This window comes from uncultured Oscillibacter sp. (assembly GCF_900546705.1).
Classification (GTDB): Bacteria; Bacillota; Clostridia; order Oscillospirales; family Oscillospiraceae; genus Oscillibacter.
The window spans coordinates 1-53,657 of record NZ_URDP01000010.1 but is presented as its reverse complement, the minus strand read 5'-3'; the positions used below and the strand labels follow the sequence as shown (position 1 = coordinate 53,657).

Here is a 53,657-nt window from a genome sequence, read left to right as displayed (position 1 = left end):
TGTAGCCGTCCTCCAGCATGCGCTTGACGGTCAGGGTGTTGCCGTCCTTCTGGATGTCGGCGGCATAGGTCACCTGGGGCAGGTGCAGCTTCTCGGCGATCTGGGGGCCGACCTGGGCGGTATCGCCGTCGATGGCCTGACGACCGCACAGAACGATATCGTCGGACTCCACACCGATCTTGTTGATGGCGGCAGCCAGGATCTGGGAAGTAGCATAAGTATCGGAACCGCCGAACTCGCGGGCGGACACCAGGACAGCCTCATCGGCGCCCATGGCCAGCGCCTCACGCAGCATGCCGGCAGCGGGAGCGGGGCCCATGGTGACCACGATGACCTTGCAGCCGGTCTCGTCCTTGATCTTCAGAGCGGCCTCCAGGGCATTCATGTCGTCGGGGTTGGTGATGGTCTGCATGGAAGCGCGGTTCAGGGTACCATCGGGGTTGACAGCCACCTTACCGGAGGTATCGGGGACCTGCTTGATACTGACAATGATTTTCATTTTAACCTTTACCTCCTATATTACTTCACGCCCAGGTGGCTGGAAATGACCATGCGCTGAACCTCGGAAGTACCCTCATAGATCTCAGTGATCTTGGCGTCGCGCATCATGCGCTCCACGGGATACTCACGGGTGTAGCCGTAGCCGCCGAACAGCTGCACGGCGCGGCGGGTCACATCGGAAGCAGCCTCAGCAGCAAAGAGCTTGGCCATGGAAGCATCCATGGAGTAGTTCTCATGCAGCTGCTTCTTGCAGGCAGCGGCGTACACCAGGTACTGAGCAGCCTGCATCCGGGTGTGCATATCAGCCAGCTGGAACTGAGTGTTCTGGAACTGGCTCAGACGCTTGCCGAACTGGACACGCTCCTGGGTGTACTTGACAGCCTCGTTCACAGCGCCCTCGCCCAGGCCCAGGGCCTGCGCAGCGATGCCGATACGGCCGCCGTCCAGGGTCTGCATGGCGATCTTGAAGCCCTTGCCTTCCTTGCCCAGCAGGTTCTCCTTGGGGACGATGCAGTCCTCAAAGATCAGGTCGCAGGTGGAAGAGCCGCGGATACCCATCTTCTTCTCGTGCTTGCCGGTGGAGAAGCCGGGGAAGTTCTTTTCCACGATGAAGGCAGAGATGCCGTGGTTGCCCTTGGTCTTGTCGGTCATGGCAAACACCACGAAAGTATCGGCCACGTTGCCGTTGGTGATGAAGCACTTGGAGCCGTTGAGGACATAGTGGTCGCCCTCCAGGACGGCAGTGGTCTGCTGGCCGGAAGCATCGGTACCGGCGTTGGGCTCGGTCAGGCCGAAAGCACCGATCTTGCGGCCGGAGAGCAGGTCGGGCAGATACTTTCTCTTCTGCTCCTCGGTGCCGTGCTCAAAGATGGGAGCGCAGCAAAGAGAGGTGTGAGCGGACACGATAACGGCAGTGGTGCCGCAGACCTTGGCCAGCTCTTCCACGCACATGGCATAAGACAAAACGTCGCCGCCGGCGCCGCCGTATTCCTTGGGGAAGTAGATGCCCATCATCCCCAGCTTGGCCATCTTTTCGACGGTCTCCATGGGGAAGCGCTCTTCTTCGTCGATCTCCTCAGCCAGAGGCTTGACTTCGTTCTCGGCGAATTCGCGGTACATCTTACGGAGCATCAGCTGCTCATTTGTCAGATGAAAATCCATACCTTATTACTCCTTTACTATCTGGTTCTTACTTGGAATAATCGTAGAAGCCCTTGCCGGACTTGCGGCCCAGCAGACCGCCACGCACCATCTTCTTCAGCAGCAGAGCGGGACGATACTTGGGATCGCCGGTCTCGGTGAAGAGGGTGTTCATGATGGCCAGGCACACGTCCAGGCCGATGAAGTCGCCCAGAGCCAGGGGGCCCATGGGATGGTTGGCACCCAGCTGCATAGCCTTGTCGATATCCTCGACAGAAGCAACGCCGGTCTCCACCAGGCCGATGGCCTCATTGATCATGGGGATCAGGATCTTGTTGACCACGAAGCCGGGAGCCTCCGCAACCTCAACGGGATCCTTGCCGATCTCCTTGGACAGGTTGTACACGAAGTCGAAGGTCTCCTGGGTGGTGTTGGCGCCCCGGATGATCTCCACCAGCTTCATGCTGGGAACGGGATTGAAGAAGTGCATGCCGATGACGGGATGCTTGAGGCCATTGCCCATCTCGGTGATAGACAGAGAAGAGGTGTTGGTGGCGAAGATGGCGCTCTCCTTGCACATGCCGTCCAGCTCACCCAGCAGCTCCTTCTTGGTGGCCATGTCTTCCTTGACGCACTCAATGATGAGGTCGGCGTCAGCGCAGGCGGACTTCTCCTCCACCAGGATGTTGGCCATCAGGGCATCAACAGCCTCCTGGGTCATCTTGCCCTTGGCAACGCGCTTGGCAAGAGAGGCAGCCAGCTTGTCCTTGTGCTTCTGAGCGGAAGCCACGGAACTGGCGTACATCAAAGCGGTGTGGCCCTTGGCGGCAAAGACCTGCGCGATGCCGCTGCCCATGGTACCGGCGCCAAAAATAGCAACTTTCATGATTTTTCCTCCTGTTATTTCAATTGTACACTTTGGTTTGCTTCATTGATCCTTGCGGGGGAAAACAGAGCAAATCTCAAGTTTGCCAATTTACTCACAATGTCTATTATAGGGGTGTGTCATAAATTTATCAAGTAGAAATTGTGCATTTTGCCGCCATTTTTCTCTTTTTTACACTTCACACAAAATACTCGTTAAATTTTATACAATTTTGTTAAGACATTAACGCATCCCCTCCTCACTGTGTCCGGTTTCCCGGCGGGAATGGCATTTACACGAACCATTTCCTGTGGTAAAATGGGAAAGCCGCCACAAGGGATTGTGGAATTTCACGAGAATTGATCCAGGAGGATTTTTTATGCGCATGCGGAAAAAGAAGAACCTGGTGCCGCGGATGGAGCGCTGCAGCGCCTTTCTCATCCGGGACCCTTACGACCGCCGGGGGCACTGGCGCGAGCTGATGCCGCAGGCCCGGGAGCTGCGGCTGGAGCTGGGCTGTGGAAAGGGCCGCTTTACCGCCGGCACCGCCGCTGCCGAGCCGGATGTGCTGTTCATCGCCGTGGAGCGGGTACCGGATGCCATGGTGGTCGCCATGGAGCGGTGCGTAAACGCGGGGCTCACCAACGTGTTCTTCGTGGACGCCAACGCTGACCAGCTTCCCTATTTCTTCGCCCCCGGCGAGGTGGACCGCATCTACATCAACTTCTGCGACCCCTGGCCCAGCAACCGACACGCCAAGCGCCGTCTGACCCACGGCAACTTCCTCAAGCTCTATCGTCAGGTGCTCAAGCCCGGCGGACAGATTCACTTCAAAACGGACAACCAGCCCCTCTTCGAGTTTTCCGTGGAGGAGATCCCCCGCTTTGGCTTCACGCTCTCCGAGGTGACCCGGAATCTTCACGCCAACGGGCCCGTAGGCGTCATGACGGACTACGAAGCCAAGTTCTATGGACTGGGACAGCCCATCAACCGGTGCGTGGCCACCATGGAAGACGGCTGGGTGGAGCCCTTCCCCGTCGAGCCGGAGCGGGCAGCGGACCGCTGGCTGGATGTCTTCGCCGCCGGAGTCTCCGAGAAAGACCTGGGAGAACATGTGCTGGCAGAGGGCAACTACCTCTGGCATATCTTCTCCTGGAACCTGGTGCCTCATCTGAGCGCAGACGAGGCCCGGAAAGCGCTGCAGAAACGCAAGGACGAAGAATGGTATCTCTTTTATAATGAGTATCCGCCGGAAGGCGTGAACCGGACCCGCCGGATCACGCCGGAGGAGATCTCCGCCCTTCCCGTAGAACGGGGTGCCATTCCCGGCAGCGACTGGTACATCGTGGACCGGGATTTTACCTGGACCTATGTCCAGACTCACGAAGAAGACTGCGGTCCCTATTTCTGCGAAGTGCCTCAGGCATAAGAACGTGCATCCCCCAGGCCGGAAGCGGTCTGGGGGATTGCTTTCGTCTCCAGGCAAAACAGGCATTATCCGGAAATACGGCGCAGCCGCAGGCCGATGCCGCATACCGCTGCGCCAATCGGGAATCCTGTGACAAAACCCGCAATAATACCGGGCAGCTCACTGCCGGTATGGCTCAGCGGCAGTGCGATCAGCCAAACCACAGCCGTGACGGCCGCACCAATGACTGTAACGCGCCAGCCGCCTGGTTTTCCGCGCCTGGAAAAGCGGGACATGGCACCTGCGATCCCCATGGGAATCAAAAACGGGAATACGTACACAAAATTCATCAGCTGTTCTTTCATACCGCACTCCTTTCCCCAGAGGCGTCTGAATATATCGGTCCTATCTGATATCATCATATCATACCCTGCTTCCCTGTCAACGAAAAAACGCGCTCCGGACAAAGCCGAAGCGCGTTTTTACACCTATTATATAATAAAGTGCAGATCAGGCCTTCTTGGCGATCTCGGTCAGCTGGGTGAACGCTGCGGGATCGCTGATCGCCATCTCAGAGAGCATCTTGCGGTTGATCTCGATACCGGCAACCTTCAGGCCGTGCATGAAGCTGGAGTAGTTCATGCCGTTCATCTTGCAGGCAGCGGAGATACGGGTGATCCACAGGGACCGGAAGTCACGCTTCTTCAGCCGGCGGCCGGTGTAAGCGTAGCTCAGGGACTTCATGACAGCCTGGTTGGCAACCCGGAAGTGCTTGGACTTGGAACCCCAGTAGCCCTTGGCCATCTTCAAAACTTTATTTCTTCTCTTGCGCGTCATCATCGCGCCCTTAACTCTAGCCATTTCAAAAGCCTCCTATTCTAAAACGTCTCGTATCTTACTTGTAGGGGATCATCTTGCGGACGGCGTCCACATTGGTAGCGTCGGCATAGCCGCCGGCACGCAGACGACGAGTACGCTTGGTGTCCTTCTTGGTGAGGATGTGGCTCTTGAAGGCCTTGGCGCGCTTGACCTTACCGGTCTTGGTGAGGTTGAATCTCTTCTTCGCACCGCTATGGGTTTTCAGCTTAGGCATCGTGATTGCTCCTTCCGTATCGTTGAAAATTCTTTATTTGCCGGTCTTGGGAGACAGGAAGATGGACATCATCCGTCCCTCCAGCTTGGCGGGTTTGTCCAGATTGGCGGTTTCGGCGCACTGTTCGGCAAAGCGATCCAGCAGATCCTTACCGATGTCGGTATGGGCCATCTCGCGGCCGCGGAAGCGGACGGAGACCTTCACGCGGTTGCCGTCGGCAATGAACTTCTGGGCATTTTTCAGCTTGGTGTTGAAATCGCCAACATCAATGCCCGGAGACATGCGGATTTCCTTGATTTCGACCACATGCTGGTTCTTTCTTGCTTCCTTCTCCCGCTTGCTCTGCTCGAACCGGAACTTGCCGTAGTTCATCAGCTTGCAGACGGGGGGAACCGCCTGGGGTGAAATCTTGACCAGATCCAGGCCCTGCTCATCAGCGATCCGCAGCGCCTCCGCCGGCGCCATAATGCCCAGCTGCTCGCCCTGTGCGCCGATCAGCCGGACTTCCTTGTCGTTGATCTCCTCATTCAGTTCATGCACTTGCTTACTAATGGTCGAAGCACCTCCATCCTAAAATCACAAAACGCGGATACCTGATGGCATCCGCGCAACAACAAACCACCTCAAATGGCGGCTTGATTACAACGTTGTTGACCTCTTTGCACAGCTGCTGGAGGTGAGGCGGATGCGCGCCTTCTTTGTTTTGCTGGATTATTGTATCAGCTTCTTGCCAACTTGTCAATTCTTTTTTTATTTTTCTTTTTGTATAGAGATTGATCTTTCTGCCGATACTACCACCGTGCCCCAACAAGGCAGAAGGAGGAATTTGCAATGCAGAATCGCGAAAACAACCAGAACTGCCGTCAGCAGAAGGAGAAGCAGACCAGCGACTCCCGCGAAAACCGCACGCAGAATCAGAAGGAAAACCGCAAGTAACACGGCCCGGCCGAGCAAGGGGAGACGGAAGGCAGATGCCCTCCGTCTCCCCTTTTCCCGTTCCTGCACGCTTGCCCCGACACGGCAGCCGTGATATGATGGTCTGGAAAATTCACACCAGGAGGATTCTATGAAAAAGCAAGAACGGCTCCCCGGATACTGTTTTGCGGCTTTCACCGTGATCGTATGGGGCTCTACCTTCATCTCCAGCAAGGTGCTGCTGGAATTCTACACCCCGGCCCAGATCATGCTCACCCGCTTCGTCCTGGCCTACTGTGCGCTGTGGCTGCTGCGTCCCAGGCGTCTTGCCCTGACGCTGCGCCAGGAGGGCGTGTTCTTTTTGCTGGGGCTTCTGGGCTGCACCGCCTACTTTTATACAGAAAACACCGCCTTATCTTACACACTGGCCTCCAATGTGAGCATCATCGTGGCCGCCGCCCCCATCTTCACCGCCATTCTGGCCCACTTTACCGGCGAGGAACGGTTCCGCGCCTCTACCCTGCTGGGCTTTCTGGTGGCTTTTTCCGGTGTGATTTTGGTGGTGTGCAACGGCACGTTCGTCCTCAAACTCAATCCCAGGGGCGACCTGCTTGCCCTGGCCGCCGCCGTGTGCTGGGCAGTCTACTCGGTGCTGCTGCGGCGGGCCAGCCGTGGTCTGGACTCCATTCTCGTCACCCGGCGCACCATGTTCTGGGGCATCGTGACCGCCGTGCCGCTGGTGGCAGCGGAAGGCGTCCCCTACCCCACAGCGCCGCTGCTGACGGCCTCCGGTATCGCAAACTTCCTCTTTTTGGGTCTGGTGGGCAGCGCCCTCTGCTTTGTGCTCTGGAACAAGGCCTTCCGCCTTTTGGGCGTGGTCACCACCAACACATTCATCTACTTAATGCCTTTCATCACCATTGTGGCCGCCCGGATCTTCCTGGACGAGCCCATCTCCCCCCTGGCCCTGGTGGGCGCGGTGCTGATCACCGCCGGTGTGATTCTCTCCCAGCGTCCATCTCCTGCCGCCCGCAGACAAACTGCCTGAGTCCCAACAAAGAAAGAGCCGCCCTGCCGGGCGGCTCTTTTTCTTTTATCGCCGGATGAACTGGATGTTGCCGTCCACCTTTCCGCCGATTCCATCAATGGAACAGCTGCTGGAGAACTGCCAGTAATCCATCTGATAATAGAACGTGGGATAGAGCTTCTGGGAAGACGCAGATTTGTACTCCGGATACCAGTAAAGGTACGGAGCCAGGGCGCCCTGGTCGTATTTGATATAGCTGACATACTGTCCCGCGTACACCATGGCCTCATAGCCTGCCTCCTCAATTCGCTTGCAGAACGCCACGGCGCAGGCGGTAGCCATCTCCGGCGTGGTGCCGTAGACCCGGTAGGTGGAATCGTGCATCTCCCAGTCGTAGGCCACGGGCCCGTTGATCTCCATGCCGTCCAGCAGGCTGATGACAAAGTCCGCCTCCTCAATGGCCTCCTCCACGGTGATGGCCTGGGCGAAGAAGTAGACACCCGTCTCAAGGCCCGCTGCCATGGCGCCCTCGATGTTCTGACGGTAGAAGGCGTCGGAGAGCAGATTGCCGTTGGAATAGCCCCGCAGGCCTACCCGAACCATGGCAAACTCCACGCCGTCATTCGCCACGGCATTCCAGTCGATGGTCTGGTTCTGGCTGGCCCGGTTTTGATAGGCGGACACGTCGATGCCGAAGCGGGTGCGGAAATCCCGGCCGCTGTATACCAGGCGGTCACCCTCCCAGTAGAAGTCCCCGTCATAGAGGGAAATGGGCTCGGCGTCGGCATACACGGGGTAGGACTTGCCGCTGTACTGAATGTACTCTCCGGTGGTCTTGCCAGGCGTGTACACGTCCTGGGGCCGGATGCCCGGCTTTTCCTCCTCCGGCTTCTCTGCATTCCCCGGCTCCTCTGTGTCCGTGGGACGGTCCGGGTCCTCATCCGGGTCGCTGGCAGAGGTGATGGTAGGCGTCACGGAGCTGAAATTACGGATCGTTCCGTCTATAGTCACGTCCTCCAGCGTCACCGTGTCCTGTACCCCCGGCGCCAGGATCAGGTCCCCGGTAATGTGCATGCCGGAGAGGTACGCGCCTTCGGCGGAGTTGATGAGCACCGTGCCGGGGATGTTGCCCGTGTAGACCTGGGTGTTCTGAATGAGCACCTGCACCATGTTGTTCATGATGTTCACGATCTCCGCCCGGGTAATGGGGTCCGTGGGACGGAAATTACCGTCAGCACAGTCCGTGATGTAGCCCCGGGCCGTCATCTCCGCAACAGGGGATTTTGCATAAGAGGCAATCTGTCCGGCGTCGGCATAGGGCAGCGACGTGGATGTGCCGGTAATGCCGAAGGCCCGAGCGATCATGGTCACCGCCTGCTGGCGGGTAATGGAATTGCCGGGCAGGGCCGCGCCGTCCGTACCCAGGTATACTCCCGCCGCGTGGAGCTTGAGGATGGACGTCTCCCAGTAGGTCCCGGCCGTGTCGGAAAAGGTGGACGCCGGAGAGACGGCGGTGTACTTCAAAAAGCGGTCCAGAATTCCGGCGAAAGCACCCCGGGTGATAGAGTTGTCCGGCCGGAACGTGCCGTCCTCATAACCGGTGATCAGTCCGTATTCCTCACTCCACTTGGTGATGGCCTCCTGAGCCCAGTGACCCTGCGTGTCGGTAAACGCGGCGTTTGCCGGTGTCATAGCAAGGCCCGCCGCCAGCGCCAATGCGGTGAGCGATGCGAAAAAACGTCTTTTGTACATGGCTGCTCCTCTCTGCTGTTTTGTCTCGACAAGGTTCGACGGGGCAATCCCGAAAAAAGTTCCCGCCAGCGTCTCCCGCCGGCGGGAACCAGTGGTTTTCGGTTTACATAGTACCATACAGGCGTTAACCATGTCAACGCTCCGGCCGCAGAAAAACACCCCCGTGCCGTCAGCACGGGGGTGTTTATTTCACTTATTCCACGGTAACGCTCTTGGCCAGGTTCCGGGGCTTATCAATGTCACAGCCTCTCTGCAATGCCACGTAGTAGGCAAACAGCTGCAGCGGCACCACGCCCAAAGAGGGCTGCAGGATGGGATGGGTCTTGGGTACGGTCAAAACAGCATCCGCCGTCTTGCCCATCTTCTCCCGGAAATCCTCAGTAGTCAGCGCCATGACCTCTGCTCCCCGGGCCTTTACCTCCACCACGTTGCTGATGAACTTGTCGAACAGCGGCGCGTAGGTTCCCAGAGCCACCACCAGTGTGCCCGGCTCGATCAAAGAGATGGTGCCGTGCTTGAGCTCGCCGGATGCGTAGGCTTCCGAGTGGATGTAGCTGATCTCCTTGAGCTTGAGGGACCCCTCCAGACCCATGGCATAATCCAGATTGCGTCCGATGAAGAACATGGAGGCGTGATTGAAGTAGCGGGAAGCAAAGTACTGCACATCCTCCACATTGGAAAGCCAGGATTGCATCTGCTCCGGAAGACGCTCCACGCCCTCCACAATGGCGTTGTACTCCTCCGCCGGCACAGTCCCCAGCAGGTCGCCCAGATACAGTCCGATCAGATCCATCAGCACCAGCTGGGTGGAGTAGGCCTTGGTGGTGGCCACGGCAATCTCGGGACCGGCCCAGGTGTAGAGCACATGGTCGGCCTCCCGGGCAATGGAGCTGCCCACCACGTTCACAATGGCCAGCGTCCGGCCTCCCCGGCGCTTTGCCTCCCGCATGGCGGCCATGGTATCCAGCGTCTCGCCGGACTGGCTGATAACCACCACCAGCGTGTGGTCATCCACCAGCGGATCACTATACCGGAATTCGGAGGCCAGGCAAACCTCCACCGGACGGCGCAGCAGCCGCTCCCAGTTGTACTTGCTCACCACGCCCACATGGTAGGAAGAGCCGCAGGCAATAATGAAAATCCGGGAGAGGCTCCGAACCTCCTCCGCGGTCATATGGAAGTCGTCCAGCACCACGCGGCCGTCCCGCACCCGGGGAGAGACGGTCTTGCGGATGGCCTCGGGCTGTTCCATGATCTCCTTGAACATGAAATGGGGATAGCCCCCCTTTTCCGCCGCGGACACATCCCAGCCCACCAGGTGGTGTTCCTTTGCCACCGGCACCAGCTCATCGTCAAAAACATCGATGCTGTCCGCCGTCAGCACAGCAATCTCCCCGTCGTCCATGTAGACCACATCCCGGGTGTGCTTGATGATGGCCGTGACATCAGAGGCCAGATAGTTGCCGTTTTCACCGTAGCCCAGGATCAGCGGACTGTCCTTCCGGGCGGCGATCAGGGCATTGGGATAGTCGGCGCAGATGATGCCCAGGGCGTAGGAGCCCTCGATCCGCCGCAGACACCGGCCCACGGCCTCCAGCATATTGTGGCACTCATTATAGTGGTATTCCAGCAGCTGGGCCACCACCTCGGAGTCCGTGTCGGAGGTGAATTTCACCCCCAGCTTCTGCAGGTGCTCCTTGATCTCCAGATAGTTTTCAATAATGCCGTTGTGTACCAGTGCAATGGACCCGTTCTCACTGACATGGGGGTGGGCGTTGATGTCGTTGGGCTCACCGTGGGTTGCCCAGCGGGTATGTCCGATGCCCAGGCACCCCTCCAGGTCGGCGCCGCCGTGAATCATGTCACTGAGCACCTGGAGCCGTCCCTTGCTCTTTTTCACCTGGAGCCCGCGGGTCTCAGAACGCACCGCCACACCGGCAGAGTCATAGCCCCGGTACTCCATCCGCGCAAGTCCGTCCAGCAGGATGGGCGCCGCGTTCTCTGTGCCAACATATCCGATAATTCCGCACATAATGATAAAATCCTCCTGATAAAATCGATTACCAAAAGGACAAATGCGCAGTCATTTGTCGCTTTTCCCGCGGTCACAGCCTTTTTGTTCTGCGGTTACCCGCATATTTGTTTGCTGTGTGCGCAGCCGCGGCCACGAAGGGGCACCCGCCGAATGTTCGATACTCCCCTCTCCTCGTTATCCTGCGGACCGTGCCGCAGGCACATGGCGCTGTGATGGGTCCTGCCCATAAGCCTCCTTTCACCTCTGCGATTTAACTGGTAGCAGTATATGCGAAAATTTCAAAAAGCGCAAGTGTGAATAACCACCATTTTTCCGGGCACACTCCCTGCCAGGAGGGAAACGCCTATGATTACAGCCTTTGCGCGCACGGTGATCCTTTATTTTCTCATCGTGGTGGGACTGCGGCTGATGGGAAAGCGGCAGATTGGACAGCTGGAGCCGGGAGAACTGGTGCTGACCATGATGATCTCAGATCTGGCCACGGTGCCCATGCAGGATTTCGGTATTCCGCTGCTCACCGGCGTGATCCCCATTTTGACGCTGCTGAGCCTCTCTCTGCTCATCAGCCAGCTCTCGCTGCACCACCTGCGCTTCCGGGCGCTGGTATGCGGTACACCCGCCATCCTCATTCGGGACGGTCAGATGCAGCAGCAGGCCATGAAGAAAAACCGCTATACGCTGGATGAGCTGCTGGAGCAGCTGCGGGGTCAGGGCATCGCCAGCGTATCCGATGTGAAGTACGCCATTCTGGAAAATTCCGGCCAGCTCTCCGTCCTGCCCTACGAGACAAAACAGCCCCCCACCGCCCAGCAGCTGGGCGTGGCCATTCAGGATCCGGTAACACTGCCGGTGGTCATCGTCAACGACGGGCGGCTGCTGTCCCGAAATCTGGCTGCCAGCGGTCATGACGATGCCTGGCTGGCCCGGGAACTGAAAAAACGCCGCCTCACCTCCCACCGTCAGGTATTTTTGCTGACGGTAGACGGGCAAGGCAGCGTGCTGTGCATCAAAAAGGAGGGCACATGAAACACTCCTATCTTCTTCCGCTGTCTGTACTGGCAGTGCTGCTGGCTTTTTGCATATGGAACGCCCGCTCCATGACCGGCCGCACCCAACGATGGGATGAGCAGCTGCGGCAGGTGGAGCTTCTGGCACTGGCAGAACAGTGGCAGGAAGCCGGCAGCGCATTGGGGCGCAGTTATGACGACTGGCAGGATTCCCAGAACTACCTGCATATTGTCTCCCGCCACGAAGCGGTGGACGACGCGGAGGCCATGTACCGCCGGGCGGCAGTCAGCACTAAAGCAGGGGACCTTGCCCAGCTGCAAAGCGAGCTGGCCGATCTGCGCCACCAGCTGCGGCTGCTGGCAGAAATGGAGCGGTGCAATCTGCGGAACATTCTCTGAACGTCACTTCTCCGACAGCAGCTTGTTCAGCTCGGCCATGAACGTGTCGATATCCTTGAACTGGCGGTACACGGAGGCAAAGCGCACATAGGCCACCTGGTCCACAGCGCGCAGCCGGTCCATGACCTTTTCGCCGATGGCCTCGGTGCTGATCTCCCGCTCCATGGAGTTCTGGAGGTCCTGCTCGATCTCCTCGGCGATCTTCTCCAGTTCCGCCAGGGGAACCGGACGCTTCTCGCAGGCCCGGATCATACCGCCGAGCACCTTGCTGCGGTCAAAGCTCTGACGGCTACCGTCCTTTTTCACCACCACCATAGGCAGGCTCTCCACCGTCTCATAGGTGGTGAACCGCTTGCCGCAGGATAAACACTCTCTCCGGCGGCGGATGCTGGCCCCCTCGTCTGCGGGGCGGGAGTCGATGACCTTGCTCTCGTTATAGCCACAATACGGACACTTCATGGTGAACCTCCTGAAACGATTCAGAATGGCCGGCGCTCCGGCAGTACGACTTGTGGCCATTATACCATGACACCGCAAAATATGGTATCGGTTTTTTTAAATTTTCCCGCTTTACGGAAGTACCGGCCGCTCTCCCTCTCCAAAGCGGAACACCGCCCGGCGCCTCCCTTCCACCGTCTGTACCGACGCAAGGCAGAAAAGGGAAATCAACGGAAAGGGCTCCCCCGGCTCCCAGGGGATCGCCACATAGCGGAACGGTCCCTCTGACCGTGTCAGAACCCCCATGCGCCCCCGCAGTCCCCGCCGGAGCCATCCGGTGGAAAACAGCTGCTCCGGCGCCGCGGCGTTCTCCCAAACCTGCGGCGTCCGCTGGTCCGCCGGCCGCAGCTCTCCCCGTTCCATTGTCCCCAGCCCGGACGCCTCCCGGGCAGAGATCCGGCGGCAGATGGACGCACCGCCGTCCCCCGGCTCCAGCACCCCCAGCCGCAGCTGTCCCTTCTCTCCAACGGCCCAGGCACACCAGAGGCCCTGGTCCGGCAGACGTCCCGCCGCCCGGAAGCGGACATACAGTCCGGAAGTCTCCGTGGTCATCTCCCCAACCGGCACCCCCTGATACATCAGCGGATATTGCTCCATCCCGCCGCCCCTCCTTTCCCATAAAAAAACAGCCTGTGCCATGGATATGCACAGGCTGTTTTCTCTATGCCGTTTTCAGGTGACGGTGTATCCGCCCCGCACCAGCAGCTTCACAGTACCGGAGCCGGCTTTGACGCCGCGGCCCTCGATGGTCATCATGTAGAGATGGTTGGTCACCAGGGCACCGCCGTTGTTCAGCGTGGTGGCAGCGGACTCGTCAATGAGGCCGGGACTGGAGGGAGAGACGCAGGTGGCCGAGCCCACCCGCAGCATGACCTCACAGCCGATGTCGCCGGTGAGCGTCTGTCCGGAAGAGAGCGTCACCACCGAGAACGTGGCCGAGCTGGAGGCACCGGAGGAGCCGCCCAGGCCCAGCTGGCTGTTGCGCTGGCTGATTTTCTGATCCACTTTGGCCATGAGGCTGTCCAAAAACGTGCCGTTGAGGTAGCTGAGGGTCACCAGCGGATCTCCGGAAGAGCCGGCCTCCGCCGCCAGAGACACCGTCATGGTCATCAGGCTGCAAACCAGCATCAGCAATACCGCCCGCAGCAGCCACCGGTTCTTTTTTCGTTGCATGTATGTACCTCCAAACTCTTTTGTGCTGGGATCCCCTGAAAAGGGAGCTGTCCCTTTCCAGGGGCCCGTTTCATACCATCTGGTCGTGTGGCAGACCAAAGCTCACCGCGATGGCCAGGTCCACCTTTTCCATCACGCCCTCTTCCACATGGCCCATCCGCTCCCGCAGCCGCTTTTTGTCCAGCGTCCGCACCTGCTCCAAAAGGACGATGGAGTCCCGGCTCAGGCCGCTGCTCTGGGCCACGGGGAGGTCAATATGGGTAGGCAGCCGCGCTTTCCCTGTCTGGGACGTAATGGCAGCCGCGATCACGGTAGGGCTGTAACGGTTCCCGGTGTCGTTCTGGATAATCAGCACAGGACGCACGCCGCCCTGTTCGCTGCCCACCACCGGGGAGAGATCGGCATAGTAGATATCGCCGCGTTTGATACTTGTATCCACAAAGTTCACACTCCGCCGAAAGAAGTACCCGCCACCGAAAGCTGTTCGGTGAGGCCACTTTCATTCTCCCACACGGATGCGGAATTTATACCCGGCCGGAGCCGCAAAAAATTCCGCGCTCTCCGCCCCGTGACAGTCTATGTCCCGGCGTGCTGCGAAGTGTCTGTCCTCTCACAAAAGCCGCAGGCTCCGCTCCACCACGGCGCCCCCCTCCAGGTACAGCCGCGGCACCCGCTTGCTCACCGCGCAGGTCAGCTCGTGGGGAATGGTCCCAAGGATGGCGGCAAGGTCGTCCACACGCTGGCGGGCGCCGAAGATCTCTACGGTATCTCCCACATGTACGTCGGGCAGCTCCGTCAGGTCCACCATGCACATATCCATGCAGATCCGGCCCCGGATGGGGGCAGGTCCCTGCTTCGTCAGTACGCACACCCGGTTGGAGCAGCCCCGGAAAAAGCCGTCTGCGTATCCGATGGGCAGCACGCCCATCCGAGTGCGCTCCGTGGTGCGGAACGTACGGCCGTAGCTGACAGAGGTTCCGGGATCATAGACCTTGATGGTAGAGACACAGGTCTTGAGGGACATAACCGGCCGCAGATTCAGCCGCTGTGCGTCCGCCCCAGCGCCGTAGAGGGCGATGCCGGGCCGCACCATGTCCAGATACATCTCAGGATAACGGGCAAGAGCTCCGCTGTTGGCGCAGTGGCGGATGGCAAATGTCCTCCCCCGCCGGGCCAGTGCATCGATAACAGCGGTGAACAGGGAAAACTGCTCCCGGGTGTAGGCCTCATCCTCAGCGCCGTCCTCATCTGCGACGGCAAAGTGGGTGAAGATGCCCTCCGCATCCAGCCCCGGCAGGGCGCAGGCCGACGCAATGGCTGCAACGCCCCCTTCAAAGTGACCGTCCCGCACCAGAAAGCCCAGACGGGACATCCCCGTATCCACCTTGATATGGACACGCAGCGTACCGCCGCAGGCAACGGCTGCAGCGCTGTACTCCTCCGCCTTGGCCAGGGCGGACACCGCCTGGGTAATGTTGTAGCGAATCAGTTCCGGCACCATGTCCGGAGGCGTGTGGCCCAGAATGAGCACGGGCATGGTGATGCCCCCGTGCCGCAGCTCCCGGGCCTCGTCCAGACTGGAGACCGCCAGGTAATCAGCCCCCAGAGACTCCAGCTTACGCCCGATCTGCACGGCGCCGTGGCCGTAGGCATCCGCCTTCACCACGCCCAGATACCGCACGCCGGGTCCTGTCAGAGCCCGGGCGCGGCGGTAATTATGTTCCAGCGCATCCAGGTCGATCTCCGCCCAGGTACGCCGCAAAACTGCGTCTTCCATATGTTTGTCACCTTTCTGCCAACAGGATTACCCCTCTTGGCTGTCGATTGTATCACAAAAGGCAAAACTCGTAAACTCCGCCGTCAAAATTATTTCCCCGTCCACGGCGATCTCCCCTCGCAGCGGCGTGCCGTCATCCAGCCGGAGCCACAGCGTCGTATAGACCTTCTCGGCCTCGGTGCCGGTCTGGTCCACCGTGAGCCGCAGACAGGGCACCTCTCCCCAGTCCTCCTGATTTTCCTCCAGAAGCCAGCCCTGGCGCAGTGCATCCATCATCCTGGGCAGGCACGCCATGGGGCTGATTTTTTCCCGGGAAAGCGTCCCGGCATTCAGGCAGAGATCCTCGTACTCCAGCGTCAGCGTCTCGCCGTCCAGCACCGCCCGCACCCCGGCAATCTGCTCCGGCGAGCGCACTTCGATCACCGTGTCCCCCTCCGGAACATAGTCGCACAGCAGCGACGCCGTCCACGCCTGCCCGTCCTGGTCACAGGTGACCTCCGCCTCCATTTGACAGCCGGACATGTCCATGTAGGGCTGGCGCAGCTGTGATGCTGTGACGGTCTCCTCGCCCCGGGCGCAGCCGCACAGCAGCAGGCACAGGGTCATCATTGGTACGCACATCCCAAGGCGCACCGCAAACTCCTCCGTTATCCCAAAATTTCCCGGATGGCCGCCGGAATCGTCCGGGCCACGTCCGCCGGCGTGACGCCGTAGGCCGTCTCCCGCTCCGCCGCCAGTTCTCCGGCCCGTCCGTGGAGCCACACGCCCCCGGCCGCCGCCTGCACCGGCGTGGCCCCCTGGGCAAGGAGCGAGGCGATGACGCCCGTGAGCACATCGCCGCTGCCTCCCTTGGCAAGGCCGGAGTTGCCGGTGATATTCACCAGCACGTTCCCCTCCGGCACCGCCGTCAAAGTGCGATGGCCCTTGCGCACCAGCACACAGCCGTGGGCACGGGCAAAGGAGCGGGCCTGCTCCGCCCGGCCAGCCTCCTCCGGCCCGTCGTAGATCCGGGCAAACTCCCCGTCGTGGGGCGTCAGGATCGTCACGCGGCCCCGCCGTCCGTCCAGCACATCTATATGCCCGGCCAGGGCGTTTATGCCGTCGGCGTCCAGCACCACCGGCTTATCCGTCTGGGCCAGCAGCTCCCGCACCAGCCGCCCCGTCCGCTCGCTGCGGCTAAGGCCCGGACCCAGGGCCAGCACCTGACAGTCGGCCAGTTTGTCCAGGATTTTCTGTAAAGCTTTATCACTTAACATCCCATCCTTGTCCGGCAGTGGGAACGGCATGGCGGACACACACTTGGCGGCCTCCACCGGCCAGATGGCCTCCGGTACCCCCAGCGACACCAATCCGCAGCCGCTGCGCACGGCGGCCAGCGCCGTCAGATACGGCGCACCGGTATAGCCTACGGCGCCGCCCACCACCAGCACTTTGCCGAAGGTGCCCTTGTGGCCGTCCGCCTGCCGGGGCGGCAGCGCCTGGCGTACAAAGTCCCGCTCCACTGTCTGGATGGGACACACGGTCTCACGCACCAGCTGCGCCGGGATACCGATGTCCCGCACCTCCACCGTGCCAGAGCAAAGGGCCCCTTTTCCTACAAACTGTCCCGCTTTCGGAAGTGTAAATGTAATTGTCTTTACAGCATTGACTGGCTCTCCAAGGCACTCGCCGGTGGATGCGTCTACCCCGCTGGCGATATCGGCGGCCACCACGGCGCCCCGGCTCTCGTTCATCAGCGCCACGGCCCGGCCCCAATGGGACGATGGATCGATCCGCCGGGAGAGGCCCACGCCAAATAGGGCGTCCACGCATACGTCCGCGCGCAGAATCCACCGACGCGCTTCCTCATCCTCCGGGTCAAAGGGCAGCAGCGCCACGCCGCACTCGCTCAGGCGCCGGGTCTGCTCCCGGGCATCCGGCGTCAGCTTTTCATAGTCTCCCACCAGATAGGCCCGCACCTCTATTCCCTTCAGGAAAAGGTGCCGGGCGGCGCAGATGCCGTCTCCGCCGTTGTTGCCGGCACCGCACAGCACCGCCGCCCGGCGGCGGCCTTTTCCGGCGATCAGTGCCGCCGCCTCCGCCACCGCCGCGCCGGCCCGCTCCATCAGATCAATGGAGGGGATGCCCCGCTCCTCGATGGCCTGCCGGTCCAGCTCTTTCATCTGCTCTGCCGTCGCCAGCTTCATGCCGTTTCCTCCTTTTTGTGCGTTGTTTTTCCCCATTATAGAAGTCCTGCCTGGTATTTGCAATTCTTTGTTGCCAAAATGTCACGCTTTTCCCGGGGAAGCCTGCTATGCTGGCAGCAGAAAGGAGGCGCTGGTCATGAAGCGCATCGCCCCCATTTTCCTGACACTTTGCCTGCTGGCCGGGTGCGCCGCATCCCCAGAGCAGGCCCCTCCTCCGGACGAACAAGCGGTGCTGGACGCCTACGCCGCCGCATCGGAGGTCTACGACTGGTTCGACCTGCACACCCTGCCCACCGGTATCGAGGCCATCCAATCGGACGGCGACGTCTATTATCCGGTGGAGTACGACGGCATTCAGACCATGGCGGACCTGGAAACGCGGGTGCGCGCCTGCTTCTCCCCCGAAATCAGTGACGCCCTGCTCTCAGACGGCAGCTATCGAGAGATCGGCGGGACGCTCTGCTGCGCCGGCGGCGCCCGGGGCCAGAACGTGTATCTCTTGGACAAGACCCTCTCCGCCCGACAGGTGGATGAGAACCACTGGACGGTGACCATCACGTTCTGGGCGGATTTCGTAGACCAGCCCATCCAGGCAGACGGCCATCCTCACACCGTGTCCACCGTCGGATACTCCCAGCGGACGCTGGATTACGAAAAGACGGAGACGGGCTGGCGCTTTACCAGCTTCTGTCCCAGCGACGATCTGGACCTGGACGCAGACACGGTATACACCATCGACTACTACCAGGACTTTGAAGTCACCGGCGCCTACCGGGACTACTCCGACTGGCAGCTGGTATGCTATCTGATCTATGCCGACGGCGCCTACGCCGAGGCCCCCAGCGACCTGCTCTACCAGCGGTTTCTGGAACGGCCCGAGGACATTCTGGATGCCCTGGCCCTGCTGGACAACTCCCCCTACCGGGAAAAAGGTCCGCCCATGAACATCGACGCCGTGGTGAGCGGGCCGGGGGCCAGCGCTGCCTGGCTCTCCTTCGACCAGCAGATAGAATTTTTGAACGTGCTGGGCCGCTGCCAGCCTCAGACGGAGGCGGAGCAGGCGGTGCTGGACAAGATCCGCGCCGCCTACGAAAGAAATACAGCGTCCACAAAGGAGGCCGTCAACAGCCAGTTCGCCCTGGACGTGGACGGCAAGCTGCTCTGCCTGGGCGCGCAGGAGGGCTCCTTCCCCTGGGGATACGGCCTGACGGCGGAGTCCCGGACGGACCACGAGGCCTCCGACGGCGCCGATCCCTTTGTAGAGGCGGATTGCGGCGCGTTCACCGTATCGTACAACGTCTCCCCGGAGGACGGTGCAGAATCCGTCTTTCGCATAATCGTGGATGCGCCCGGCATCGCCACCGCCGGCGGCATCGCCGTGGGGTCCTCCGAGGCCGACGTGCTGGCCGCCTACCCGTCGGCGGTGGCCGTGAAGGCCGTGGGCGAGGCCCAATGGGACGCCGACTATGGTCTGGTGTTCGAGCCGGGGCAGTGGGCCTATTGCAAACACATCACCTTTTTTATGAAGGACGGCGCCGTAGCTGCCATCGAAATCGAGGATCTCATGGACGGCCGCCTGCTCTCCTGAAAATTTCCAGCCCCGATCCGTCCACGCGCGGCGGATTGGGGCTTGCATTTTGTGTTTTACTGTGATATAAGTGGTACTTGATATCAGCGATGAACGGGAAAATAACCGTCAAGCGGCGCCAAGAGAGGTCTGGTCACCGGCTGCAAGCCAGACTGCGCACGTCCGGTTTGGTTCGCCCGGGAGCCGCCGTGGAGACACGGCCGGAGCGCCCTCCGTTACAGGGGCAGCAAGTGCGCGTGGTTGTCACGCGAATTTGGGTGGTACCGCGGAAGGATGGCCTTTCGTCCCAGCGATGGGACGGAGGGTCTTTTGTTTTGCCAAAAATATTGGAAATAGAAGGAGCATCGCTATGAAAGAACAATTGGAAGCCATCCGCAAAAGCGCACTGGAAGCCATCGCCGGCACCCAGAAAAGCGCTGAGCTGGAGGCCGTCCGGGTCCAGTACCTGGGCAAAAAGGGCGAGCTGACTGCCGTTTTGAAGCAGATGGGCAAGCTCTCCCCCGAAGAGCGCCCCGTTATGGGCCAGCTGGCCAACGACGTGCGCGCCGCCGTGGAGGAGGCTATCGCCTCCCAGTCCGCCGTTCTGGCCCAAAAGGCCATGGAGGAAAAGCTCTCCGCCGAGACCGTGGACGTCACCATCCCCGGCAAGCGCACCCAGCAGGGCCACAAGCACCCCATGTACACCGTGCTGGACGAGATCAAGGAGATCTTCATCAACATGGGCTTTGAGATCATGGACGGCCCGGAGATCGAGCAGGCAGACTACAACTTCACCAAGCTCAACGCCCCGGAAAACCATCCCTCCCGGGACTGGACGGACACGTTCTACCTCACGGAGGACAGCAACATTCTCCTGCGCTCCCAGACTTCTCCCATGCAGATCCGGGCCATGGAGACCTACGGCGTGCCCATCCGCATGATCTCCTCCGGCCGTGTGTACCGCAAGGACGAGGTGGACGCCACCCACTCTCCCATGTTCCACCAGATTGAAGGTCTGGTGGTGGACAAGGGCGTCACCATGGCGGACCTGAAGGGCACCCTCAACGCCGTCATCCGGGAGATCTACGGCCCCAATACCAAGACCCGCTTCCGTCCCCACCACTTCCCCTTTACCGAACCCTCCTGCGAGATGGACATCCAGTGCCACAAGTGCGGCGGCGTGGGCTGCCCCACCTGCAAAGGCGAGGGCTGGATCGAGGTGCTGGGCGCCGGCATGGTCCATCCCAAGGTTCTGCGGGGCTGCGGCATCGACCCGGAGGTCTACTCCGGCTTCGCCTTCGGCATGGGCCTGGAGCGGCTGGCCATGGGCCAGTTCAAAATCAGCGACCTGCGGCTGATCTTTGAAAACGATATCCGCTTCCTGGAGCAGTTTTGATTAGGAGGGCAATGCAATGAAATTATCCAGAAAATGGCTCAATGAATTTGTGGACGTGGCTGATGTAGGCGACCGTGACTTTGCTGAGGCCATGACCCTCTCCGGCTCCAAGGTGGAGATCACGGAGGTACTGAACGAATCTTTGCAGAACGTGGTGGTCGGCCGCATCGTCTCCATGGAGCGTCACCCCGACTCCGACCACATGTGGGTCTGCCAGATCGATGTAGGTGAGGCAGAGCCCACCCAGATCGTCACCGGCGCCTGGAACATCCATGTGGGCGACCTGGTGCCCGTGGCCCGGCACAAGTCCCTGCTGCCCGGCGGCGTAAAGATCGAAAAGGGCAAGCTGCGGGGCGTGGTCTCCAACGGCATGCTCTGCTCTCTCAAGGAGCTGAACCTGACTGCCGAGCACGACTATCCCTACGCCGTCATCACGCCCGCGGCCATCCTGAACGACTACAAGCCCACCGACCCGGAAAAGCCCTCCATTCCCGCCGACGTGCAGCCCGGTCACAAGATCTACGGTCCCGTGGTGGCCGCCCGGGTGTGCACCTGCGAGACGGTGGCCTACGGCCGCTACGCCGCGGAGCTGGACACCGGCAGCGAGACGGTGCAGGCGGAGACCGCCTGCCAGAACCTCCACGAGGGCGACCTGGTGGCCTACAACACCAAGGAGGGCACCATCTGCACCCTCTCCGACCTCCACGCCGAGCAGCGGGAGTTCCCCCACTGCATCACCGACGGCATCTGGGTTTTGAACGAGGAGGGCGTACAGCCCGGCGACGATATGGCCAAGGTCATCGGCGCCGATGACCATGTGGTGGAATTCGAGATCACCCCCAACCGGCCCGACTGCCTGAGCGTCATCGGCCTTGCCCGGGAGGCCAGCGCCACCTTCCACAAGCCCCTCAAGCTCCACACTCCCGAGATCCGCGGCTGCGGCGGCTCCATTGCCGACATGCTGGATATTGAGATCGAGGACGGGGAGCTGTGCCCCCGGTACACCGCCCGGCTGGTGAAAAACGTGAAGATCCAGCCCTCCCCCGCCTGGATGCGGGAGCGGCTGCGCAACTGCGGCGTGCGTCCCATCAACAACATCGTGGACATCACCAACTACGTCATGCTGGAGTACGGTCAGCCCATGCACGCCTTCGACTTCTCCTGCGTGGAGGGCGGCAAGATCGTGGTGCGTACCGCCCGTCCCGGCGAGTCCATCCAGACCCTGGACGGCAAGGATCACGCCCTGACCGAGGACATGCTGTGCATCTGCGACGAGCACCGGCCCGTGTGCGTGGCCGGCGTCATGGGCGGCGCCAACAGCGAGATCATCGGCGACACCGCCCAGGTGCTCTTCGAGTCCGCCAACTTCTCCGGTTCCTCCATCCACCGCACCGCCGCCGCGCTGAACATGCGCACGGAGGCCTCCTCCCGCTATGAAAAGGGCCTGGACCCCATGAACACCATGCTGGCCGTGCAGCGTGCCTGCGAGCTGGTGGAGCTGCTGGGCGCCGGCGAGGTGGTGGACGGCGTGCTGGACGTGATCGCCAAGGACTCCTGGCCCGTCACCGTGGAACTGGACGCCCCCAAGATCAACGCCTTCCTGGGCACCGACGTGCCGGAGAGCGAAATGCGGACCATTCTGGAGTCCCTGGGCTTCCAGCTGGAGGGCAGCACCATCACCGTGCCCTCCTGGCGCTCCGATGTGGAGCACTGGTCCGACATCGCCGAAGAGGTGGCCCGGTTCCACGGCTACAACAACATCCCCGACACTCTCTCCGGCGGCCTGAATGCCCGCCGTGGCTACACGCCCGCGCAAAAGGCGGAAAACGCCCTGGGCGCGCTGTGCCGTGCCGCAGGATACAGCGAGATCATCACCTACTCCTTCATCAGCCCCACCTACTATGACAAGATCGACCTCCCTGCCGACTCTCCCCTGCGGGTGTCCATGAAGATCCTCAACCCCCTGGGTGAGGACACCTCCATCATGCGTACCACCACACTGCCGTCCATGCTGGAGATTCTCTCCCGCAACTACCACTACCGCAACAAAGCAGTACGCCTGTATGAGCTGGGCCGCACCTACTTTGCCAAGAACGACGGCTCCGGCATGGCCAACGAACCCAAGGTCCTCTCTCTGGGCGCCTACGGCTCCGACTGCGATTTCTTCTCTATCAAGGGCGCCGTGGAGACGGTGCTGGAGGGTCTGCGCATCAGCGATGTGCGCTGGGAAGCCGAGCGCACCAATCCCTCCTATCACCCCGGCCGCTGTGCCAAGGTCTATGCCGGTGGCACCTTGCTGGGTGTGGTGGGTCAGGTCCATCCCCACGTGGCGGAAAACTACGACGTGGACTGCGAGCTCTACGCCGCCGAGCTGTCCTTTGACGCACTGCTTGCCTCCATGGGCGGCCGCCCTGTCTATCAGCCTCTGCCCAAGTTCCCCGCCGTCACCCGGGACATCGCCGTGGTGTGCGACAAGAACGTCACCGTGGGCGCGCTGGAAGAGTGCATCCGTCAGGGCGCCAAGGGCCTTTTGAAGGAAGTCTCCCTCTTCGATATCTACACCGGTACAGGCGTACCCGAGGGCAAGAAGAGTGTGGCCTTCAACCTGACTCTCCGTTCCGACGAACGCAGCCTCACCGCTGAGGAAGCCGACGCGGATGTGGCCAGCATCCTCGCTCTGCTCAAGAGCCAGCTGGGCGCCGTCCTGCGCTGAACACAATGCTCCCCCGCCCGGAGGCGGGGGAGCAAAAGATTTTTACGAAAACGCTTTACAGTCGCAAAAAAACCGAGTATACTGTATTCTGTGTTTCAGGGTTCTTCCATCAATCAAGAAAGGTGGTGTCTGCATGGACGATTATACCCGGAAATTCAGCATCGCAATGGAAAAAGACGCGGAGATCCGCCATATCCTGACGACTGTCTATCAGGCATTGGAGGAGAAGGGTTACAACCCCATCAACCAGATTGTGGGGTATATCCTGTCCGAAGATCCCACCTATATCACCAACCACAACAATGCCCGCACCCTGATCCGTAAGATCGACCGGGACGAGCTGCTGCAGGTGTTGGTTCGGAAATATCTGGGACAATAAGGGAACGTCTTTTTCACCCGCAAGGCCCTGCCTTGCGGGTTTCTTTTGTGAATGGGGGAAATTTCCGGAATTTGTTTGTCACCAATCGTTGACAAATCGGATAAAATCTGTTACAATTTGGTTACAAAATTTTTTAAGGAGTGTTTGCATGCCTGAAAGCAAGTCCGCCAAGGCGGAAGGTCTGATTTATAAGGGCCATCCTCTTCGCCGGGTAGAAAACCTGATCTACTACGGCACGATGGCTGAAAAATATATTATTATGATGCAGGTCCTGGAGAGCAAGAAAGAGCAGGATCTTGACGTGGCCACCAAGGTTTCCGTACAGCTGCAGCTGACGGACGCCAACCTCAAGTCCCGGGACCGGGTGGTCAAAAAGAGCGAGAAAGACAGCCTGTACGCCGCCATGGATGTGGCCGCCATCTGGTTGGATCGTGCCCTGGCCGGCAAGGAGAAATAATCCCCCTCCCCTGCCGTCCCCTTCCCCCACACAAAAGAAACGAAAGGAAGTACACCCATGACACACTTTGCAGGCAAGGCAGCAAAGCTCTTTTTTCTGGCGCTCCCCATGACTTTGCTGCTGACCGCTCATACCATGGCCGCCGATGTGGCTGTCGGCGCCGGCTGCACCACCGGTTCGTCTCTGCGTCTGCGCGCCGAGGCTTCCACTTCCTCCGATATCGTCACCACGCTGGACAAGAGCGTGGCCGTGGCCATTCTGGATGACTCCACCGACGGGTGGTACAAAGTGGCCTACGAGGGCAATATCGGCTATGTCTCCGCTGACTACCTGCTGGTAGATCAGGACAACGTGTTTGAGACGTACGGCCGGGTCAACAGCGACGGTGTCAATGTCCGCTCCGGTGCCTCCACGGAAAGCTCCGTGCTGGCCACGGTGGATACCGACACCATCGTCACCGTCAACGGCCTGGTGGACGGCTGGTATGATGTCACCTGCAAATATGGCACCGAGGGCTACATCCGCAGTGATTTCCTGGATCTGACGCAGTCCTCTTCCTCTTCCTCCGGCAGCGCCATCGTGGACACTGCCAAGCAGTATCTGGGCGTCCGTTATGTGTACGGCGGCGCCTCCCCCAGCGGCTTCGACTGCTCCGGCTTTACCATGTATGTCTATCAGCAGTACGGCTACTCCCTGCCCCACACGGCTACCGGCCAGTGGCAGAGCGGTCTGGGTACCAAGGTCTGGAGCATCGGTGCTCTTCAGCCCGGCGACTTGGTATTTTTCAACGACCCCAGCCGTAACGCCGGCAAGGCCTGTTCCCACGCGGGCATCTACATAGGCAATGGTCAGTTCATTCACTCCTCCTCTTCTTCCAGCGGCGGCGTGATCATCAGCACTTTGACCAGCGGTTACTATTACAACTACTTCGTGGGCGGAATCCACGTCTAAAACGGCATTTTAAAAGGCGGTACGCAGTGCGTACCGCCTTTTTCGTTTCCTGTACTTGCCAATCGCCTGTCGGCCTGTTATAATTACGTTTTGTATGAAATTTACCAAAATCGAGGTTTGAGACAACACCATGGAGATCCAAGAAATGTATCAGCAGCTGGGAGTAAGCCCGGCTGTATACCAGTTCGGCCAGCAGGTCCTGGAGCATCTGCGTCCCTGGTTTGCATCCATCGACCAGACCGCCGAATATAACCAGGGCAAGGTCCTGGCCGCCATGCAGAAAAACCGGGTCAATGCCACCCACTTCGCCGCTACCACCGGCTACGGCTACAACGACGAGGGCCGGGACAATCTGGAGCGTGTCTACGCCGACGTATTCCATACGGAGGCCGCCCTGGTGCGTCCCCAGATCACCTGCGGCACCCACGCCCTGACCATTGCCCTGTCCGCCAACCTCCTGCCCGGCGATGAACTTCTCTCCCCCGTGGGCGCTCCCTACGACACGCTGGAGGAGGTCATCGGCATCCGGGAGAGCAAGTGCTCTCTGAAAGAGTACGGTGTCACCTATGCCCAGGCTGATCTGAAACCCGACGGCTCCTTCGACTACGATGCCATCCGCTCTAAAATCAACGAGCGCACCAAGCTCATCACCATCCAGCGCTCCAAAGGCTATGCCACCCGTCCCTCCTTCTCCGTGGAACAGATCGGCCAGCTCATCGCTTTCTGCAAGGAGATCAAGCCCGACGTGAAAGTCATGGTAGATAACTGCTACGGTGAGTTTGTGGAGCGGCTGGAGCCCTCCGACGTAGGCGCCGACATGGTTGTGGGCAGCCTCATCAAAAACCCAGGCGGCGGCCTGGCTCCCATCGGCGGCTATATCTGCGGCACAAAAGAGTGCGTGGAGCGGTGCGCCTACCGACTCTCCGCCCCGGGCCTTGGGCAGGAGGTAGGCGCCAACCTGGGCCTCATGACCGCCCTCTACCAGGGGCTCTTCCTCTCCCCCACGGTGGTTTCCGGCGCCCTCAAAGGCGCTATCTTTGCCGCAAACATCTATGAAAAGCTGGGCTTTTCCTGCGTTCCCGGCGCCGCCGAGGACCGGCACGACATTATCCAGGCAGTGACGCTGGGCAGCAAGGAGGCCATGGTGGCCTTCTGCAAGGGCATCCAGGCCGCCGCTCCCGTGGACAGCTATGTGACCCCGGAGCCCTGGGCCATGCCCGGCTACGACTCCGATGTCATCATGGCCGCCGGTGCCTTCATTCAGGGCAGCTCCATTGAGCTCTCTGCCGACGGCCCCATCCGCCCCCCCTACGCCGTGTACTTCCAGGGCGGACTCACCTGGTACCACGCCAAGCTGGGCATTCTCATGAGCCTCCAGAAGCTGGTAGAGGCCGGAATCGTGACCCTCTGATATCAAAAAAAGACTGTCCCCATGGGACAGTCTTTTTTATTCCGCCGCCCGGATGCGCCGGTCCAGCCGGTCCAGGGCGTAGGCCAGGGCAAAGCCGCCCAGGCACAGCAGCGCCGAGAGCACCACCTCGCCCGCTCCTGTGTACTCCGTGGGGATAATGGCCAGGGTAGAGGCGGCAACCGTGCCCAGGATTCCGTGAAACGCCACGGCATAGTGCCGGCGGAACAGCCAGGTGACCGCCCGGGCCAGCACCACCACGGTGACGATCAGACCCGGCAGGCACGCCGAGAGCACCACCAGGTCCATCTGCGCCAATCCCTGGAGCATGGGCTGGTACAGCCCCAGTGCCATCATTACCGAGGAGGACGTCATCCCGGGGATAATAATCCCCATCCCCCACAGTACGCCGCAGAAATTATACCACCAGAAGTTGGGTGTCACCGACACCTTCAATACATACTGCACATAAAAGAGGCCGAAGAACACTGCGCCGGCACACAAGGCCAGACTCAGCCAGGCCCAGGGGCTCCGCCCCTCCTTTCCGGCCTCCCGGAACAGCGACGGGATCGTCCCTACAATCAGTCCGATGAAAAGCCAAGTAGTCACGGAGGCTGACCAATTCATGCTGGCAGCAATTCCCTTGGCCACGCCGAGAAATCCGACGGCGCAGCCGATGCCCAACGGGGGCAGCCAGTGCCAGTACCGCGGCAGCGCGGTGGTCGGATGGGTCAGCATCTCCATAAACGGACGGTAAATATCAAATACCACCGCCAGCACACCGCCGGAGACGCCCGGCAAAATGGCTCCCGCGCCGATCAGCACACCGCAGACAAGGTTGCGCAGCCAATGGATTCTGGAATTTTCCTGCTCGCGTTTCAGCACCGGCACCTTCTCTCATTTTTCTTAATATTTGATAGTAGCAGTTTTGCCGGACAGTTTCAATCCGATACAGTGCAGAAATTTGTAAAAATTCTGCATCGTTTGGCGCCGTCGCAGAGAATTGTGCTTTTTGCATAATTTTATCTTCCGTGCATCAAATTGTATCGTCAGTTTTACTTGTTGACATTAAAACCGATAACGTGTACACTACAAAACAGATAACACAAGTGCATACCGCAAAGACGATGAAGAGAAGAGTACGCAGGAAGATACGTCCCAGAGAGCCGCTGTTTGGTGCGAGGCGGTACGGAAGAGCCTGCCGAACATGGTCTCGGAGTTGCGTGGCCGACTGCCGGTGCATAGGTCACGACGTGAGCGCACGTCACAGCGCAGGAGTGTGTTGGCACTCTCTAAGGCCGCTTCCGCGAGGGAGCGTGCGAAGCAAGGTGGTACCACGGCGTAGCAGTACGTTCGTCCTTGACGCAGATGCGTCAGGGACGTTTTTTTATGCCTGACAGCAAGAAAGGACGATGGGAACTGTGAGTGAATCCATCATTCAGATCCAGCATCTTACAAAGACCTTCGGCACCGGCGAGAGCGCCGTCCACGCCCTGGAGGATATCAACCTGGACATCCGGCAAGGAGAGATCTTCGGCATCATCGGTCTGTCCGGTGCGGGGAAATCCACCCTGGTGCGGTGCATGAACCTTCTGGAGCGCCCCACCTCCGGCCACGTAATCGTGGATGGGAAGGACATGACGACGCTCTCGGAAAAGGAACTGCGGCTGGCCCGCCGGGACGTGACCATGATCTTCCAGAGCTTCAACCTGCTCATGCAGCGCACCTGTTTGAAAAATGTATGCTTTCCCATGGAACTGACCGGTGTCTCCGCCCCGGCGGCCCGGAAGCGGGCGCTGGAGCTTTTGGACCTGGTAGGCCTCGCCGACAAAGCGGACGCCTATCCGGGACAGCTCTCCGGTGGTCAAAAGCAGCGGGTGGCCATTGCCCGGGCCCTTGCCACCAACCCGAAAGTGCTCTTGTGCGACGAGGCCACCTCCGCTCTGGACCCCACCACCACCCTTTCCATCCTGGCGCTGCTGAAAAACCTCAACGAGACGCTGGGGGTCACAGTGGTCATCATCACCCACCAGATGAGCGTCATCGAGGAGATCTGCTCCCGGGTCGCCATCCTGGACGGCGGCGTGGTGGCCGAACAGGGCGACGTGCAGGAGATCTTCTCCAACCCCAAGACCGACGCCGCCCGGCAGCTGGTGTATCCCGGCGGTATCCGGGCCGAGCAGGTCCCCCCCTCCTCCCGGGCCATCCGCATCTCCTTCAACGGCGGCACCGTCTACCAGCCTCTCATCGCCTCCCTTGCCATCGACTGCGGCGTGAAGGCCAACATCCTGGGCGCCGATACCCGCAACATCAACGGCCACGCCTTCGGCACCATGCTCTTGAGCCTGCCCCAGGAACCTGCCGAAGCCGCCCGGGCCATCGGATATCTTCGCTCCCAGCCCAATCTCACCATCGAGGAGGTCGAATACCATGCTTGAATCCATTGCCGCCTTCTGGGCCGAATACGGAGACACCCTGATCCAGGGCACTGTGGACACATTGCTGATGGTCAGCATCTCCACCGTTTTCGCTTACCTGATCGGCCTTCCCCTGGGCGTGGCCCTGATCCTGACCCGGCCCCACGGCATCCGTCCCAACCGGGGCACCTACCGCATTCTGGACTGGATCGTCAACGTGGGCCGCTCCTTCCCCTTCATCATTTTGATGGTAGCCATTATGCCCTTTACCAAGCTGGTGGTGGGCACCAAGATCGGCGTCAAGGGCGCCATCGTTCCCCTGGTGGTTTCCGCCGCCCCCTTCATTGCCCGCATGGTGGAAACCTCCCTCAGCGAGGTGGATGCCGGCGTGGTGGAAGCGGCCCAGTCCATGGGCGCCTCCCCCGCCCAGATCGTCTGGAAGGTCTATCTGCCGGAGGCAAAGCCCTCCTTGATCCTGGGCGGCGCCATTTCCATCGTCACCATCCTGGCCTATACCGCCATTGCCGGCACCGTAGGCGCCGGCGGCCTGGGCGACATCGCCGTCCGATACGGCCACAACCGCAACGTCCCCTCTGTTATGTGGGTAACCGTAATCTTTCTCATCATTCTGGTGCAGATCATTCAATTCGTTTTCAATTGGTTGTCGAAGCGCATCGACAAGCGTTTGAAATAAATCAAAATTTGAAATATTTGGAGGAAAGAAGTTATGAACAACAAGCGCATTTTCACCGCCGCCCTGGCCCTGACTCTGGCCCTGTCCCTCACCGCCTGCGGTTCCAAGGAAGAAACCCCCGCTGAGACTCCCGCTGAAACGCCTGCCGAGACCACCACGTTGACGGTGGCCGCCTCCCCCACGCCCCACGCGCAGATTCTGGAGCAGTGCGTGCCCATCCTGGCCGAGCAGGGCATCGATCTGGTCATCAATGAATACAGCGACTATGTGGTCCCCAACACCGCCGTGGAGGACGGGGACGAGGACGCCAACTACTTCCAGCACATCCCCTATCTGGAGGAGTTCAACGCCTCCCGGGGCACCCATCTGGTAGACGTGGCCAGTGTCCACATTGAGCCCATGGGCATCTATCCCGGCAAGACCACCTCTTTGGAAGACCTGCCTGACGGCGCCTCCATCGCCGTGCCCAACGATCCCACCAACGAGGGCCGCGCACTGCTGCTGCTGGAGGCCCAGGGCCTCATCACCCTCACCGACAGCTCCAACCTGTCCTCTACTCCCAAGGATATTGCCGAAAATCCCAAGAACCTGACCTTCGTGGAAGTGGAGGCCGCCACCATCCCCAGCATTGTCTCCGAGGTTGACTTGGCCGTCATCAACTCCAACTATGCCCTGGGCGCCGGCCTCAACCCCACCACCGACTCCCTGGCCATTGAGTCCTCCGACTCCCCCTATGTGAACGTGCTGGTGGTCAAGGAAGGCAATGAGGATAACCCCGCCATCCAGGCACTGGTGGAAGCCCTGCACTCCGACACCGTCCGCACCTACATCGAAGACACCTTTGACGGTGCGGTGGTCCCTGCGTTCTGAGCACCGTTCCCCTCCGAGACAGGCTCCGTATGGAGCCTGTCTCTTTTTCATGAAAAATGTTAAGAACTTGTAAAAGTGGTCTGGAATTCCTCTGTAAGACGTGTTAGAATAGGCGTTGCTGCCCTCATGGGGCGGAAAGTACATCTGCAAGGGAGCGATCTGCCATGTCCGCCAAGGCGGCCAAAGTTTCCAAGAGCTACGAAATTGATATGTGCAACGGCGCAATTTTGCCCAAGCTGCTGCGTTTTGCCGTGCCGCTTATGTGCTCGAGTATGCTGCAGCTTTTATTCAACGCGGCCGACGTGATTGTTGTGGGCCGCTTTGCCGGCGACAACTCCCTGGCGGCAGTGGGTTCCAACAGCTCCCTGATCGCACTTTTGACCAACCTTTTCCTGGGTCTGTCCATCGGCGCCAACATTCTGGCCGCCAAGCACTACGGTGCCAAGGATGACGACGGGCTGAGCAAAACCGTCCACACCGCCATGCTGCTGGGTCTTTGCAGCGGTCTGATCCTGACGGTGGTAGGCGTAGCCGGAGCCCGTCAGATCCTGGTGTGGATGCAGTGCCCGGCCAACGTGCTGGACTTAGCCGCACTGTATCTGCGCATCTACTTTGCCGGTATGGCCGCCACAATGCTCTATAACTTCGGCGCAGCGCTGCTGCGGGCCGTGGGCGACACCCAGCGGCCGCTGTTCTATCTCTTCTTCGCCGGCATCGTCAATGTCATCCTGAATCTGTTCTTCGTCATCGTCATGAAGATGGATGTGGCGGGCGTTGCACTGGCCACCGTCATCTCCCAGTGCATTTCCGCCGCTCTGGTGATCCGCTGCCTGGTGAAGGAGCAGGGTGCCATTCATCTGGATCTGCACAGTCTGCGCTTCCACAAGGTCAAGCTGCGGCAGATCTTGCAGGTGGGTCTGCCTGCCGGTGTGCAGGGCATTCTCTTCTCCCTTTCCAATGTGGTGATTCAGGCATCCATCAACGGCTTCGGAGAAACCGTCATGGCCGGCAACTCTGCTGCCAGCAACATTGAAAACTTCATCTACGTAGCCCTCAACGCCTTTTATCAGGCCAACGTCTCCTTTACCAGCCAGAACATGGGCGCCGGAAACTATCGCCGCATCTGGCAGATCCTGGCCCGTGTAGAGCTGTGCGTGCTGGTGCTGGGCCTGGCACTGGGCGGCGTGACCTATCTCTTCGGACCGCAGCTGCTCTCCCTCTACTCCCCCAGCCCCGCCGTCATCCAGGCGGGCCTGGTGCGGCTGAAAATCGTTGCGGTGACCTATGTGCTGTGCGGATTTATGGACTCGTGCGTGGGAACGCTGCGTGGCATCGGATACTCCGTGCTGCCCATGGTGGTCACACTGGTGGGCGCCTGCGTGCTGCGCCTGGTTTGGATCTCCCTGCTGTTCCAGAATCCCGCCTACCATACGGTGGATGTCATCTACTGGTCCTATCCCGTCTCCTGGGTGGTGACCGCCAGCGTACATTTCCTGTGCATCGCCATTACCATGCGGAAGCTCAAGCGTCATCTGGGACTTGCCTGACTTATTTAATAAAAAAAGAGAACCGCTTTCCAGCGGTTCTCTTTTTTAGTATCCGTTCACAATCACATCCAGCACCCGGCTGGCCACCGTACCGGCCACGGCGCTGCCGCCGCCGCCGTTTTCCACCAGCACCACAAAGGCGTAGGGCGTATCCTCTCCCCGCAGGAAGCCGGCAAACCAGGCGTGGGGCGTCTGCCCCTCCCCCACCTCGGCGGTACCGGACTTGGCACAGATATCCATGTTGGGGAAGCGGCCGGCTCCGTAGGTTTTCTGGACGTTTTCCGCCATCATGTCGGACAGGGTCTGGGCCGTGTCGGGCGACACCAGCTGTCCGGTCTTTCCGGTAAAGTGGGGCAGAGACGGAAGTCCCAGGGCGGAGACGGTCTTTTCAATGAGATAGGGCTTTGCCGCCTTGCCGCCGTTAGCAATAGCTCCCATATACACCATCAGGGCACAGGGGTTTACCTGATCCTGTCCCTGGCCCACACCCGCCCATCCCAGCTGGCCGTCCGTAATATCATCCCACTGGAACGAGCCGGCTGCTGTAGGCAGTCCATTTACAGAGTAGCTGTCCGTCAGCCCCGCCTGCTCTGTATACTTTTTCAGGGTGTCCGCCCCCAGCTCTGCCGCAATCTGGGCAAACACCACGTTGCAGGAATTGGCGAAGGCGTCGCCGATGTTCTGCTGGCCGTGGGTTCCGGAGCAGATGATCGTCTCGTCTCCGATCTGTACAGAGCCCTCACAGGTCCAGGTCCGCTGCTCCAGATCCGGAATCTCCCCCAGCGCCGCCGCCAGCGTCACCGTCTTGTAAACAGAGCCGGGCGTAAAGGTGGATGAGAGGAAACGATTGATGTAGGCACCCTTATAGCGGTCGTTGGTCTCAATGTCCGCAGGCACATTCAGCGGGTCATAGCTGGGCGCGGAAACCATGCACAAAATCTCACCGGTCTTGTAATTGTACACCGCCACCGTGCCGGCATGGCCGCCCAGGGCCTTGTATGCCTCATAGTTGTACCGGGCGTCAATGGTCAGATACAGATCGCTGCCCGCTCCGGCGCCGAATGCGCCGTTGAGGAGATTGTAGCCTGTGAGCTTGTCGGCAAAGGCGTTGAGGGCACCGGTGCCGATGTTGCCCTGGAGATCCCCCACCGCGTGGAGCGTCGCCTTGCGGACATCTGCATTATCGTAATAAGTACGCTGCCCGTCATCCGTCACGGTGGAGAGCACATCTCCGTCCCGGTCCAGCACGGTGCCGCTGGAGAGCTGGCCGTCTGTATTATAGAGATGGCGATTGAAGGCCGAGGAGGCCCAGCTGCCGCCCTGGAGCAGATACTTCCCCAAAAACACGCACATGCCCGCCGCCAGGCACAGTGCCAGCACCAGACACACCAGTGTTCTTCGCTCAATCTTCTTCATCCTGTGCCTCCTCTTCCCGGGCAAAGGGATCGCCTACCGGCTCCGCCCGTCGGCGTGCCTCCTGGGTCACCCGCCGCGCAGGCGCGCTTCGGATGGCAAAGCTGGCGTTTTCCCGGGTATCCGTAGCCTTCAAAAAGGCCAGCAGCCCCCAGGCGGACATCATAGCCGAGCCGCCGTTGGAGACAAAGGGGAACGTCACGCCGGTCAGGGGCAGCAGGTCCACAGAGCCGAACACGTTCAAACAGGTCTGAAACACCAGCAGCGATCCCGCCGCGCAGGCGGCGATGGTGTAGAAGCTGGAGCGGCCCACCCGGGCCGCCCGGATGGCAAACAGCGCCAACGTAATGATAGCGCCCACGGCCAGCAGGGCAATCAGAAGGCCCCACTCCTCGCACACCATGCCGAACACCAGATCCGTGTCCGCCGCCGGGATTTTATAGAGCCAGCCGTTGCCGGGCCCCATTCCCACAAGGCCGCCGGAAGCAGCCGCGGCCATGGTCCGCGTCTGCTGGTAGCCCGTGGTGGAGGCCGCCTCCCACGCATGGCCCCAGGAGGCAAACCGGCTCAAAATGTACGGCTTGAACTTGACGATGATGCCGGCACCGAACACCGCGGCGCCGCAGATCAGCGACAGCGTGGTCCAGTCCCCCGACCGCAGATAGGCGATTACCAGGAACGTGACGAAAAAGATCGCCGCCGTGCCGAAGTCGCTCATAATGCCCAGAAGACCGATGCACACGCCGGTCAAGACGATGAACAGGGTCAGATTGCGGCGGCGGAACAGCCGCTCCAGCGTGGCGGAGCCGGCAAAGATGTAGCAGATCTTGGCGATCTCCGAGGGCTGGAAGGACATAGAGCCGATGGTGAGCCAGTTGACGGCACCGTACTTGCGGCTGCCTGCCACCAATGTGATACCCAGAAGACCGATGGCTGCTGCGGCCATGAGCCAGCGGATCTTCTGCACCCGGCCCAGATCCCGCAGGAAAATTCCCAGCACCAAAAACAGCACCAGCCCCAGCAAAATGGCCAGAAACTGCTTGAAAAGGCTCTCCGGCGCGCTGGAAGCTGTGACGGCCAGGGAAAGCGTGGAGAGGAAAAACGCGATGGTTTCCAGCTCGAATCCCACACACCGGGTACAAAGCAGCGCCACAAAATAAAGCCACATGACTACCGTCAGCCCCAAAAAAGCCAGGGCAATCTGCGCCCCGTTCGCACCGCCGCCGGCCACGATCAGCTGCACACAGGTGAGCACCTGGAACACCGTCAGCCACAAAAAGGACGGCCAGATGGCGGCCGGCCGCTCCATGCGGCGCTTTTCATCCAGCTCCTCCCTCTCAGCTACGGTCTGGGGCAAAAACATCAGCGGCACGCCGCCCAGCGTAATGGTATCGCCCAGGCGTACCGGCGCGGAGCCCTTGACCTCTTCGCCGTTGATCTGCGTACCGCCCTTGGAGCCAAGATCATAGAGCGTCCACTGCTCGTCCTCCCCCCGGCACAGCGCCGCGTGCTGGCGGGAAATACTGGGGTAGTTCAGCCGCACGTCCGCCGCGGCACTCCGTCCGATGATATTTTCCCAGTGGGTCAGCAGAATCGGCGCGCCGTTGGGCAGGCTCAGCTGTCCCCAGGTCTCCGGCGTGTGGGGAATCCGCAGCAAAGAGCGCACCGCCCGGTACAAAATCAAAATGGCCAGGGCCGGGAACAAAAAACGCACAAACGCCGTATATCCCTCGCCCACCATCGGATGATCCGCCAGGAACTGCGCCAGCGCGTCAAAAAAAGACTGTACGGGTGCAAGCATCGCCTCCATGCTGTCCACCTCCTTTTCAGATTCAAATCGAAGTTGATTATAGCAGGATTCCCCCTTTTTGTACAGTCCCGGGAACCGGACATGGAAATCTGGAATTTCGTATTTTCTCTTGACCTTATGGAAAAAATCCATTACAATAAGGAATTGACATGAAAATTTGAAAGGTTTCTTAACGCAGCTTTTGCGCATATACCTTTGATCTTACTTCTGAAAGGCCGATCATCATGAAACATCCCTATAAAACCCGGGAAGGCGGCGCTACGGTGACGATTTTCGTCCCCTACGACTGCAAGAACCACTGCCCCTTCTGCATCAACAAGGGGGAATACGCAGATCTGACGGGCTTCTCCGCCGACAAAATCTGCCAGAGCATTCGGCGTATGGACGCCATCACACCCCGCTGTGATTTTGTGTTCACCGGCGGCGAGCCCTTCGCTGATCTGGAGACGCTCCAGCGTATGCTCGACGAGATTCCCACCACCCACAAAGTCTATATCAACACCACCCTCCCCGTCTCTGAGCACCAGTCCGAGGAGGACATTCTGGCATTCGCCGAGCGCAACAAGCACAAGATCACCTGCATCAATGTCTCCCGTCACATGCAGCACTATGTGGTGGAGTCCAACGACAATCTGCTGGCCCGGCTGCCGGTGCCTTTCCGGGTCAACTGCGTGCTCTACAAGAACTACCCCGCCGAGGGTCTGGTCCCCTACCTGGACCGGTTCCACAAGATCCCCGGCGCCTCCATCCAGTTCCGCTTTGACTACACCGCCACCACCCCGGAAAACCTCTACGAAGAAGAGGGTGACAAGATTCTTCAGGATCTGAAGAAGATCGCCCGCTACACCGGGCTGGACGGCTGCCGGATGCGCTGCGGCTTCCACTTCGACTATCAGGGCATGGAGCTGACCTACCACAAGACCCTGCCCTACTCCACCATCGTGGAGACTGACCCCACTGACGGCGTTACCTATGATATCCTCTACGATATCCTCATCAAGCAGAACGGAGACATCCACTCCGACTGGGACGGTACGCCGCTGGACGTGGAGGCCTACGAAAAAGTGGTCTACGAACCCTATGATCTGAAATATCTGGTTCGGATCGCATAAACAGCAACGGCGGAGGGACATCCTTCCGCCGTTTTCCATCATCAAAAGGAGGCTCTCTATGAAAGAAATCAAAACCGTCGGCATCATTGGCCTGGGCGCGCTGGGCGTGCTCTACGCCCACCTCTTTACCCAGGGACTGGGCCGGGAACACGTGATGGTCCTGGCAGACGCCGGCCGGGTCCGGCGCTACCGCAGCGAGGGCGTATACCTCAACGGTCAATTGTGCGATTTCCGCTACGAGGACGCCGCCCAGGTGACCGAGCCGGTGGACCTGCTGCTCTTTTCCGTGAAGTTCGGTGCCCTCCATGACGCCGTGGAAACCTGCCGCCATCTGGTGGGACCGGACACCACCCTGATCTCTGTTCTGAACGGCATCACCAGCGAGGAGGTTTTGTCCCAGGCCTTCGGCAGTGAAAAGGTAGTCTGGTGCGTGGCCCAGAAGATGTCCGCCGTGAAAGTGGGTAATCAAGCCACCATCTCCCCCTTCGGCGACCTGGCATTGGGTGTGCCTGCCGGAGCCGATCCCACCCGTCTCCACGCCCTCACCGCCCTGCTGGACCGCATCCACATGGACTATGAGCTGCCTGAGGACATCCGCCGCCACATGTGGAGCAAGCTGATGGTCAACACCGGCTGCAATCAGACCGCCATGGTATTTGAGTGCGGCTATGGCGGACTGCGCCAGCCGGAGGCCAAGCGCATCATGGTAGGCGCCATGCGGGAGGTCATGGCCGTGGCCAACGCCCAGGGCATTTCCCTCACTGAGGAGGACCTCCAGGGCTGGGTGCACGTCATGGAAGAATTCCCCGCCGACGGCGAGCCCTCCATGCGCCAGGACGGCAAGGCCCACCGCAAAAGCGAGGTGGAGCTGTTCTCCGGCACCATCCGGCGCCTGGGTGCCATCCACCATATCCCCACGCCGGTCAACGACTGGCTCTACCGCAAGATTCAGCAGATGGAAGCCGCCTATTAAATAAAAAATCCGTCCGGGAGCAATGCTCCCGGACGGATTTTCTCTTTTCAGCGCAGGAAGATCCGCTTCCCGCCTCCGTAAGGGCGCACGCTGCCAATGCGCTGGGCGCTGGGCACGCAGTCCCTGAGCTCCGCCAGCAGCGCCGGAGCATCCTCCGGCGCCACCGCCATCAGAAGGCCGCCTGCCGTCTGGGGATCGTACAGCACATCCTGACGGCAAAGCTCCACAGTGCCCGGGTCCACATAGTCCTGGGCAAAGCTGCGGTTGCGGTACATGCCCGCAGGCAGGACCCCCATTCTGGCGTGCTCCACCGCCTCCGGGATGAGGTCCACTGCCTCTGTGTCAATCTCCAGCTCCACATCGCTGCCCTGGGCCATCTCGCAGGCGTGGCCCATCAGGCCAAAGCCCGTCACATCCGTACAGGCATGAACGCGGTAGCGCACCATCACGTCCCGGGCGGACTTATTGAGGGTGGTCATCAGCCGCTCCGCCAGAGCCACCGCCTCCGCCGAGGCCATGCCCGCCTTGGCCGCTGTGGTGAGGATGCCGATGCCCAGGGGCTTGGTCAGCACCAGCACGTCCCCCGGACGGGCCCCCGCGTTGGTCAGCACCCGGTCCGGATGGACAAAGCCTGTCACCGCCAGGCCGTACTTGGGCTCGTCGTCCAGGATGCTGTGTCCACCGGTGATGAGGGCTCCGGCCTCATACACCTTGTCATAGCCGCCCCGCAGCATCTGATGCACCGCTTCGGAGGGCATGGACTCGGGAATCGCCATGATATTCAGGCACAGCTTCGGCTCTCCGCCCATGGCGTACACGTCGGAAAGGGCGTTGGTAGCGGCGATCTGGCCGAAGAGATAGGGGTCGTCGGCGATGGGCGGGAAAAAGTCCACGGTCTGCACCAGGGCCAGATCGTCGCTGACCTTGTAGACCGAGGCGTCGTCGCTTTTGTCGAAGCCCACCAGCAAGTTGGGGTCCTCATGGACCCGGATTCCCTCCAGCAGACGGGCCAGCACGCCCGCTCCCACCTTGGCGCCGCACCCGGCACATTTGGCCAGCTTCGTCAGCTTCACTTCGTTTTCCATCTGCAAGCCTCCTTAAAAGAGCGTCACAATGGCGCAGGATATCCATGCCTCCTGGAAAGGCACGCCCTCCAGCCGGGCGCCGGAGAGCAGGCTCCACACATTGGAAAAGGCCTGCTCTTCCTTTTCATGCCACAGGGAAACCCCCCGGGCAGAACCATGGCGGGAGAGGAAATAGGTCCCGCTCCGGAACGTGAACTCCAGCTCCCGGCCGCCGTCGATCAGCATAGCCAGTGCCGCCAGACTTCTGCCCTCCGTCAGCTCGTTTTGCACCGCACTGTACAAGTCCGCAGCAGCGGGTGCGCTTGCCTCTTCCAGAGCGCCGGTAAAGTGCAAAATAGCCTCCAGCACACCGCCGCCCACTGCCAGCGCCTTGTCGCTGGCACAGTAGCAGTGGCGGATCTCACACCGGGGGTCGATGTCCCCCGCCTTCATGCCCTTGTGCACCGGCGTACCGTCCGCCAGGATGCCCCGCAGCACGCCGTCTAGGGTGCAGACCATGGGCTGACCATCCACGGTGGCGGCCACGTCGCCCATCTTCACCTGGGCGCCGATATCCAGCACCTGGCGGAACACGCCGTCCGCCGGGGCCCGCAACACCCGCTCGCCGGCAAAGCCGCCGATAAGGCCCGGAATCCCCGTATTGGGAATGGCGGAGCCCTGGTACATCACCCGGCCCAGGTAGTGTCCACGCATGGTTTCCACCACCGCATGACAGTCCTCTCCGGCAGTGAAGCCGGGTCCCACGCCGATGACCACCGGTGCGTCCGTGATCTTCGTCCCCAGGTTCCGCTTGGCCAGGATAGCATCCACCACCGCCGCCGGTCTCAGCGCCGGGATGCAGGCCCCCTCCGGGTCGGCCAGCACAGGGATAACACCCTCTTCCAGCAAGGCCAACGCATCCTTGGGAGACGAGGCCCGGCGGGCTGTCACGCCTTCCACCACTGTCTCCCCCAGGACCACCGCCTGGGAAAAGCACACCGTCCGCCGGATGGCAGTCGGCCGCTCCACGTCTGTCATGACCACCCGAATCCCGGCACGCCTGAGCCGCAGGGCAATCCCACTGGCCAGGTCCCCGGCGCCGCGAATCACCGTCAGCATACAAAATACTCCTCTCTTTGCAGACTGCCCGCCAAAACGGGTCCGCCCGTGCACTGTGCAAAAGTCTTTGCGTCCGTCGGACGGAAAAGCGTCTCCGCCTGGTTGAGATACACCCGGTCGTGGAGTCCCTCCGCCCGGATCACCGCCGCCGCCAGTTCCGGCGTGACCAGATCCTCCAGCCCCGCGCCCGCCAGCGCCGCATACCGCTCCGGCCGGTGAGCCGCCTGAGAAATCGGCTGCCCAAAGCCGGACGCCCCCACCACCAAAATCACATTGGATGCCTCCGGCGGGATCACCGGCTCATGGGGCGCATGGGCCTTCAGCGGCCGGTGGGCCGCCCCGTCCGCTTCCACCAGCACATAGTCAAATTCCCGCTCCAGCGCGGAAATGGGGACCGGCGGAGCCGTGAGCTTCCCCGTTTCCGGGATCACCGTTCCCGTGCAGACAAGCCTTTGACCGGCCAGCGCTTCCAACTCCTCCGCCGTGCGGGCGCAGGGCAGATTTGGAAAGGGAAAAATCTTCGTGGTGGTGCACAGCACCACCCGCCCTTTTGCCGCCAACTCCCGGCCCAGCACAGCCAGCAGCGTGGTCTTGCCGCCGCCGCCAATGACAGCGGTGACGCCGGGGCCCACCGCAAGCAGGTCAGCCAGTGCCATACCGCTCCCCCTTTCGTTCTTCTTTTTGTAGAATAACACCTGCGTGCCCCACCGTCAAGGGCGGCAGGCCTGCACCCTGTAACGTCCGCGCACGAGTTTGACAAATCATCCGAAAATTTTTCCATATTGAAAATGTCCGGCATCTGTATAGCACCCTGCCAAACTGCATAAGCTCATACCGGGTGATGATCTATGCGAAAACATCGGTGGAAAATCTACGCGGTGTGGATTCTCCTGACAGAGGCAATCGGCGCCCTCTCCGGCTGGCTGACCCGGAAAGGCGCAAAGACGTACAGCCAGTCCATTGTCCAGCCGCCGCTTTCCCCGCCACCCATAGCCTTCCCCATTGTATGGGGCATTCTGTTTGCCCTGATGGGTGCCGGCGCAGCCCGGATCTATCTGGCTTCCCCGTCTGATGCGCGGAGTCAGGGACTGCGGATCTTTTTCCTGCAGCTTGGATTCAACTTCTTCTGGAGTATCATTTTCTTCAATCTCCAGCGCTTCGGTCTGGCGCTCATCTGGCTGCTGGTGCTGTGGGGCCTGATTATCTGGATGATTGCCGTGTTTCATCGGACCGACCGTCTGGCCGCCTGGATGCAGATCCCCTATCTTCTGTGGGTGAGTTTTGCGGCTTATCTGAACTTCGGAGTCTGGCGGCTGAACTGAATTCCGGCCCAAAGGCGGAGGGAAATATTCCCTCCGCCTTTTCAATTTGTTCACAATTGTCATTTTTCAGTCAGAATTTGTTTCCAAATTGCAGTTTCTTTCCCATGCGGCGTGCTATATAATCACGGGCACTGCCGGGTGAGGAGGATGAAACAGCAAAAATCCAAAAACGGCAGGAGGGAAAACGAAGGGAGAATCTGCAAGCCAGTTGGGAGAGACTGTTTGCATATCATTTGGAAAGGAATTTATCTCATGAAAAAAATTCTTACGTTTGCTCTGGCCGCGTGCCTGCTTTTGTCCCTGGCTGCCTGCGGAAAAAAAGACGCCGGCAAGCAGAATACCGATGACCAGCAGGCCGTCACCGAGCAGAACGCTCCCATGGAACAGGACGCCGCGGGACAGGATGACACCAAGGATCAGGACGCGGAGACCCAGACCTTCACCGGTATCGTGAACCGCCTGGACGGCTACCTGGTACTGGTGGACGACAAGGGCGACTACCACATCTTCGACTTCGGTGATGATGTGGACCAGAGCGCTCTGGAAGAGGGCGACAAGGTGGTGGTCACCTACACCGGTACCCTGGACAATGAGGACCCGGCTCCCGTAGCCGTTTCCGTCCAGGAAGCTGCCAACTAAAACAAAAAGCAGGGCACTTTTGTGCCCTGCTTTTTCCTGTCTTTCGATTTCCGTCAGTGTTCGGACGGACCCACCAGCAGCGCCAGGTCCTCCTCCACAGAGCCGATACCGGCAATGCCGAACTGTTCCGTCAGCACCTTGGCCACGTTGGGGCTGAGGAATGCCGGCAGCGTGGGGCCCAGGTGGATGTTCTTGACCCCCAGGTACAGCAGCGCCAGCAGCACGATGACCGCCTTCTGCTCATACCAGGCAATGTTGTAGACGATCGGCAGGTCGTTGATGTCCTCCAGGCCAAAGACCTCCTTGAGCTTCAGGGCGATCACCGCCAGAGAGTAGGAGTCGTTGCACTGGCCCGCGTCCAGCACCCGGGGAATGCCGCCGATATCGCCCAGAGGCAGCTTGTTGTACTTATACTTGGCGCAGCCTGCCGTGAGGATGACCGTGTCGTGGGGCAGGGCCTTGGCAAACTCCGTATAGTACTCCCGGCTCTTGGCCCGGCCGTCACAGCCGGCCATGACCACGAACTTCCGGATGGCACCGGACTTGACGGCCTCGACCACCTTGTCAGCCAGGGCAAGCACCTGCGCGTGGGCAAAGCCGCCCACAATCTCGCCCTGCTCGATCTGCTCCGGCGGCGCACAGCGCTTGGCGTGCTCGATGATGGCGGAGAAGTCCTTCTCCTCGCCGATCCCGCCGGGGATGTGCCGGCAGCCCGGGTATCCGGCGGCGCCGGTGGTGTAGAGGCGGTCCTTGTAGCTGTCCTTGGGGGGCACGATGCAGTTGGTGGTCATGAGGATCGGGCCATGGAAGGACTCAAACTCCTCCTTCTGCTTCCACCAGGCGTTGCCGTAGTTTCCCACAAAGTTGGGGTACTTCTTAAAGGCGGGATAGTAGTGGGCCGGCAGCATCTCGGAGTGGGTGTACACGTCCACGCCGGTGCCCTGGGTCTGCTGAAGCAGCATCTCCAGATCCCGCAGGTCGTGGCCGGAGACCAGGATGCCCGGGTTCTTGCCCACGCCGATGTTCACCTTGGTGATCTCAGGGTTTCCGTAGGCAGTGGTGTTGGCCTTGTCCAGCAGAGCCATGCCGGAGACGCCGTACTTGCCGGTCTCCAGCGTCAGCGCTACCAACTCGTCTGCGCTGAGGCTGTCATCCAGTGTGGCAGCCAGGGCCCGCTGCAAGAAGGCGTCCACCTCCCCGTCGTCCTGCAGCAGCGCGTTGGCGTGCTTGGAGTAGGCGGAAAGGCCCTTGAGGCCATAGGTGATCAGCTCCCGCAAAGAGCGGATATCTTCATTTTCGGTGGAGAGAACGCCCACCGTCTTGGCCTTCTCTTCCCAGCTGCCGATGCCGTCCCACAGGGCAGCCTCGGGCAGGTTCGCGGTGTCGCTCAGCTGGGAGAGCAGCTCCTTTTTGGTGTCCAGCGTGGCACGGATGCGGGCCTCAATGGCCTCCTTGTCAAAGTTTGCGTTGGTGATAGTGGTGAAGAGATTCAGGGTGATGAGGTGATTGACCTGGGCGGAGACCGGCTTTCCCTCTTTCCGCAGAGCGGTAGTCACGGCGGAGAGGCCCTTGGTCACATACACCAGAAGATCCTGCATGGCTGCCACATCGGGGGTCTTTCCGCACACGCCCACGCGGGTGCAGCCCTTGCAGAGCGCCGTCTCCTGGCACTGATAGCAAAACATGTTCTGTTCCAAATTCATTTCCTCCTGTACGTCCCCGGGACACCTGGCATCACCGGGCTTGACTTTCTGTGCATACTATACTAGAGTTTTTCCCATACAGATGTTGTTATAACAACGAAGGGAACAAATCACTATGGATTTTACCGCTTTATCGAAAACTCCCCTCTTCCGCGGAATTTCGCCTCAGGAGGCGGAGGAGATGCTGGGCTGTCTGGGAGCGGAGCACCGGTGCTATGCCAAGGGTCAGATGATCCTCCGCACCGGCGACGTGACCGCCTCCCTGGGTCTGATCCTCTCCGGCCGGGCACTAATTGAGAACAACGACCTTTGGGGCAACACCACTGTGCTGGACAGCGTGGGCCCCGGGCAGATCTTCGCCGAGACCTATGCCTGCACCCCCGGCGAGCCCATGATGGTGGATGTGGTCACTGCCGAGGCTGCAGAAGTTCTCTTTTTAAATGTAGGACGAGTCCTGCAGATCTGCACCCACAGCTGTACCCATCACAGCCGGCTCATTCAGAATCTTCTGGCGCTCTCCGCCCAAAAAAACCTGAATCTGTCCCGCAAGATCTTCCATACGGCCCCCAAGACCATCCGGGGGCGCCTGCTGTCTTACCTTTCCTATCAGGCCATCCGCACCGGCAAGCGCAGCTTCACCATCCCCTTCAACCGTCAGCAGCTGGCCGACTACCTGAACGTAGAGCGCAGCGCCCTGTCCAATGAACTGAGCAAAATGCAGCAGGATGGGCTCATCGAAACCCAGCGCAATTATTTCCGTCTTCTCAAAGGTGCGGAGGATTGCTGATCCGCATATTTCCGACTGCCCCGCCGAACAACGGCGGGGCACCCTTTTTCTTGACTTTTTTCCGGAATCTGCTATCATGAAACCAATAACGTTTACCTTCATTGAGTATCACGACAGGAGGCCCTTATGCTGGATGGCTGCGGAAGAACCATAGATTACCTTCGTCTGAGCGTAACGGACCTTTGCAATTACCGCTGCCGCTACTGTATGCCGGAAGAGGGTGTGCCCAAGCGGCATCATGAGGAGATGCTCACGCTGGAGGAGCTGGCGGAAATTGCGTCAGCTTGTGTGCAGCTTGGTGTAAAGAAGATTCGCTTAACAGGTGGAGAACCTCTGGTACGGCGGGGCATTGTGGAGCTGTGCCGGTCCCTGCGGGCCATTCCCGGCCTTCAGGAGCTTTGCATGACCACCAACGGCTCGCTTCTGGAGACGCTGGCAGTACCGCTTCGCCAAGCAGGTGTGGACCGGCTGAACATCAGTCTGGACACCCTGCGGCCGGATCGATTCGCCGCCATGACGCGGCGCGGAACGCTTTCGGACGTACTGTCGGGCATTGCCGCCGCGGAAAAGGCTGGCTTTCAGAACCTGAAATTTGACACCGTCCTGATCGGCGGCTTCAACGATGACGAGATCGAAGATCTGGTCGATCTTACCCGCACCCACCCCTGGGAGATGCGCTTCATTGAGCTGATGCCCATGGGCCCCTGCGCCGGTTGGGACAAGAGCTGCTTTCTCCCCGGGGAGGAAGTGCTGAAAAGGGTTTCCACTTTACAGGAAATCTCCTCCCAGGGCGTAGCCCGCCGGTACCGTCTGCCCGGTGCGGCAGGCACGGTGGGCCTGATTTCCCCGGTGAGCCACGACTTCTGCGCCGACTGCCGACGGGTCCGGGTCACAGCGGACGGCAGACTCAAGGGCTGCCTGCACTCTGCGGAGGAGCTCCCCCTGCGGGGACTGCACGGCCAGGCGCTGCTGGACGCTATCGTCCGGGGCATCGCCCAAAAGCCCCCCCGGCATCATCTGGCTTCCGGCGGCAGCAAAACCCCCCGCACCATGAATGAGATCGGAGGATGAACCGTGGACGAACTGACACATTTCAACGAACAGGGCCGGGCAAAAATGGTGGACGTGACCAATAAGGCTGTCACCCACCGCACTGCCGTAGCAGCGGGCGAGATCCGCATGGCCCCCCAGACCATGACCCATATCAAAAACGGCACCATGAAAAAAGGTGACGTGCTGGCCGTAGCCCAGGTGGCCGGTATCCAGGCCGCCAAACACAACTGGGAGCTGATCCCCATGTGTCACCCCCTGCCCCTCACCGGCATCGACATCACGTTCGCTCTTTCGGACGAGCCCTGCATGGTATCCATCCGGGCCTCCGTCACCTGCACCGGCGTCACCGGTGTGGAGATGGAGGCGCTGAGCGCCGTGTCCGTGGCGGCATTGACCATTTACGATATGTGCAAAGCCGTTCAAAAGGATATGCGTATCACCAACATCCGCCTGCTGGAAAAATCCGGCGGCAAGAGCGGAGACTACAAGATAAAGGAGTGAGCCCCTTGGCCACGGTTGTATCCGTCAATATCAGCGAGAAAAAGGGCACCATCAAACACCCGGTGCCGGAAATTCAGCTCCGGCTGCACCACGGCATCGTGGGAGATGCCCATGCCGGCGACTGGCACCGGCAGATCAGCCTCCTGGCCGAGGAGAGCGTGGATACCATGCGCGATGCCTGCCCCATCCCCCTGGATGCAGGCGTGTTCGCCGAGAACATCAACACCTGCGGGATTGACCTCAAGCACCTCCCTGTGGGCACCCACCTGCGCATCGGCGAAACCGAGGTGGAGGTCACCCAGATCGGCAAGGAGTGCCACAGCGACTGCGCCATCAAAAAGGCAGTAGGCAAATGCGTCATGCCCACGGAGGGCATTTTTGCCATCGTCGTGCGGGAGGGCACTGTACGCCCCGGCGATGAGATCGAAGTAGTGGAGGCGGCATTATGAAACTGATCCGTACCGAGGACGCCGTGGGCCATGTGCTGTGCCACGACATGACTCAGATCATCAAGGATACCTACAAGGGCCCCCGGTTCCGCAAGGGCCACGTAGTTCAGCCGGAGGACATCCCGGTGCTGCTCTCCATGGGCAAGGAGCATCTGTATGTGTGGGAGATGGAGCCGGGCATGGTCCACGAAAACGATGCAGCGGAGCGGCTCTGTGCCCTGTGCCTGAACGAACACATGGAACGCAGCCAGGCCAGCGAAGGCAAGATTGAAATCACTGCCGGGTGCGACGGATTGTTCCGGGTGGACAGCGCACGGCTCACCGCCCTCAACAGTCTGGACGAAATTATGGTCGCCACCCGTCACGGCAATACCGCTGTCCGAACGGGCGACAAGCTGGCCGGTACCCGGGTCATCCCCCTCATCATCCGGGAGGAACAGCTCCGGGCTGCCGAGGATGCTGCCGGGAACCGTCCATTGCTGGAGCTGCTGCCTTTCGTGAAAAAGACCGCCGCCATCGTGGCCACCGGCAGCGAGGTGCTCACCGGCCGTATCCAGGATACCTTCACCCCTGTAGTCCGGGACAAGCTGGCCTCCTACGGCATTGAGACACTGGAGGTCTTCTACTCCGGCGACGGCGTGGACCATGTGGCCGCCTCCATTGCCCAGGCCCGCGCCACCGGCGCCGATCTCATCTGCTGCACCGGCGGCATGAGCGTGGACCCGGACGACAATACGCCCGGCGGAATCAAGGCAAGTGGTGCCCGCATCGTCACCTACGGTGCCCCGGTGCTGCCCGGCGCCATGTTTCTCCTGGGCTACTATGACGACGGCACCGCTGTGTGCGGCCTGCCCGGATGCGTCATGTACGCCGGTGCCACCATCTTTGACCTGGCGCTGCCCCGCCTGGCCGCCGGTGTGGAGATGACCCGTGCGGACTTCGCCGTTATGGGTGAGGGCGGGCTGTGCCTGGGATGCAAGCCCTGCCACTGGCCTGTGTGCCCCTTTGGAAAATAATATGCGGACGCGCCGGACTCCGGCGCATCCTTTTCCCCTAGCGTTATTCTCAATCAAGTATTACGAATAGATACTCCCGCTCTTGAAAAGGCGGTTTTATCAGACTATCATCAGAAAGGAAGACTATTATGAAGAAGCTTGTTGCCCTGCTGCTGGCCATGTCCATGGCCGCGTCCCTGGCCGCCTGCGGCCAGAAAGAGGCATCCTCCCAGGAGGAATCCACGGAAGGCGAGGCTGTGGAGCTGACGGTCTTTGCCGCCGCCTCCATGACGGAGACGCTGGATGAGATCATCGGTCTTTATCAGTCCGTCGCGCCCCAGGTCACCATCGTTCCCTCCTACGCCTCCTCCGGCGATCTGCTCAAGCAGATTCAGGAAGGCGCCGTGTGCGATCTGTTTATCTCCGCAGCTCCCACGCAGATGGACACCCTGGAGCAAGAGGGCGGCGTGCTGGAGGGCACCCGCCGGGATCTGCTGGAAAACAAGGTGACGCTGGCCGTTCCCGAGGGCAATCCCGCCGGCATTGAGAGCTTCGATCAGCTCTCCCAGCTGCTGCAAAGCGGGGATGTGCTGCTGGCCATGGGCAACAGCGACGTTCCCGTAGGACAGTACACCCAGAAGATTTTTGCCTACTATGGGCTGGACGAGTCCGCCATCGGCCGCTGTCTCACCTACGGCTCCGACGTCAAGGAGGTCACCACCCAGGTCAGCGAAAATGCCGTGGACTGCGGCATCATCTACGCAACCGACGCCTTCTCCGCCGGACTTGACACCGTGGACGAAGCCACCGCCGATATGTGCGGACAGGTGATTTATCCCGCCGCCGTCCTGGCACAGAGCCAGCACAGCGATGAGGCCAAAGCGTTTTTGGACTATCTGTCCTCTGACGATGCCAAGGCTGTCTTTGAGAGCGTAGGCTTCACGCCTCTGGGCTGATCCGCCGGGCCCGGAAACGCTTGAACGCCGCACTGCGGCGCTCCGCCTAAGGCGGGTGGAAATGGCGTATCTCTATTCTCCCTTTCAGGAGGCCCTCATATGGACTGGTATCCCCTCCTTAATTCCCTGCGCATCGCCGCCATTTCCACGGCTGCGGTGTTTTTCCTGGGGATTTTCTCCGCCTATTACATTGCCCGGCTGCCCCGGGCAGCAAAGGGTATTCTGGACGTGGTGCTGACGCTGCCGCTGGTACTGCCGCCCACGGTGGTAGGCTGGCTGCTGCTGGTGCTGCTGGGTCCCAAGCGGCCGCTGGGCGCTTTTGTTCTGGAGACGTTCGGCGTGCGGATGGTCATGACCTGGTGGTCGGCTATCTTTGCCACGGTGGTAGTGGCGTTCCCCCTGATGTACCGTACCGCCCGGGGTGCCTTTGAGAGCTTCGACACGACGCTCGCAGACGCCGCCCGCACCCTGGGCCGGTCCAACACCTGGATCTTCTGGCGGGTCCAGATGCCGGTCTGCCGCCAGGGAATCCTGGCAGGGGCTGTGCTCTCCTTTGCCCGGGCTCTGGGAGAATACGGTGCCACCTCCATGGTCGCCGGCTACACCCCCGGCCGTACCGCTACCATCTCCACCACAGTCTATCAGCTCTGGCGTACCAACGACGACGCCGGAGCCCTGCGGTGGGTTCTGGTGAACATTGCGCTGTCGACCGTCTTTCTGCTGGCGGTAAATCTGCTGGAAGTGCGGCAAAAGGAGGTCCGGTCATGAGTCTTTCCGTATCCATTCGCAAACGGCTGGGCAGCTTTTTTCTGGATGTGCAGTTTGAGGCAGACCGGACGCCGCTGGCCCTGTTCGGAGCCTCCGGCTGCGGGAAGTCCGTGACACTCAAGTGCATTGCCGGAATCCTCCGGCCGGACGAGGGCCGCATCACTCTGGACGGACGTGTCCTCTTCGACAGCGCCGCCGGCGTGAATCTGCCGCCCCAACAGCGGCAGGTGGGCTATCTCTTCCAGCAGTACGCCCTCTTCCCCAACATGACCGTGCGGCAAAACATTGCCGTGGCTGTACGCCAAAAGGCCCGCCGGGAGGCGGTGGCAGACGAACTGCTCCACCGCATGGAGCTGGAGGATGTGGCCTCTCTGCGGCCCCGTCAGCTCTCCGGAGGCCAGCAGCAGCGCACTGCCCTGGCCCGTATTCTTGCTTCAGAGCCCAACGCCATTTTGCTTGACGAGCCCTTCTCCGCCCTGGACAGCTACCTGCGCAGTCAGCTGGAAGTAGAACTTTCCGCGCTGCTGTCGGACTTCCGCGGCCCGCTTTTGTGGGTGTCCCACGACCGGGGTGAGGTATTCCGCAACTGCCCGGCCATCTGCGTTATGGAGCGGGGACACACCCAGCCGGTGACCTCACCGGAGCGTCTGGTACACCACCCTGCCACAGAGGCCGCCGCCCGTCTGGCAGGCTGCGAAAATTTTGCCGACGCCCAGACCGACGGTACGCACGTGTTCCTTCCCCAGTGGGGCATTACGCTGCCGTGCAGTACGCATCCCGGCAGCACCCGGGCAGCCATCCGGGCAGCCGCCGTACATCCTGCCGCGGCGGACGCGCCCGGTGCCTTTTCCTGCTCTGTGGAGCGGATCCTGCCGGACGTAGGCGCCGCCACCATTCTGCTCCGCCCGGACGACGCGCCGCCAGGTACCCCGCCGCTGCGGATGGCGCTGCCCTCCGGTAATTGTCCCGCCCCGGGCAGCAGAATCCACGTACAGGTTAACCCGGACGATATTTTGTTGTTTCCATGTGAAAAAGGAGAGATACACCATGTTTAACGCCGCAGTTGTAACCGTCAGTGACCGCAGTTTCCGGGGCGAGCGCCCCGACGCAGGCGGCCCGCTGGTGGCCTCCCTGCTGGAGCAGTCCGGCTATCAGGTGACCCACACCTGCATTGTCCCAGATGAGCAGCCCCAGATCGAAGCAGCGCTGTGCCGGCTCAGCGATCAATCCGGTGTATCCCTGATTGTCACCACCGGCGGCACGGGCTTCTCCCCCCGGGACGTGACGCCGGAGGCCACCCTGGCCGTCTGCCAGCGGCTGACCCCCGGCATCCCGGAAGCCATGCGCAGCGCCTCCATGCGCATTACTCCCCGGGGCATGCTCTCCCGGGCGCAGGCGGGCATCCGGGGCAAAACTCTGATTCTCAACCTACCCGGCTCTCCCAAGGCCGCCCGGGAAAATCTGGAGGCCGTGCTCCCGGCGCTTGGCCACGGGCTCGAAATGCTCACCGGCGGGCCAGCCGACTGTGCGTCCCAGTCCTGAGCAAGCGCAAAAAAAGCAGCGTTCCCTTGTGGGAACGCTGCTCTTTTATTGGTTCCGGTGCCGTTCGCAGCTTCAGCCGTTCTCCTGCCAGATGACCCAGCTCTCATCCGTTTCCGGAGGATTCTGAGGCTCTGTGGAAGGCTGCTCCGTGGGCATGTTCTCGTCGCCGAAGCCGCCGGAAGGATCGTAGTTGGGGTCATTGGGGTCTGTAGTGGGCGTCTCCACCGGGTCGGTGACAGGCTGCTCCGGCTCCGTGGCCGCCTGGGTGTGGACGGGACAGCCGGCCTCCGCCGCCTTCTGCATATTCACCAGCAAATAGGCGTCATCGTCCGCCTTGATGCTCTCACCGTAGTCCGTCCGGACATAGTCCAGGACGCCCACCTGCTTCACGCTCTCTGCAGGGCAGTTCTCCCCGGCCAGGCACTTGCCCTCCGTGCAGTAGTCCACCATGGTGTGAAGGTTGCAGGACTCCGTAGGCGCCGTACCGGCAGCCACCGTCACCGTACGCACACGGGACCCGCGCACATCCGCCCGGCAGGCATCCGTGGGCCGCAGGCCGCTGTCCGAACAGACCTCCACCGTCTCCAGTCCAGAAGAGGGCGTGGAGAAGGACTTGTTGGGCAGATTCTCATGGATCTTCTGCATGACCTTCTTCCACATGGTGATGGCCGGGTTGCCCGAGTAGCTGATCTTCTCCGGCGAATCATAGCCCGTCCACACTGCGGCCACGTAATAGGGCGTGTAGCCCACGAAATAGCGGTCATAGTTGTCGCTGGTAGTACCGGTCTTGCCGGCAATGGTCATGCCGCTGAACTTGGCACTGCCGCCGGTTCCGCCGTTGACCACCCCCTGGAGGAGCTGGTTCATGAAGTACGCCGTGGTCTCCTTCATGGCTACATGCTCCTCGCTCTCGTTTTCCAGCACCACCGTCACACCGTCGGAGGCAGTGACCTTCACATAGGTGCGGGGCTCATGATAGATGCCGCCGTCGGCAAAGGTGGCATAAGCCGCAGCCATCTCCACCGTGGAAAGGCCGTGGGTCAGTCCGCCCAGGCCCAGAGCGGCGGTGTTCATATCGTCTGCCACCAGGTTCAGCCCCAGCTTCTCCGTGGCAAAGGCGTAGGAGGCGGGAATCGTCAGCTTTTCCACCACCTGTACGGCCACCGTGTTGATGGAGTTGGCCACGCCGTTGGCCAGCGTCGTCCAGCCGCTGTACCCCGGAGGGGAGTTCTTGGGCCACGGGCTGTCGTTCAAAAGCCGCACAGGATAGTTATCAAACGTGGAGGCCATGGTCACCACACCGGCGTCCAGCGCCGGCGCGTAGACCGTCAGCGGCTTGATGGACGAGCCCACCTGCCGCCGGCCCGTGGCGTAGTTCCACCCCAGGTTCCGGTCCTTTTCACCCACCGCGCCTACCATGGCCACAATGTTGCCGGTCTCCGGGTCGATAATCGTAATACCCGATTGCAGCAGCTGGCCGTTGCGGGAAGTCACATTGAGGTTGCTGCGGTCCTCATACACGGACTCGGCGATCTCCTGGATCTCCGGGTCCAGCGTGGTGTAGATATTATAGCCGCTGTTGTAGATCTTCTTCTGGGCGGCCTCCACGGAGATGTGCTCCGCCTCCGCCAGATCGTTGGACACGTCCAGGAACACCTGGTCCACAAACCAGGAGTTGATCTTCACGCCGCTGCTGGAGGTAGTGCCCTGGTCGTCGGAAGAAGTCGTCCCGTCGGTGAACTGGAGCGGCTCTGCCTTGGCAGCCTCCGCCTCTTCCTCCGTCAGGAAAGGTTCGCCGGTCTTCGGATCCTTCACCTCAGTCATCTTGTCCAGAATCCGCTCCTGACGCTCCTTGTTCAGCTCCCGCGCCGTTACCTGGGTGCCGTCCTCCCGGGTGATGACCAGGGTGGACATGGGGCCGTACTGATAGGGGTTGTTGGTAATGGCGATCAGACATGCGCACTCCGCCACCGACAGTTCCGAGACATCCTTGCCGAAGTAGTAGTTGGCAGCCGTCTGAACGCCGTAGCAGGTCTTGCCCAGGTAGATGGTGTTGAGATAGAGCTCCAGAATCTGCTCTTTCGTGTAATTCTTCTCAAATTCCAGGGCCCGGAAGATCTCGCGGACCTTACGGTTGACGGTGCCGCTGTTGTCTCCGGTCATGTTCTTGAGCAGCTGCTGGGTGATGGTGGAGCCGCCGAAGGTGTCCTTCATGCCGATGAACATATTCACCGTGGCGCCGATGGTACGCTTCCAGTCCACGCCGTCGTGGGTCAGAAAGCGCTCGTCCTCAATGGCGATGGTGGCGTTGACCAGATTTTCCGGGATCTGATCGTAGGTCACTTTCTTGCGGTTCTCCGTACCGTGAAGGGAAAGATGTTCCTCGTATTGTCCCGTCTCCTGGTTCATATAATAGATGGTGCTGGTCAGGTTCATATCAAAACTGGCGTCCAGATGGGCCTGGGGCAGGATGACCGTTTTGATATAGACCATGGCGAAGCAGACGAGGATGATCCCCGTGATCAGCATGACCAGCAGGAAGGTCCCCACGACCTTACCCACAATCCCCAGGATATGCAGCGCGGGGTTGTAGGTCTTTTCGCTCCGGCCCTTCCGCGGCCGGGGACTTTGATTGGATCTTGACGGCAAAAATGACACCTCCGTATTGATAAGCAGGCCTTTTGGCCCGCTGTCTGCGTCTGATGCTTACAGAGAATCGATGTTATTATATCACGTTCTCACCTGTTGTCCACCCTCTTTCCCGGCTTTTTTGTATCCCAATCCGACATATCAAAAAATTTAGCCCGGTCCACTCTTGCATTTTTCGCCGGTACAGGCTACAATAGAGACGACGCTAAGGAAGGTATGGTGCCATCTATGAGTGAAGAATTTGGTCCCGATTTCATCACTGTGACCGATGAAGAGGGCAACGAGTTTGAGCTGGAGCACGTAGATACCCTGGACTACAACGGTCAGACCTACATGGCCTTCTTCCCCGCCATCCAGGGCGAGGAGCAGGAGGACGGTGTGGAAGAGGTGGACCTGGACGACGAGGAAAACGGCCTCATCATCCTGAAGGTGGTCCATGTGGACGGAGAGGATCAGCTCTCCACCCTGGACAGTGACGAGGAGCTGGAGCTGGTTTATCAGCAGTTTATGGAGGCCCTCTTCGCTGACGAGGACGAGGAACACGCCTGAACGTGATTCCTGCTCGGTGCGTGACGGGTTTTATTTAAACCCACATTTCTGAAACGGGATGCCCCCCTCATGGTGCGG

52 protein-coding genes, 1 pseudogene and 1 other annotated feature are annotated in these 53,657 nt (G+C 60.5%); of the genes and pseudogenes, 29 read left to right on the top strand and 24 right to left on the bottom strand.

Annotation, left to right across the window (positions count from 1 at the left end; genetic code table 11):
• From QZS13_RS03810 to QZS13_RS03800, 3 genes are all read right to left on the bottom strand, one after another.
• Positions 1-499, bottom strand: a 499-nt coding sequence (locus tag QZS13_RS03810; RefSeq protein WP_295585684.1) for an electron transfer flavoprotein subunit beta/FixA family protein, incomplete at its 3' end; no start/stop codon positions are given.
• Between the two features lie 20 nt (positions 500-519).
• The gene (locus tag QZS13_RS03805) at positions 520-1,662 is read right to left on the bottom strand and encodes an acyl-CoA dehydrogenase (protein WP_295585678.1); all 1,143 of its coding nucleotides are present in this window, start codon (positions 1,660-1,662) and stop codon (positions 520-522) included.
• Positions 1,663-1,690: 28 nt separating this feature from the next.
• Positions 1,691-2,530 carry a 3-hydroxyacyl-CoA dehydrogenase NAD-binding domain-containing protein gene (locus QZS13_RS03800; protein WP_366557936.1) on the bottom strand — a complete coding sequence of 280 codons (840 nt, stop codon included), beginning with the start codon at positions 2,528-2,530 and terminating at the stop codon, positions 1,691-1,693.
• 355 nt (positions 2,531-2,885) lie between these two features.
• Here QZS13_RS03800 and trmB point away from each other — a divergent pair, with 355 nt between their 5' ends.
• Entirely contained in the window at positions 2,886-3,935 is a 1,050-nt protein-coding gene (trmB, locus tag QZS13_RS03795; RefSeq protein WP_295585674.1) for a tRNA (guanosine(46)-N7)-methyltransferase TrmB, read from the top strand.
• Between the two features lie 65 nt (positions 3,936-4,000).
• Here trmB and QZS13_RS03790 read toward each other — a convergent pair whose 3' ends face one another.
• The 4 genes from QZS13_RS03790 to infC all read right to left on the bottom strand — a co-directional run bounded on the left by QZS13_RS03790 (position 4,001) and on the right by infC (position 5,547).
• The gene (locus tag QZS13_RS03790; RefSeq protein WP_295585670.1) at positions 4,001-4,279 is read right to left on the bottom strand and encodes a hypothetical protein; all 279 of its coding nucleotides are present in this window, start codon (positions 4,277-4,279) and stop codon (positions 4,001-4,003) included.
• 145 nt (positions 4,280-4,424) lie between these two features.
• On the bottom strand, positions 4,425-4,775 hold the full coding sequence (gene rplT, locus QZS13_RS03785) for a 50S ribosomal protein L20 (protein WP_295585668.1): 351 nt from the start codon (positions 4,773-4,775) through the stop codon (positions 4,425-4,427).
• A gap of 34 nt (positions 4,776-4,809) precedes the next feature.
• Positions 4,810-5,007 (bottom strand): 50S ribosomal protein L35, encoded by a 198-nt coding sequence (gene rpmI, locus QZS13_RS03780; protein ID WP_016323576.1) that lies wholly within the window; start codon positions 5,005-5,007, stop codon positions 4,810-4,812.
• Between the two features lie 33 nt (positions 5,008-5,040).
• Positions 5,041-5,547 (bottom strand): translation initiation factor IF-3, encoded by a 507-nt coding sequence (infC, locus tag QZS13_RS03775; protein ID WP_295585663.1) that lies wholly within the window; start codon positions 5,545-5,547, stop codon positions 5,041-5,043.
• Positions 5,548-6,073: 526 nt separating this feature from the next.
• On the opposite strand from infC, the gene QZS13_RS03770 reads away from it, so the two are divergent.
• Positions 6,074-6,970 (top strand): DMT family transporter, encoded by an 897-nt coding sequence (locus QZS13_RS03770; RefSeq protein WP_295585661.1) that lies wholly within the window; start codon positions 6,074-6,076, stop codon positions 6,968-6,970.
• Between the two features lie 45 nt (positions 6,971-7,015).
• Here QZS13_RS03770 and QZS13_RS03765 read toward each other — a convergent pair whose 3' ends face one another.
• Positions 7,016-8,701, bottom strand: coding sequence for an S-layer homology domain-containing protein (locus QZS13_RS03765; protein WP_295585656.1), 1,686 nt, complete (start codon positions 8,699-8,701; stop codon positions 7,016-7,018).
• Positions 8,702-8,894: 193 nt separating this feature from the next.
• Entirely contained in the window at positions 8,895-10,733 is a 1,839-nt protein-coding gene (gene glmS / locus QZS13_RS03760) for a glutamine--fructose-6-phosphate transaminase (isomerizing) (RefSeq protein WP_295585652.1), read from the bottom strand.
• Positions 10,734-11,081: 348 nt separating this feature from the next.
• Here glmS and QZS13_RS03755 point away from each other — a divergent pair, with 348 nt between their 5' ends.
• Positions 11,082-11,762, top strand: a complete 681-nt coding sequence (locus tag QZS13_RS03755; protein WP_295585649.1) for a DUF421 domain-containing protein — start codon at positions 11,082-11,084, stop codon at positions 11,760-11,762.
• Positions 11,759-12,142, top strand: coding sequence for a DUF4363 family protein (locus QZS13_RS03750; RefSeq protein ID WP_295585647.1), 384 nt, complete (start codon positions 11,759-11,761; stop codon positions 12,140-12,142). The genes QZS13_RS03755 and QZS13_RS03750 overlap by 4 nt, the downstream gene beginning before the upstream one ends.
• Positions 12,143-12,145: 3 nt before the next feature.
• Here the strand turns inward: QZS13_RS03750 and nrdR are convergent, their stop codons facing one another.
• The 7 genes from nrdR to QZS13_RS03715 all read right to left on the bottom strand — a co-directional run bounded on the left by nrdR (position 12,146) and on the right by QZS13_RS03715 (position 17,776).
• Positions 12,146-12,601: a transcriptional regulator NrdR gene (nrdR, locus tag QZS13_RS03745; protein WP_295585645.1), complete on the bottom strand. Its 456-nt coding sequence runs from the start codon at positions 12,599-12,601 to the stop codon at positions 12,146-12,148.
• Positions 12,602-12,712: 111 nt separating this feature from the next.
• The gene (locus QZS13_RS03740) at positions 12,713-13,237 is read right to left on the bottom strand and encodes a hypothetical protein (RefSeq protein ID WP_295585643.1); all 525 of its coding nucleotides are present in this window, start codon (positions 13,235-13,237) and stop codon (positions 12,713-12,715) included.
• 75 nt (positions 13,238-13,312) lie between these two features.
• Positions 13,313-13,813: a hypothetical protein gene (locus tag QZS13_RS03735; RefSeq protein ID WP_295585640.1), complete on the bottom strand. Its 501-nt coding sequence runs from the start codon at positions 13,811-13,813 to the stop codon at positions 13,313-13,315.
• 70 nt (positions 13,814-13,883) lie between these two features.
• Positions 13,884-14,252 carry a type II toxin-antitoxin system PemK/MazF family toxin gene (locus tag QZS13_RS03730; RefSeq protein WP_295585636.1) on the bottom strand — a complete coding sequence of 123 codons (369 nt, stop codon included), beginning with the start codon at positions 14,250-14,252 and terminating at the stop codon, positions 13,884-13,886.
• A gap of 171 nt (positions 14,253-14,423) precedes the next feature.
• On the bottom strand, positions 14,424-15,590 hold the full coding sequence (gene alr / locus QZS13_RS03725) for an alanine racemase (protein WP_295585634.1): 1,167 nt from the start codon (positions 15,588-15,590) through the stop codon (positions 14,424-14,426).
• A gap of 27 nt (positions 15,591-15,617) precedes the next feature.
• Complete coding sequence (locus QZS13_RS03720; protein WP_295585632.1) at positions 15,618-16,199, bottom strand: hypothetical protein; 582 nt, start codon at positions 16,197-16,199, stop codon at positions 15,618-15,620.
• Positions 16,200-16,237: 38 nt separating this feature from the next.
• Complete coding sequence (locus tag QZS13_RS03715; RefSeq protein WP_295585630.1) at positions 16,238-17,776, bottom strand: NAD(P)H-hydrate dehydratase; 1,539 nt, start codon at positions 17,774-17,776, stop codon at positions 16,238-16,240.
• Between the two features lie 136 nt (positions 17,777-17,912).
• On the opposite strand from QZS13_RS03715, the gene QZS13_RS03710 reads away from it, so the two are divergent.
• From QZS13_RS03710 to QZS13_RS03680, 7 genes are all read left to right on the top strand, one after another.
• Positions 17,913-19,364: a hypothetical protein gene (locus tag QZS13_RS03710; RefSeq protein ID WP_295585629.1), complete on the top strand. Its 1,452-nt coding sequence runs from the start codon at positions 17,913-17,915 to the stop codon at positions 19,362-19,364.
• A 349-nt stretch (positions 19,365-19,713) separates the two neighbouring features.
• Positions 19,714-20,739 carry a phenylalanine--tRNA ligase subunit alpha gene (gene pheS / locus QZS13_RS03705; protein ID WP_295585627.1) on the top strand — a complete coding sequence of 342 codons (1,026 nt, stop codon included), beginning with the start codon at positions 19,714-19,716 and terminating at the stop codon, positions 20,737-20,739.
• 16 nt (positions 20,740-20,755) lie between these two features.
• The gene (pheT, locus tag QZS13_RS03700; RefSeq protein WP_295585624.1) at positions 20,756-23,452 is read left to right on the top strand and encodes a phenylalanine--tRNA ligase subunit beta; all 2,697 of its coding nucleotides are present in this window, start codon (positions 20,756-20,758) and stop codon (positions 23,450-23,452) included.
• A 133-nt stretch (positions 23,453-23,585) separates the two neighbouring features.
• A complete protein-coding gene (locus QZS13_RS03695; protein WP_295585622.1) occupies positions 23,586-23,831 on the top strand; it encodes an IreB family regulatory phosphoprotein in 246 nt (81 codons plus the stop codon).
• A 148-nt stretch (positions 23,832-23,979) separates the two neighbouring features.
• Complete coding sequence (locus QZS13_RS03690; protein WP_295585620.1) at positions 23,980-24,288, top strand: hypothetical protein; 309 nt, start codon at positions 23,980-23,982, stop codon at positions 24,286-24,288.
• A gap of 57 nt (positions 24,289-24,345) precedes the next feature.
• Positions 24,346-25,239, top strand: coding sequence for an SH3 domain-containing C40 family peptidase (locus tag QZS13_RS03685; RefSeq protein WP_295585618.1), 894 nt, complete (start codon positions 24,346-24,348; stop codon positions 25,237-25,239).
• Between the two features lie 130 nt (positions 25,240-25,369).
• The gene (locus QZS13_RS03680) at positions 25,370-26,650 is read left to right on the top strand and encodes a methionine gamma-lyase family protein (protein ID WP_295585615.1); all 1,281 of its coding nucleotides are present in this window, start codon (positions 25,370-25,372) and stop codon (positions 26,648-26,650) included.
• Positions 26,651-26,686: 36 nt separating this feature from the next.
• Here the strand turns inward: QZS13_RS03680 and QZS13_RS03675 are convergent, their stop codons facing one another.
• Positions 26,687-27,532 carry a DUF368 domain-containing protein gene (locus tag QZS13_RS03675; protein ID WP_295585610.1) on the bottom strand — a complete coding sequence of 282 codons (846 nt, stop codon included), beginning with the start codon at positions 27,530-27,532 and terminating at the stop codon, positions 26,687-26,689.
• A gap of 233 nt (positions 27,533-27,765) precedes the next feature.
• Positions 27,766-28,011, top strand: a binding site (T-box leader).
• 48 nt (positions 28,012-28,059) lie between these two features.
• Between QZS13_RS03675 and QZS13_RS03670 the strand changes: the two genes are divergently transcribed.
• The 4 genes from QZS13_RS03670 to QZS13_RS03655 all read left to right on the top strand — a co-directional run bounded on the left by QZS13_RS03670 (position 28,060) and on the right by QZS13_RS03655 (position 32,175).
• Complete coding sequence (locus QZS13_RS03670; RefSeq protein ID WP_295585608.1) at positions 28,060-29,085, top strand: methionine ABC transporter ATP-binding protein; 1,026 nt, start codon at positions 28,060-28,062, stop codon at positions 29,083-29,085.
• Positions 29,078-29,758 (top strand): methionine ABC transporter permease, encoded by a 681-nt coding sequence (locus QZS13_RS03665; RefSeq protein WP_295585606.1) that lies wholly within the window; start codon positions 29,078-29,080, stop codon positions 29,756-29,758. Before QZS13_RS03670 ends, QZS13_RS03665 begins: the two co-directional genes overlap by 8 nt.
• A 33-nt stretch (positions 29,759-29,791) precedes the next feature.
• Positions 29,792-30,628, top strand: coding sequence for a MetQ/NlpA family ABC transporter substrate-binding protein (locus QZS13_RS03660; protein WP_295585604.1), 837 nt, complete (start codon positions 29,792-29,794; stop codon positions 30,626-30,628).
• Positions 30,629-30,792: 164 nt separating this feature from the next.
• Positions 30,793-32,175 (top strand): MATE family efflux transporter, encoded by a 1,383-nt coding sequence (locus tag QZS13_RS03655; protein ID WP_295585602.1) that lies wholly within the window; start codon positions 30,793-30,795, stop codon positions 32,173-32,175.
• 45 nt (positions 32,176-32,220) lie between these two features.
• On the opposite strand, the gene QZS13_RS03650 is transcribed toward QZS13_RS03655, so the two are convergent.
• Positions 32,221-33,591 (bottom strand): penicillin-binding transpeptidase domain-containing protein, encoded by a 1,371-nt coding sequence (locus tag QZS13_RS03650; protein WP_295585601.1) that lies wholly within the window; start codon positions 33,589-33,591, stop codon positions 32,221-32,223.
• Positions 33,578-35,398, bottom strand: a complete 1,821-nt coding sequence (locus QZS13_RS03645) for an FtsW/RodA/SpoVE family cell cycle protein (protein ID WP_295585598.1) — start codon at positions 35,396-35,398, stop codon at positions 33,578-33,580. The genes QZS13_RS03650 and QZS13_RS03645 overlap by 14 nt, the downstream gene beginning before the upstream one ends.
• A gap of 224 nt (positions 35,399-35,622) precedes the next feature.
• Here QZS13_RS03645 and QZS13_RS03640 point away from each other — a divergent pair, with 224 nt between their 5' ends.
• Together QZS13_RS03640 and QZS13_RS03635 are read left to right on the top strand one after the other, a co-directional pair.
• The gene (locus tag QZS13_RS03640) at positions 35,623-36,510 is read left to right on the top strand and encodes a 4Fe-4S cluster-binding domain-containing protein (RefSeq protein ID WP_295585594.1); all 888 of its coding nucleotides are present in this window, start codon (positions 35,623-35,625) and stop codon (positions 36,508-36,510) included.
• 58 nt (positions 36,511-36,568) lie between these two features.
• Positions 36,569-37,483, top strand: coding sequence for a ketopantoate reductase family protein (locus QZS13_RS03635; protein ID WP_295585592.1), 915 nt, complete (start codon positions 36,569-36,571; stop codon positions 37,481-37,483).
• A 47-nt stretch (positions 37,484-37,530) separates the two neighbouring features.
• Here QZS13_RS03635 and selD read toward each other — a convergent pair whose 3' ends face one another.
• The 3 genes and pseudogenes from selD to yqeC form a co-directional block, all read right to left on the bottom strand.
• Positions 37,531-38,568, bottom strand: a complete 1,038-nt coding sequence (gene selD / locus QZS13_RS03630) for a selenide, water dikinase SelD (protein WP_295585590.1) — start codon at positions 38,566-38,568, stop codon at positions 37,531-37,533.
• A 321-nt stretch (positions 38,569-38,889) separates the two neighbouring features.
• Positions 38,890-39,666, bottom strand: a pseudogene (gene yqeB / locus QZS13_RS03625) (selenium-dependent molybdenum cofactor biosynthesis protein YqeB); the annotation flags it as partial.
• Entirely contained in the window at positions 39,660-40,322 is a 663-nt protein-coding gene (yqeC, locus tag QZS13_RS03620; protein WP_295585588.1) for a selenium cofactor biosynthesis protein YqeC, read from the bottom strand. The gene yqeC and the pseudogene yqeB, both read right to left, overlap by 7 nt.
• Before the next feature lie 192 nt (positions 40,323-40,514).
• Here yqeC and QZS13_RS03615 point away from each other — a divergent pair, with 192 nt between their 5' ends.
• Positions 40,515-40,988: a TspO/MBR family protein gene (locus tag QZS13_RS03615; RefSeq protein WP_295585586.1), complete on the top strand. Its 474-nt coding sequence runs from the start codon at positions 40,515-40,517 to the stop codon at positions 40,986-40,988.
• Positions 40,989-41,240: 252 nt separating this feature from the next.
• Positions 41,241-41,627 (top strand): hypothetical protein, encoded by a 387-nt coding sequence (locus tag QZS13_RS03610; RefSeq protein WP_295585584.1) that lies wholly within the window; start codon positions 41,241-41,243, stop codon positions 41,625-41,627.
• Between the two features lie 53 nt (positions 41,628-41,680).
• On the opposite strand, the gene hcp is transcribed toward QZS13_RS03610, so the two are convergent.
• Entirely contained in the window at positions 41,681-43,324 is a 1,644-nt protein-coding gene (gene hcp / locus QZS13_RS03605; protein WP_295585582.1) for a hydroxylamine reductase, read from the bottom strand.
• A gap of 121 nt (positions 43,325-43,445) precedes the next feature.
• Here hcp and QZS13_RS03600 point away from each other — a divergent pair, with 121 nt between their 5' ends.
• From QZS13_RS03600 to QZS13_RS03560, 9 genes are all read left to right on the top strand, one after another.
• Positions 43,446-44,117: a Crp/Fnr family transcriptional regulator gene (locus QZS13_RS03600; protein ID WP_295585578.1), complete on the top strand. Its 672-nt coding sequence runs from the start codon at positions 43,446-43,448 to the stop codon at positions 44,115-44,117.
• A 126-nt stretch (positions 44,118-44,243) separates the two neighbouring features.
• Positions 44,244-45,188, top strand: coding sequence for a GTP 3',8-cyclase MoaA (gene moaA, locus QZS13_RS03595; RefSeq protein ID WP_295585574.1), 945 nt, complete (start codon positions 44,244-44,246; stop codon positions 45,186-45,188).
• A gap of 3 nt (positions 45,189-45,191) precedes the next feature.
• Entirely contained in the window at positions 45,192-45,671 is a 480-nt protein-coding gene (moaC, locus tag QZS13_RS03590) for a cyclic pyranopterin monophosphate synthase MoaC (RefSeq protein ID WP_295585571.1), read from the top strand.
• Between the two features lie 5 nt (positions 45,672-45,676).
• A complete protein-coding gene (locus tag QZS13_RS03585) occupies positions 45,677-46,120 on the top strand; it encodes an MOSC domain-containing protein (protein WP_295585569.1) in 444 nt (147 codons plus the stop codon).
• Positions 46,117-47,136 carry a molybdopterin-binding protein gene (locus QZS13_RS03580; protein WP_295585567.1) on the top strand — a complete coding sequence of 340 codons (1,020 nt, stop codon included), beginning with the start codon at positions 46,117-46,119 and terminating at the stop codon, positions 47,134-47,136. The genes QZS13_RS03585 and QZS13_RS03580 overlap by 4 nt, the downstream gene beginning before the upstream one ends.
• Before the next feature lie 128 nt (positions 47,137-47,264).
• Positions 47,265-48,071 (top strand): molybdate ABC transporter substrate-binding protein, encoded by an 807-nt coding sequence (modA, locus tag QZS13_RS03575; RefSeq protein WP_295585565.1) that lies wholly within the window; start codon positions 47,265-47,267, stop codon positions 48,069-48,071.
• A 99-nt stretch (positions 48,072-48,170) separates the two neighbouring features.
• Entirely contained in the window at positions 48,171-48,839 is a 669-nt protein-coding gene (modB, locus tag QZS13_RS03570; RefSeq protein ID WP_295585563.1) for a molybdate ABC transporter permease subunit, read from the top strand.
• Positions 48,836-49,894, top strand: coding sequence for a sulfate/molybdate ABC transporter ATP-binding protein (locus tag QZS13_RS03565; protein ID WP_295585561.1), 1,059 nt, complete (start codon positions 48,836-48,838; stop codon positions 49,892-49,894). Before modB ends, QZS13_RS03565 begins: the two co-directional genes overlap by 4 nt.
• On the top strand, positions 49,887-50,381 hold the full coding sequence (locus QZS13_RS03560) for a molybdenum cofactor biosynthesis protein B (RefSeq protein ID WP_295585558.1): 495 nt from the start codon (positions 49,887-49,889) through the stop codon (positions 50,379-50,381). The genes QZS13_RS03565 and QZS13_RS03560 overlap by 8 nt, the downstream gene beginning before the upstream one ends.
• Positions 50,382-50,453: 72 nt before the next feature.
• On the opposite strand, the gene QZS13_RS03555 is transcribed toward QZS13_RS03560, so the two are convergent.
• Entirely contained in the window at positions 50,454-53,030 is a 2,577-nt protein-coding gene (locus QZS13_RS03555; RefSeq protein WP_295585554.1) for a transglycosylase domain-containing protein, read from the bottom strand.
• Between the two features lie 228 nt (positions 53,031-53,258).
• On the opposite strand from QZS13_RS03555, the gene QZS13_RS03550 reads away from it, so the two are divergent.
• Positions 53,259-53,579, top strand: a complete 321-nt coding sequence (locus QZS13_RS03550; RefSeq protein ID WP_295585552.1) for a DUF1292 domain-containing protein — start codon at positions 53,259-53,261, stop codon at positions 53,577-53,579.
• Positions 53,580-53,657: the final 78 nt, after the last annotated feature.

Bases quoted from the DNA above. Each gene is read 5' to 3' on its own strand.
- QZS13_RS03805 (WP_295585678.1), bottom strand. From the start codon at position 1,662: ATGGATTTTCATCTGACAAATGAGCAGCTGATGCTCCGTAAGATGTAC.
- trmB (WP_295585674.1), top strand. From the start codon at position 2,886: ATGCGCATGCGGAAAAAGAAGAACCTGGTGCCGCGGATGGAGCGCTGC.
- QZS13_RS03790 (WP_295585670.1), bottom strand. From the start codon at position 4,279: ATGAAAGAACAGCTGATGAATTTTGTGTACGTATTCCCGTTTTTGATT.
- rplT (WP_295585668.1), bottom strand. From the start codon at position 4,775: ATGGCTAGAGTTAAGGGCGCGATGATGACGCGCAAGAGAAGAAATAAA.
- rpmI (WP_016323576.1), bottom strand. From the start codon at position 5,007: ATGCCTAAGCTGAAAACCCATAGCGGTGCGAAGAAGAGATTCAACCTC.
- QZS13_RS03770 (WP_295585661.1), top strand. From the start codon at position 6,074: ATGAAAAAGCAAGAACGGCTCCCCGGATACTGTTTTGCGGCTTTCACC.
- QZS13_RS03765 (WP_295585656.1), bottom strand. From the start codon at position 8,701: ATGTACAAAAGACGTTTTTTCGCATCGCTCACCGCATTGGCGCTGGCG.
- glmS (WP_295585652.1), bottom strand. From the start codon at position 10,733: ATGTGCGGAATTATCGGATATGTTGGCACAGAGAACGCGGCGCCCATC.
- QZS13_RS03755 (WP_295585649.1), top strand. From the start codon at position 11,082: ATGATTACAGCCTTTGCGCGCACGGTGATCCTTTATTTTCTCATCGTG.
- QZS13_RS03750 (WP_295585647.1), top strand. From the start codon at position 11,759: ATGAAACACTCCTATCTTCTTCCGCTGTCTGTACTGGCAGTGCTGCTG.
- nrdR (WP_295585645.1), bottom strand. From the start codon at position 12,601: ATGAAGTGTCCGTATTGTGGCTATAACGAGAGCAAGGTCATCGACTCC.
- QZS13_RS03740 (WP_295585643.1), bottom strand. From the start codon at position 13,237: ATGGAGCAATATCCGCTGATGTATCAGGGGGTGCCGGTTGGGGAGATG.
- QZS13_RS03735 (WP_295585640.1), bottom strand. From the start codon at position 13,813: ATGCAACGAAAAAAGAACCGGTGGCTGCTGCGGGCGGTATTGCTGATG.
- alr (WP_295585634.1), bottom strand. From the start codon at position 15,590: ATGGAAGACGCAGTTTTGCGGCGTACCTGGGCGGAGATCGACCTGGAT.
- QZS13_RS03720 (WP_295585632.1), bottom strand. From the start codon at position 16,199: ATGATGACCCTGTGCCTGCTGCTGTGCGGCTGCGCCCGGGGCGAGGAG.
- QZS13_RS03715 (WP_295585630.1), bottom strand. From the start codon at position 17,776: ATGAAGCTGGCGACGGCAGAGCAGATGAAAGAGCTGGACCGGCAGGCC.
- QZS13_RS03710 (WP_295585629.1), top strand. From the start codon at position 17,913: ATGAAGCGCATCGCCCCCATTTTCCTGACACTTTGCCTGCTGGCCGGG.
- pheS (WP_295585627.1), top strand. From the start codon at position 19,714: ATGAAAGAACAATTGGAAGCCATCCGCAAAAGCGCACTGGAAGCCATC.
- pheT (WP_295585624.1), top strand. From the start codon at position 20,756: ATGAAATTATCCAGAAAATGGCTCAATGAATTTGTGGACGTGGCTGAT.
- QZS13_RS03695 (WP_295585622.1), top strand. From the start codon at position 23,586: ATGGACGATTATACCCGGAAATTCAGCATCGCAATGGAAAAAGACGCG.
- QZS13_RS03690 (WP_295585620.1), top strand. From the start codon at position 23,980: ATGCCTGAAAGCAAGTCCGCCAAGGCGGAAGGTCTGATTTATAAGGGC.
- QZS13_RS03685 (WP_295585618.1), top strand. From the start codon at position 24,346: ATGACACACTTTGCAGGCAAGGCAGCAAAGCTCTTTTTTCTGGCGCTC.
- QZS13_RS03680 (WP_295585615.1), top strand. From the start codon at position 25,370: ATGGAGATCCAAGAAATGTATCAGCAGCTGGGAGTAAGCCCGGCTGTA.
- QZS13_RS03670 (WP_295585608.1), top strand. From the start codon at position 28,060: ATGGGAACTGTGAGTGAATCCATCATTCAGATCCAGCATCTTACAAAG.
- QZS13_RS03665 (WP_295585606.1), top strand. From the start codon at position 29,078: ATGCTTGAATCCATTGCCGCCTTCTGGGCCGAATACGGAGACACCCTG.
- QZS13_RS03660 (WP_295585604.1), top strand. From the start codon at position 29,792: ATGAACAACAAGCGCATTTTCACCGCCGCCCTGGCCCTGACTCTGGCC.
- QZS13_RS03655 (WP_295585602.1), top strand. From the start codon at position 30,793: ATGTCCGCCAAGGCGGCCAAAGTTTCCAAGAGCTACGAAATTGATATG.
- QZS13_RS03650 (WP_295585601.1), bottom strand. From the start codon at position 33,591: ATGAAGAAGATTGAGCGAAGAACACTGGTGTGTCTGGTGCTGGCACTG.
- QZS13_RS03645 (WP_295585598.1), bottom strand. From the start codon at position 35,398: ATGGAGGCGATGCTTGCACCCGTACAGTCTTTTTTTGACGCGCTGGCG.
- QZS13_RS03640 (WP_295585594.1), top strand. From the start codon at position 35,623: ATGAAACATCCCTATAAAACCCGGGAAGGCGGCGCTACGGTGACGATT.
- QZS13_RS03635 (WP_295585592.1), top strand. From the start codon at position 36,569: ATGAAAGAAATCAAAACCGTCGGCATCATTGGCCTGGGCGCGCTGGGC.
- selD (WP_295585590.1), bottom strand. From the start codon at position 38,568: ATGGAAAACGAAGTGAAGCTGACGAAGCTGGCCAAATGTGCCGGGTGC.
- yqeC (WP_295585588.1), bottom strand. From the start codon at position 40,322: ATGGCACTGGCTGACCTGCTTGCGGTGGGCCCCGGCGTCACCGCTGTC.
- QZS13_RS03615 (WP_295585586.1), top strand. From the start codon at position 40,515: ATGCGAAAACATCGGTGGAAAATCTACGCGGTGTGGATTCTCCTGACA.
- QZS13_RS03610 (WP_295585584.1), top strand. From the start codon at position 41,241: ATGAAAAAAATTCTTACGTTTGCTCTGGCCGCGTGCCTGCTTTTGTCC.
- QZS13_RS03600 (WP_295585578.1), top strand. From the start codon at position 43,446: ATGGATTTTACCGCTTTATCGAAAACTCCCCTCTTCCGCGGAATTTCG.
- moaA (WP_295585574.1), top strand. From the start codon at position 44,244: ATGCTGGATGGCTGCGGAAGAACCATAGATTACCTTCGTCTGAGCGTA.
- QZS13_RS03580 (WP_295585567.1), top strand. From the start codon at position 46,117: ATGAAACTGATCCGTACCGAGGACGCCGTGGGCCATGTGCTGTGCCAC.
- modA (WP_295585565.1), top strand. From the start codon at position 47,265: ATGAAGAAGCTTGTTGCCCTGCTGCTGGCCATGTCCATGGCCGCGTCC.
- modB (WP_295585563.1), top strand. From the start codon at position 48,171: ATGGACTGGTATCCCCTCCTTAATTCCCTGCGCATCGCCGCCATTTCC.
- QZS13_RS03565 (WP_295585561.1), top strand. From the start codon at position 48,836: ATGAGTCTTTCCGTATCCATTCGCAAACGGCTGGGCAGCTTTTTTCTG.
- QZS13_RS03560 (WP_295585558.1), top strand. From the start codon at position 49,887: ATGTTTAACGCCGCAGTTGTAACCGTCAGTGACCGCAGTTTCCGGGGC.
- QZS13_RS03550 (WP_295585552.1), top strand. From the start codon at position 53,259: ATGAGTGAAGAATTTGGTCCCGATTTCATCACTGTGACCGATGAAGAG.